The organism is Paraburkholderia gardini (genome assembly GCF_907164545.1).
GTDB classification, from domain to species: domain Bacteria; phylum Pseudomonadota; class Gammaproteobacteria; order Burkholderiales; family Burkholderiaceae; genus Paraburkholderia; species Paraburkholderia gardini.
Genome location: NZ_CAJQZB010000044.1, coordinates 1 through 49,875 on the forward strand (window position 1 = coordinate 1; position 49,875 = coordinate 49,875).

55 protein-coding genes and 2 pseudogenes are annotated in these 49,875 nt (G+C 63.0%); 34 read left to right on the top strand and 23 right to left on the bottom strand.

What is annotated here, in order from left to right:
* The 10 genes from LPA37_RS23985 to LPA37_RS24030 form a co-directional block, all read left to right on the top strand.
* Positions 1–638, top strand: a 638-nt coding sequence (locus LPA37_RS23985; RefSeq protein ID WP_229013891.1) for an RHS repeat-associated core domain-containing protein, incomplete at its 5' end; no start/stop codon positions are given.
* Positions 639–657: 19 nt separating this feature from the next.
* Entirely contained in the window at positions 658–1,137 is a 480-nt protein-coding gene (locus tag LPA37_RS23990; protein WP_229013892.1) for an Imm50 family immunity protein, read from the top strand.
* Positions 1,138–1,140: 3 nt separating this feature from the next.
* Positions 1,141–1,389 carry a hypothetical protein gene (locus LPA37_RS23995; protein ID WP_229013893.1) on the top strand — a complete coding sequence of 83 codons (249 nt, stop codon included), beginning with the start codon at positions 1,141–1,143 and terminating at the stop codon, positions 1,387–1,389.
* Positions 1,386–2,993, top strand: a complete 1,608-nt coding sequence (locus LPA37_RS24000) for an RHS repeat-associated core domain-containing protein (protein ID WP_229013894.1) — start codon at positions 1,386–1,388, stop codon at positions 2,991–2,993. Before LPA37_RS23995 ends, LPA37_RS24000 begins: the two co-directional genes overlap by 4 nt.
* 200 nt (positions 2,994–3,193) lie before the next feature.
* A complete protein-coding gene (locus LPA37_RS24005) occupies positions 3,194–3,616 on the top strand; it encodes an Imm50 family immunity protein (protein WP_229013895.1) in 423 nt (140 codons plus the stop codon).
* 90 nt (positions 3,617–3,706) lie between these two features.
* The gene (locus LPA37_RS24010; RefSeq protein ID WP_229013896.1) at positions 3,707–4,030 is read left to right on the top strand and encodes a hypothetical protein; all 324 of its coding nucleotides are present in this window, start codon (positions 3,707–3,709) and stop codon (positions 4,028–4,030) included.
* Entirely contained in the window at positions 4,027–4,572 is a 546-nt protein-coding gene (locus LPA37_RS24015; protein WP_229013897.1) for a hypothetical protein, read from the top strand. The genes LPA37_RS24010 and LPA37_RS24015 overlap by 4 nt, the downstream gene beginning before the upstream one ends.
* A 254-nt stretch (positions 4,573–4,826) precedes the next feature.
* On the top strand, positions 4,827–5,618 hold the full coding sequence (locus LPA37_RS24020; protein ID WP_229013898.1) for an RHS repeat-associated core domain-containing protein: 792 nt from the start codon (positions 4,827–4,829) through the stop codon (positions 5,616–5,618).
* A 6-nt stretch (positions 5,619–5,624) separates the two neighbouring features.
* Complete coding sequence (locus LPA37_RS24025) at positions 5,625–5,987, top strand: hypothetical protein (protein WP_229013899.1); 363 nt, start codon at positions 5,625–5,627, stop codon at positions 5,985–5,987.
* Between the two features lie 83 nt (positions 5,988–6,070).
* The gene (locus LPA37_RS24030) at positions 6,071–6,682 is read left to right on the top strand and encodes a hypothetical protein (RefSeq protein ID WP_229013900.1); all 612 of its coding nucleotides are present in this window, start codon (positions 6,071–6,073) and stop codon (positions 6,680–6,682) included.
* 169 nt (positions 6,683–6,851) lie between these two features.
* Here the strand turns inward: LPA37_RS24030 and hpnH are convergent, their stop codons facing one another.
* Positions 6,852–8,006: an adenosyl-hopene transferase HpnH gene (hpnH, locus tag LPA37_RS24035; protein WP_229013901.1), complete on the bottom strand. Its 1,155-nt coding sequence runs from the start codon at positions 8,004–8,006 to the stop codon at positions 6,852–6,854.
* 10 nt (positions 8,007–8,016) lie between these two features.
* Positions 8,017–8,961, bottom strand: a complete 945-nt coding sequence (gene ispH, locus LPA37_RS24040) for a 4-hydroxy-3-methylbut-2-enyl diphosphate reductase (RefSeq protein WP_228980562.1) — start codon at positions 8,959–8,961, stop codon at positions 8,017–8,019.
* 308 nt (positions 8,962–9,269) lie between these two features.
* Here ispH and LPA37_RS27755 point away from each other — a divergent pair, with 308 nt between their 5' ends.
* Positions 9,270–9,404: a hypothetical protein gene (locus LPA37_RS27755; RefSeq protein WP_267478193.1), complete on the top strand. Its 135-nt coding sequence runs from the start codon at positions 9,270–9,272 to the stop codon at positions 9,402–9,404.
* A complete protein-coding gene (locus LPA37_RS24045; protein WP_229013902.1) occupies positions 9,401–10,579 on the top strand; it encodes a glycosyltransferase in 1,179 nt (392 codons plus the stop codon). Before LPA37_RS27755 ends, LPA37_RS24045 begins: the two co-directional genes overlap by 4 nt.
* 54 nt (positions 10,580–10,633) lie before the next feature.
* Here the strand turns inward: LPA37_RS24045 and LPA37_RS24050 are convergent, their stop codons facing one another.
* Both LPA37_RS24050 and hpnA read right to left on the bottom strand, forming a co-directional pair.
* On the bottom strand, positions 10,634–11,164 hold the full coding sequence (locus tag LPA37_RS24050; RefSeq protein ID WP_229013903.1) for a hypothetical protein: 531 nt from the start codon (positions 11,162–11,164) through the stop codon (positions 10,634–10,636).
* A 114-nt stretch (positions 11,165–11,278) separates the two neighbouring features.
* Positions 11,279–12,292: a hopanoid-associated sugar epimerase gene (gene hpnA / locus LPA37_RS24055; RefSeq protein WP_228980557.1), complete on the bottom strand. Its 1,014-nt coding sequence runs from the start codon at positions 12,290–12,292 to the stop codon at positions 11,279–11,281.
* Between the two features lie 202 nt (positions 12,293–12,494).
* On the opposite strand from hpnA, the gene LPA37_RS24060 reads away from it, so the two are divergent.
* Positions 12,495–12,791, top strand: coding sequence for an acylphosphatase (locus tag LPA37_RS24060; RefSeq protein ID WP_229013904.1), 297 nt, complete (start codon positions 12,495–12,497; stop codon positions 12,789–12,791).
* A gap of 55 nt (positions 12,792–12,846) precedes the next feature.
* Here the strand turns inward: LPA37_RS24060 and egtD are convergent, their stop codons facing one another.
* Entirely contained in the window at positions 12,847–13,815 is a 969-nt protein-coding gene (egtD, locus tag LPA37_RS24065) for an L-histidine N(alpha)-methyltransferase (RefSeq protein WP_229013905.1), read from the bottom strand.
* 470 nt (positions 13,816–14,285) lie between these two features.
* On the opposite strand from egtD, the gene rarD reads away from it, so the two are divergent.
* Entirely contained in the window at positions 14,286–15,182 is an 897-nt protein-coding gene (rarD, locus tag LPA37_RS24070) for an EamA family transporter RarD (protein ID WP_229013906.1), read from the top strand.
* Here the strand turns inward: rarD and LPA37_RS24075 are convergent.
* Positions 15,179–15,724: an Mpo1 family 2-hydroxy fatty acid dioxygenase gene (locus tag LPA37_RS24075; protein ID WP_229013907.1), complete on the bottom strand. Its 546-nt coding sequence runs from the start codon at positions 15,722–15,724 to the stop codon at positions 15,179–15,181. The genes rarD and LPA37_RS24075 overlap by 4 nt on opposite strands.
* Before the next feature lie 290 nt (positions 15,725–16,014).
* Between LPA37_RS24075 and LPA37_RS24080 the strand changes: the two genes are divergently transcribed.
* On the top strand, positions 16,015–16,593 hold the full coding sequence (locus LPA37_RS24080) for a phospholipase D family nuclease (protein WP_228980547.1): 579 nt from the start codon (positions 16,015–16,017) through the stop codon (positions 16,591–16,593).
* 69 nt (positions 16,594–16,662) lie between these two features.
* Here the strand turns inward: LPA37_RS24080 and LPA37_RS24085 are convergent, their stop codons facing one another.
* On the bottom strand, positions 16,663–17,022 hold the full coding sequence (locus tag LPA37_RS24085; RefSeq protein ID WP_228980545.1) for a DUF3564 domain-containing protein: 360 nt from the start codon (positions 17,020–17,022) through the stop codon (positions 16,663–16,665).
* 391 nt (positions 17,023–17,413) lie between these two features.
* On the opposite strand from LPA37_RS24085, the gene LPA37_RS24090 reads away from it, so the two are divergent.
* The 3 genes from LPA37_RS24090 (at position 17,414) to LPA37_RS24100 (ending at position 19,929) form a co-directional block, all read left to right on the top strand.
* Positions 17,414–17,836, top strand: coding sequence for a rubrerythrin family protein (locus LPA37_RS24090; RefSeq protein WP_228980541.1), 423 nt, complete (start codon positions 17,414–17,416; stop codon positions 17,834–17,836).
* 151 nt (positions 17,837–17,987) lie between these two features.
* The gene (locus tag LPA37_RS24095) at positions 17,988–19,325 is read left to right on the top strand and encodes a heterodisulfide reductase-related iron-sulfur binding cluster (RefSeq protein ID WP_229013908.1); all 1,338 of its coding nucleotides are present in this window, start codon (positions 17,988–17,990) and stop codon (positions 19,323–19,325) included.
* Positions 19,326–19,347: 22 nt separating this feature from the next.
* The gene (locus LPA37_RS24100) at positions 19,348–19,929 is read left to right on the top strand and encodes a DUF3501 family protein (protein ID WP_229013909.1); all 582 of its coding nucleotides are present in this window, start codon (positions 19,348–19,350) and stop codon (positions 19,927–19,929) included.
* Positions 19,930–20,028: 99 nt separating this feature from the next.
* Here LPA37_RS24100 and LPA37_RS24105 read toward each other — a convergent pair whose 3' ends face one another.
* A complete protein-coding gene (locus tag LPA37_RS24105) occupies positions 20,029–20,937 on the bottom strand; it encodes a DMT family transporter (RefSeq protein ID WP_228980536.1) in 909 nt (302 codons plus the stop codon).
* A gap of 166 nt (positions 20,938–21,103) precedes the next feature.
* Here LPA37_RS24105 and LPA37_RS24110 point away from each other — a divergent pair, with 166 nt between their 5' ends.
* Positions 21,104–22,024, top strand: coding sequence for a helix-turn-helix domain-containing protein (locus LPA37_RS24110; RefSeq protein ID WP_228980534.1), 921 nt, complete (start codon positions 21,104–21,106; stop codon positions 22,022–22,024).
* A gap of 16 nt (positions 22,025–22,040) precedes the next feature.
* Here the strand turns inward: LPA37_RS24110 and LPA37_RS24115 are convergent, their stop codons facing one another.
* The 3 genes from LPA37_RS24115 to LPA37_RS24125 form a co-directional block, all read right to left on the bottom strand.
* The gene (locus LPA37_RS24115; protein WP_229013910.1) at positions 22,041–22,229 is read right to left on the bottom strand and encodes a hypothetical protein; all 189 of its coding nucleotides are present in this window, start codon (positions 22,227–22,229) and stop codon (positions 22,041–22,043) included.
* Complete coding sequence (locus LPA37_RS24120) at positions 22,196–23,359, bottom strand: aromatic ring-hydroxylating oxygenase subunit alpha (RefSeq protein ID WP_229013911.1); 1,164 nt, start codon at positions 23,357–23,359, stop codon at positions 22,196–22,198. The genes LPA37_RS24115 and LPA37_RS24120 overlap by 34 nt, the downstream gene beginning before the upstream one ends.
* A 216-nt stretch (positions 23,360–23,575) precedes the next feature.
* Positions 23,576–24,061: a low affinity iron permease family protein gene (locus tag LPA37_RS24125; RefSeq protein WP_228980530.1), complete on the bottom strand. Its 486-nt coding sequence runs from the start codon at positions 24,059–24,061 to the stop codon at positions 23,576–23,578.
* Between the two features lie 148 nt (positions 24,062–24,209).
* Between LPA37_RS24125 and LPA37_RS24130 the strand changes: the two genes are divergently transcribed.
* On the top strand, positions 24,210–24,848 hold the full coding sequence (locus LPA37_RS24130; RefSeq protein ID WP_229013912.1) for a LysE family translocator: 639 nt from the start codon (positions 24,210–24,212) through the stop codon (positions 24,846–24,848).
* Positions 24,849–25,096: 248 nt separating this feature from the next.
* Positions 25,097–26,722, top strand: a complete 1,626-nt coding sequence (locus LPA37_RS24135; protein WP_229013913.1) for an L-lactate permease — start codon at positions 25,097–25,099, stop codon at positions 26,720–26,722.
* Positions 26,723–26,761: 39 nt separating this feature from the next.
* On the opposite strand, the gene LPA37_RS24140 is transcribed toward LPA37_RS24135, so the two are convergent.
* The 4 genes from LPA37_RS24140 to LPA37_RS24155 form a co-directional block, all read right to left on the bottom strand.
* Complete coding sequence (locus LPA37_RS24140) at positions 26,762–27,202, bottom strand: VOC family protein (RefSeq protein WP_228980526.1); 441 nt, start codon at positions 27,200–27,202, stop codon at positions 26,762–26,764.
* A gap of 111 nt (positions 27,203–27,313) precedes the next feature.
* Entirely contained in the window at positions 27,314–27,997 is a 684-nt protein-coding gene (locus LPA37_RS24145; RefSeq protein ID WP_229013914.1) for a glutathione S-transferase family protein, read from the bottom strand.
* Between the two features lie 170 nt (positions 27,998–28,167).
* Complete coding sequence (locus LPA37_RS24150) at positions 28,168–29,169, bottom strand: glutathione S-transferase family protein (protein WP_229013915.1); 1,002 nt, start codon at positions 29,167–29,169, stop codon at positions 28,168–28,170.
* A gap of 91 nt (positions 29,170–29,260) precedes the next feature.
* Complete coding sequence (locus LPA37_RS24155) at positions 29,261–29,599, bottom strand: alpha/beta fold hydrolase (RefSeq protein WP_229013916.1); 339 nt, start codon at positions 29,597–29,599, stop codon at positions 29,261–29,263.
* 128 nt (positions 29,600–29,727) lie between these two features.
* Between LPA37_RS24155 and LPA37_RS24160 the strand changes: the two genes are divergently transcribed.
* A complete protein-coding gene (locus LPA37_RS24160; RefSeq protein ID WP_228980518.1) occupies positions 29,728–30,645 on the top strand; it encodes a LysR family transcriptional regulator in 918 nt (305 codons plus the stop codon).
* Positions 30,646–30,674: 29 nt separating this feature from the next.
* Here LPA37_RS24160 and LPA37_RS24165 read toward each other — a convergent pair whose 3' ends face one another.
* The 3 genes from LPA37_RS24165 to LPA37_RS24175 all read right to left on the bottom strand — a co-directional run bounded on the left by LPA37_RS24165 (position 30,675) and on the right by LPA37_RS24175 (position 34,936).
* Positions 30,675–31,361 carry a Fe2+-dependent dioxygenase gene (locus LPA37_RS24165; protein ID WP_228980517.1) on the bottom strand — a complete coding sequence of 229 codons (687 nt, stop codon included), beginning with the start codon at positions 31,359–31,361 and terminating at the stop codon, positions 30,675–30,677.
* Positions 31,362–31,454: 93 nt separating this feature from the next.
* A complete protein-coding gene (locus tag LPA37_RS24170; protein WP_229013917.1) occupies positions 31,455–33,671 on the bottom strand; it encodes a TonB-dependent receptor in 2,217 nt (738 codons plus the stop codon).
* 332 nt (positions 33,672–34,003) lie between these two features.
* Positions 34,004–34,936 carry a GlxA family transcriptional regulator gene (locus tag LPA37_RS24175; protein ID WP_228980514.1) on the bottom strand — a complete coding sequence of 311 codons (933 nt, stop codon included), beginning with the start codon at positions 34,934–34,936 and terminating at the stop codon, positions 34,004–34,006.
* 221 nt (positions 34,937–35,157) lie between these two features.
* Between LPA37_RS24175 and LPA37_RS24180 the strand changes: the two genes are divergently transcribed.
* The gene (locus tag LPA37_RS24180) at positions 35,158–35,967 is read left to right on the top strand and encodes an SDR family NAD(P)-dependent oxidoreductase (protein WP_228980511.1); all 810 of its coding nucleotides are present in this window, start codon (positions 35,158–35,160) and stop codon (positions 35,965–35,967) included.
* A 139-nt stretch (positions 35,968–36,106) separates the two neighbouring features.
* Here the strand turns inward: LPA37_RS24180 and LPA37_RS24185 are convergent, their stop codons facing one another.
* Positions 36,107–36,694 (bottom strand): TetR/AcrR family transcriptional regulator, encoded by a 588-nt coding sequence (locus LPA37_RS24185; protein ID WP_228983554.1) that lies wholly within the window; start codon positions 36,692–36,694, stop codon positions 36,107–36,109.
* A gap of 93 nt (positions 36,695–36,787) precedes the next feature.
* On the opposite strand from LPA37_RS24185, the gene LPA37_RS24190 reads away from it, so the two are divergent.
* The 9 genes from LPA37_RS24190 to LPA37_RS24230 all read left to right on the top strand — a co-directional run bounded on the left by LPA37_RS24190 (position 36,788) and on the right by LPA37_RS24230 (position 42,859).
* Complete coding sequence (locus tag LPA37_RS24190) at positions 36,788–37,552, top strand: SDR family NAD(P)-dependent oxidoreductase (RefSeq protein ID WP_228983555.1); 765 nt, start codon at positions 36,788–36,790, stop codon at positions 37,550–37,552.
* 252 nt (positions 37,553–37,804) lie between these two features.
* The gene (locus LPA37_RS24195) at positions 37,805–38,158 is read left to right on the top strand and encodes a YciI family protein (protein WP_228983558.1); all 354 of its coding nucleotides are present in this window, start codon (positions 37,805–37,807) and stop codon (positions 38,156–38,158) included.
* A gap of 164 nt (positions 38,159–38,322) precedes the next feature.
* On the top strand, positions 38,323–38,739 hold the full coding sequence (locus LPA37_RS24200) for a YciI family protein (RefSeq protein ID WP_229013918.1): 417 nt from the start codon (positions 38,323–38,325) through the stop codon (positions 38,737–38,739).
* A gap of 37 nt (positions 38,740–38,776) precedes the next feature.
* Positions 38,777–39,184, top strand: a complete 408-nt coding sequence (locus LPA37_RS24205; protein WP_228983563.1) for a VOC family protein — start codon at positions 38,777–38,779, stop codon at positions 39,182–39,184.
* A gap of 8 nt (positions 39,185–39,192) precedes the next feature.
* On the top strand, positions 39,193–40,473 hold the full coding sequence (locus LPA37_RS24210) for an RNA polymerase sigma factor (RefSeq protein WP_229013919.1): 1,281 nt from the start codon (positions 39,193–39,195) through the stop codon (positions 40,471–40,473).
* A gap of 90 nt (positions 40,474–40,563) precedes the next feature.
* On the top strand, positions 40,564–40,974 hold the full coding sequence (locus LPA37_RS24215) for a nuclear transport factor 2 family protein (protein WP_229013920.1): 411 nt from the start codon (positions 40,564–40,566) through the stop codon (positions 40,972–40,974).
* Between the two features lie 96 nt (positions 40,975–41,070).
* Positions 41,071–42,147, top strand: coding sequence for an NAD(P)H-dependent flavin oxidoreductase (locus LPA37_RS24220; RefSeq protein WP_229013921.1), 1,077 nt, complete (start codon positions 41,071–41,073; stop codon positions 42,145–42,147).
* A gap of 98 nt (positions 42,148–42,245) precedes the next feature.
* A complete protein-coding gene (locus tag LPA37_RS24225; protein WP_228983577.1) occupies positions 42,246–42,482 on the top strand; it encodes a type II toxin-antitoxin system Phd/YefM family antitoxin in 237 nt (78 codons plus the stop codon).
* Positions 42,482–42,859, top strand: coding sequence for a type II toxin-antitoxin system VapC family toxin (locus LPA37_RS24230; RefSeq protein WP_228983580.1), 378 nt, complete (start codon positions 42,482–42,484; stop codon positions 42,857–42,859). The genes LPA37_RS24225 and LPA37_RS24230 overlap by 1 nt, the downstream gene beginning before the upstream one ends.
* A gap of 95 nt (positions 42,860–42,954) precedes the next feature.
* Here LPA37_RS24230 and LPA37_RS24235 read toward each other — a convergent pair.
* A pseudogene (locus LPA37_RS24235) lies at positions 42,955–43,364 on the bottom strand (glutathione S-transferase C-terminal domain-containing protein); the annotation flags it as partial.
* A 44-nt stretch (positions 43,365–43,408) separates the two neighbouring features.
* Between LPA37_RS24235 and LPA37_RS24240 the strand changes: the two are divergent.
* Positions 43,409–44,599, top strand: a pseudogene (locus tag LPA37_RS24240) (polyhydroxyalkanoate depolymerase); the annotation flags it as partial.
* A 101-nt stretch (positions 44,600–44,700) separates the two neighbouring features.
* On the opposite strand, the gene LPA37_RS24245 reads toward LPA37_RS24240, so the two are convergent.
* Positions 44,701–45,135: a cupin domain-containing protein gene (locus LPA37_RS24245; RefSeq protein WP_229013923.1), complete on the bottom strand. Its 435-nt coding sequence runs from the start codon at positions 45,133–45,135 to the stop codon at positions 44,701–44,703.
* 360 nt (positions 45,136–45,495) lie between these two features.
* On the opposite strand from LPA37_RS24245, the gene LPA37_RS24250 reads away from it, so the two are divergent.
* Positions 45,496–47,214, top strand: a complete 1,719-nt coding sequence (locus LPA37_RS24250) for a SulP family inorganic anion transporter (protein WP_229013924.1) — start codon at positions 45,496–45,498, stop codon at positions 47,212–47,214.
* Between the two features lie 66 nt (positions 47,215–47,280).
* On the opposite strand, the gene LPA37_RS24255 is transcribed toward LPA37_RS24250, so the two are convergent.
* Together LPA37_RS24255 and LPA37_RS24260 are read right to left on the bottom strand one after the other, a co-directional pair.
* The gene (locus LPA37_RS24255) at positions 47,281–48,114 is read right to left on the bottom strand and encodes an AraC family transcriptional regulator (protein WP_228983589.1); all 834 of its coding nucleotides are present in this window, start codon (positions 48,112–48,114) and stop codon (positions 47,281–47,283) included.
* A gap of 86 nt (positions 48,115–48,200) precedes the next feature.
* On the bottom strand, positions 48,201–49,685 hold the full coding sequence (locus tag LPA37_RS24260; RefSeq protein WP_229013925.1) for an MFS transporter: 1,485 nt from the start codon (positions 49,683–49,685) through the stop codon (positions 48,201–48,203).
* Between the last annotated feature and the right edge of the window lie 190 nt (positions 49,686–49,875).

A 49,875-nucleotide genomic window follows, 5' to 3' on the forward strand; every position in this document is an offset into this window, starting at 1 on the left:
ACCAGCAGGGCAGCGTGGTGGCGCTGGCGAACGGCACGGGTGCGACGATCGCAAGTCAGGCGTATGGGCCGTTTGGCGAGACGGACGGCACACCGGCGTCACGCTTCGGGTATACGGGGCAGCAGTATCTGGCGTCGTTGGGGCTTTACTATTACAAGGCGCGGATGTACTCGCCGGCGCTGGGGCGGTTCCTGCAGACGGATCCGGTGGGCACCGCTGACGATCTGAACCTGTATGTGTATGTGAAGAACAACCCGGTGAACTTCACGGATCCGACGGGGATGATTGCGGCATCGGGCTTTGCGTCGACGAGCAGTGCGCCGGCTGCTACCGTAAGTGCTCCGGTTCAGGTGGCCGTGAGTACGCCGAAGCTTGATACGCCAGCGTTCAGCATGCCGACGGCAGCGGCGGGGAATCAGGCGGTGGTTCAGGTTGCTGCCCGCGGTGTCTCGATGACGGGCAATCCGCCCGGTGGCTTCCGGTTGAATCCGAACGGCCTTGATACAGATTACTTTGACGGTGCCGGCAACCTGACTGCTCAGTATCATGAAAGTCACGGTGAAGCCCATGGTCACAATTTTTTCGACGGCAAACGTGACCCGACTCACCTGCCGATGTCGCCCATACCGACGCGATGAACCGATCTAGAGAGTAGCGATGAACCCTTCAGAGAACACATTTGGCTGGGAGTTTGCACGGAATGGGAAACTGCTCCAGAACGTGCTCGGTGAATATCCCTCATTCCACGACTCGTCAGTTCGAAGCTTTTGTATGCGACGAGCGAGACGTTCCTTTGTTGATGACGAAGGCAAGCCGCTGCCATCGGGTTGTGATCGAGATCTTGTCGATCTGACGCTGGAGATCGCCCACAATCGTTTTGGGCCACGCCCGCCTGAAGGCGGTTCCGATTACATCGTCACCGTGGATTTGCTGAATATTAAGGCAGCAGACATCGACATTAACGCAATGCTCGAGGAAGCTTGGATCAGAGATGTTAACCTCACGAAGATGGACAATGGCCTGGTGAGGTTTGATCTCAACCCTAACATTGGTCTGGATATCGTCGTGACATGTCACGAAGTCATCGTTGAGTCGATTCGGCCTTATGATCGGGACACGCTATTTGTTCCGAGCTAAACGATGCTGATATCTAAAATCCTTGGTGCGTCGCGGTGCCTGGTGACTGACTTTCTGATACAGAACATTATTTACTCAATGAAGGTTCTAACGGAGGCTGATGCTGCGGAGTACAAGCCTGCGCTTGAAGCCTTGGATAATTCGTATCCTTGGGGGCGTAACAAGCCGTTAAAGAACATAGCGGCCATTACCGCGACTCTCGGTGCCGAATTGTTTGTCGAGTTTGAGTCGTTGGAGATTCAGGCGATGTGATCCGGACAAAACCTAAGCGATTGCCAGGCAACCTGATCACGCTGAGGAAGCGCGACGGCCAGTCGGTGAGTCAAACCTTCGACGCGCTGGACCGGCTGGCGACGCGCACGTTCCCGGGTGGGGTGGGCAACGTGCAGTACAGCTACGACCTGCGCGGACTGAAGACCGCGTCGCAATACACCGACGGCAGCCATACGGTGACGAACAGCTACGACGCACTGGGGCAGCTCACGCAGACGAGTGCGGCGGGTCGCACGCTGCGCTACAGCCACGACGCGGCGGGCAACGTGACGGACATCGCGTGGCCGGACGGCTTCCACGTGGCGCTCACGTACGACAGCTACGGTCGTCCGGTGCAGCTGCTGGAGAACGGCACGGTGAGTCTGGCGAAGTACAGCTACGACACGCTGAACCGTCGCACGCAGGTGGATCTGGGCAACGGCACGCGCACCGAACTCGCGTACGACAGTCAGGGCTGGCTGCAGAGCCTGAACCACCGCTTCACGAGCAGCACCGAGGACTGGCTGTCGAGCATCACGCGCAACCAGCTGGGGGATATCAAGCAGGCGGGCGTGACGAACAGCCGGTACGCGTGGTCGCCGGCGGCATCGAGCACCGCGTTCACGACGAACGCGCTGAACCAGTACACGGGCGCGGCGGGCAAGGCGGTGACGTACGACCGCAACGGCAACCTGACGGGCGACGGGGTGTGGACGTACGGCTATGACCTGGACAACCGGATGAGGACGGCGAGCCGGTCGGGCACGAGCGCGACGCTGGGCTACGATCCGGAAGGGCGGATGGTCCGGACGACGGTGAACGGTGTGGAGACGAACCTGCTGTATGACGGACCGAATCTGGCGGCTGAATACGATGCTGCGGGCAAGCTCACGCGGCGATATGTGTTTGGTCCGGGCGTGGATGCACCGCTGGTGCAGTACGAAGGTGCGGCGACGAATGCGAAGAGCTGGCTGTACGCGAACCAGCAGGGCAGCGTGGTGGCGCTGGCCAACGGCACGGGTGCGACGATCGCAAGTCAGGCGTATGGGCCGTTTGGCGAGACGGATGGCACACCGGCGTCGCGCTTCGGGTACACGGGGCAGCAGTATCTGGCGTCGTTGGGGCTTTACTATTACAAGGCGCGGATGTACTCGCCCACACTCGGACGATTCCTGCAGACGGATCCGGTGGGCACCGCTGACGATCTGAACCTGTATGTGTATGTGAAGAACAACCCGGTGAACTTCACTGATCCGACGGGGATGATTGCGGCATCGGGGTTTGCTTCAACGAGCAGCGCGCCGGCTGCTACTGTCAGTGCTTCCGTTCAGGCACCTGTGAGTGCGCCGAAGCTTGACGGTCCGGCGGTCGTGATGCCGAAGGCGGACATTGGCAGTACGACTGTGGTTGCACAGCGCGGACGGCCCTTTACAGGCGATCCCGGGAGCCTTTATGTAATTCCCCAATCGGGTGACGCGAGGAGGTATGGTAACGATGGAAAACCTCTTTTGGATTACGATACCAGCCACCCACACAATGGACTGGTTCCTCACATCCACATTTGGCGAAATGGGATACGTGGCGACGGCCAATCGGTATTTTAAATAGAGAAGCGGGTTCCCCGCGCCAAGAGCGTGGGGACAGCGTGAGGTTCTAGAATGGTCGTGTGGAATTCCGGGGTAGGCCAAATTGCGTAGCGCTTAACCTCGTATAGCCGATATCAAATATTTGATCGCTGATCAATGGGTGATCAGAATAAAAATAATTTGAAAATTAATACTGGATAGAATTTAGGAGGATATAGATGGACAACAACGCCTTGGGTGAGCAGTGCGTTCAAAATAGCATGCTTGTGCGTACTATGTACGGTTACTGGCCGAGCTTTCACGACGCACAACTGGTAGGGCTCGCAATCGAATTAACTGAATTCGACGGAAGAAATGTCGCCGATATGAATATCAGGATCAGACATAAAGGGCAGGATAGTCTACAATGGGTTCATCCGGGGCCCGATTGCATCGTCGAATTTCGGTGTTTTGATATCTCCGATGCAAATTTTGTGCTTAATAATTTCTCTGCGGGCGGATGGGTTGATGAGCTGACTATTAAATCGAATTCCGATGGGCGGATCGAGTTTGATCTCGTGCCGTTAGCTGGTATCGATATAAAATTCAAGTGCTCTTCTATTCGGGTCATTGCAATACATGCAACATCAGGTTCAAAGTGAGGCGATGGGATCCTGTTGGGGCTTTACTATTACAAGGCGCGGATGTACTCGCCCACACTCGGACGATTCCTGCGGACGGATCCGACGGGGATGATTGCGGCATCGGGGTTTGCTTCAACGAGCAGTGCGCCGGCTGCTACTGTAAGTGCGCCAGTCCAGACGTCTGCCAGTGTGATGAAGCTTGATGCGTCGACGTTCAGCATGCCGCAAGCGGCAGTGGGGGATGCGATTCAGGTCGCTGGTTCCAGCGGTACGCCGGGAAACAATCAGGCTCAGAACAAGCAGTTTAACGATGTTGTCGTCAAGCTCCGCTTAACTCCGGGTCAGGCGCGGTCGTTGCATGAAGAAATTAGTGGGCAGGGTTTGGGATATCACGAGATTCTCGAGCGCGGAAGGGACATGTTTAACAAATGACGAGCAATCAAATGGAAAGCATAAGTAAGATTTTTTCTCCGCTGATAGGGAAGATTGTTTTTTCTATTAAGCAGACTCACGGAAGTTGCTTCTTGATTGAATTTGGGGATCCGTATCTGCGGATTCGTGAACCCATCGAACCAAGGCCGGAGACCTCGGAGAAATCAAAGATTAGCCTCCGTAGACGTCGGGTCTTTGTGACCGGGACTTGGTCACTTCTCGTCTTGGGTTGCGATTGGACGCTGACTAGCGAGCAAAGATCGGTCAGCCAAGGCGATGATGTAGACGATATGGAAAATCTGTTTCGGAGCGTCGAGGGGCAGTATCTTGTTTCTGTGCGTGGCGTTGAGGCGACAAAGTTATGCGCATTGAAGTTTGACATGGGAGCCAGTCTAAATCTGCGGCCGAGGCACGATTGGAACCCGAGCGTCGATCCGGATGAAAATCAATGGCAGTTGCATTCTAAGGGCGGGTCGTCCGTGGGATATACAAACAATGGCTTAGTGGCGGTTGAGTCAACGGGTGACCCGGACAAAAACTAAGCGATTGCTAAGGGATACTGTTCCATAAACTGGGGGCCGCTAGCGCGGCCCCCAGTCATTTGGTCATCCGTGGTCGGGCATGATGATTAGCCATGCGTAGCGATAGTCTGTTTCGTGGCTCAGTGATAGGAAATATGCATGACTACACAAAATAATGATGCAAACTCACCCAGCACAGAGCGCTTTCTCGCATATGCGTCGGTGAGCTCGGCTACGATCCGGAAGGGCGGCTGGTCCGGACGACGGTAAACGGTGTGGAGACGAACCTGCTGTATGACGGGCCGAATCTGGTGGGTGAGTACGACGCGACGGGCAAGCTCACGCGGCGATATGTGTTTGGTCCAGGCGTGGATGCACCGCTGATGCAGTACGAAGGTACGGCGACGAACGCGAAGAGCTGGCTGTACGCGAACCAGCAGGGCAGCGTGGTGGCGCTGGCCAACGGCACGGGTGCGACGATCGCAAGTCAGGCGTATGGGCCGTTTGGCGAGACGGATGGCACACCGGCGTCGCGCTTCGGGTATACGGGGCAGCAGTATCTGGCTGCGCTGGGGCTTTACTATTACAAGGCGCGGATGTATTCGCCCACACTCGGACGGTTCCTGCAGACGGATCCGGTGGGCACCGCTGACGATCTGAACCTGTATGTGTATGTGAAGAACAACCCGGTGAACTTCACTGATCCGACGGGGATGATTGCGGCATCGGGCTTTGCGTCGACGAGCAGTGCGCCGGCTGCTACCGTAAGTACTCCGGTTCAGGTGGCCGTAAGTGCGCCGAAGCTTGATGCGCCGACGTTCAGCATGCCGAAGGCGACAATGGGGGACCCGGTTCGGGTTGCCGGTATGCCCTTTCACGGTGAGCCAGGAACGTGGGCTTCGAGTATGCCGGGAAAAATGCCACAGTTGCGTATGTACGGCCCGAACGGGTCTGCGCTGACGGACATCGACTTCGAAGCCCATCACGGAAACGCGAACCCACACGCTCACAATTGGACCGGTACCAGCCGTGACAACGGGTGGCCTGTTTCGATACCACCTTGGTAATGAAAAATGGAAGATTCAACGCTGACGAAATGGAATAATTTTCACGACTGGTACTTAGATCGCCTAATCCTCGGACCGAATGAAGAACCTCGTGAACTGATCCTTGGCCTGTATCTTGGAAATGAACGCGTGTCCGTGACGTTCGAAGGCGTGACGTGCTTTAACCTTGAATGCCTTGGTCTGTTGAACATCGTATACAGCATCAAAATCATCGAGGCGGCTGACAAAAATTACGAGGTCGTGAGTGCTGTCTTGAACAAGGGCGAACGGCTTTCGACGCGGAAAGGGGCGAAGGTCGCGTTCATGTACTCCAGCCTCGGTGCCGAGCTTGCCATCGAGTTTGATTCACTGCGGATCGATTCAGCTTGACATGGTGTGGGGCGGTAACGATCACCGGTAGGTGATGAAGATGAAAGGTCGCGCGCGGTCCTTCGTTGTTCTAGTCGGCGGAGATGATGACTCTGCGGTGCGCGACGCTGAACCGTCGCACGCAGGTGGATCTGGGCAACGGCACGCGCACCGAACTCGCGTACGACAGTCAGGGCTGGCTGCAGAGCCTGAACCACCGCTTCACGAGCAGCACCGAAGACTGGCTGTCGAGCTTCACGCGGGATCTGCTGGGGAACATCAGGCAGACCAGCGTGACGAACAGCCGGTACGCGTGGACGCCGGCGGTATCGACCGCTGTGTATACGGCGAACGCGCTGAACCGGTACACGGCAACGGCGGGCAGGGCGGTGACGTACGACCGCAACGGCAACCTGACGGGCGACGGGGTGTGGACGTACGGCTACGACCTGGACAACCGGATGAAGACGGCGAGCCGCTCGGGCACGAGCGCGACGCTCGGCTACGATCCGGAAGGGCGGCTGGTCCGGACGACGGTGAACGGTGCGCAGACGAACCTGCTGTATGACGGACCGAATCTGGCGGCTGAATACGATGCTGCGGGCAAGCTCACGCGGCGATATGTGTTTGGTCCAGGCGTGGATGCGCCGCTGGTGCAGTACGAAGGTGCGGCGACGAATGCGAAGAGCTGGCTGTACGATCAGCAAAAAACCTGAAGCGTTTGGGCGAAACTGGCCAATGCACTATCGGCCGGAGACGCAGACGCCGCGCTCAAGGCGACAAGAGAACCGATGGCACCCTCTTTCGAATCGTTGAAGTGAAATGAAAAAGGCGCAACGGCCAAAACCGTTGCGCCTCTTATCGAAGGCAAAAGACCGCCGCCGCTCAATGCGCCGCAGCCGCCCTTTCCACCTTCTTGCCCTTCCCCGTCCGCCCGATCTCTTCCAGCTTGATTTCGACGTGACGCGAGAACACGTATTCCGCCGGACGCTGCTTGTCCAACGGAATATCCTTCGCGAACGCCCCGGTCGTTTTCGGGCCCGAAATCGCGACCTTCAGCGCCTTCAGCGGATGCGTGACCGTATCCATCACGGCCGTCGCTTCAAACCCGCAGTGGACCATGCAATCCGCGCACTTTTCATAGTTGCCCGTACCGTAGTTTTCCCACTGCGTGGTGTCCATCAGTTCCTTGAAGGTCTTCACATACCCTTCGCCGACCAGATAGCATGGCTTTTGCCAGCCGAACACGGTGCGCGCCGGGTTGCCCCACGGCGTGCATTCGTACGTCTGATTGCCGGCCAGGAAGTCGAGGAACATGCTCGACTGGCTGAACGACCAGTTCTTGCCATTGTTGCCGCGCTTGAAGATCTCGCGGAACAGGTGCTTGGTCTTGTCGCGGTTCAGGAAGTGCTGCTGGTCCGGCGCGCGTTCGTACGCGTAGCCCGGCGACACCGTGATGCCGTCGACGCCCATCGGCCCGAGCGTGTCGAAGAACGCGGCAACACGCTCCGGCACCGCGTCGTTGAACAGCGTGCAGTTGATGTTGACGCGAAAACCGCGGCGCTTCGCTTCCTTGATCGCGGCGACGGCCTTCTCGTACACGCCTTCCTGCGAAACGGAGTGATCGTGCGCTTCCTTGTCGCCGTCGAGGTGAACCGACCAGACGAAGTACGGATTCGGCTCGTAATCGTCCATCTTCTTTTCCATCAGGAGCGCGTTCGTGCACAGGTACACGAATTTCTTGCGCGCCATGATGCCCTTGACGATCTGCGGCATTTCCTTGTGCAGCAGCGGCTCGCCGCCTGCAATGGAAACCACCGGCGCGCCACATTCATCGACAGCGCCAAGGCATTCCTCCAGCGAAAGCCGCTGGTTCAGGATGGGATCCGGATAGTCGATCTTGCCGCAGCCATTGCACGCCAGATTGCAGCGGAACAGCGGTTCCAGCATCAGTGCGAGCGGGTAGCGTTTGTTGCCTGAAAGGTGCTGACGCATGATGTATGCGCCGACCCGGAATTTTTGCAGAAACGGAATAGACAAGACGTCCTCCTTAAACTTCGCGTGCAGCGAGTGGTTGCGTCAGCTTTGACGGCAACTTGAATTCAACTTTCTCTTCTCGGCCCGACATCGTCGTGACTTCGACGGACCCCAATGCGCGCAGCGCATCGATCACGTTTTCAACCATTTCCTCCGGCGCCGACGCGCCCGCCGTGATACCGACGGTCTGCGCATGCGCAAACCACTCCGGCCGCACTTCGGAACCATCGGCGACGAGGTAGCTCGGCACACCCGTTTCGCCGCCGATTTCGCGCAGACGGTTCGAGTTCGAGCTGTTCGTCGCACCGACGACCAGCAGCACATCGACCTGCGTGCTCAGTTCGCGCACCGCCGCCTGGCGGTTTTGCGTCGCGTAGCAGATGTCGCGCGTATCCGGGCCGACGATGTCGGTGAAGCGGCGCAACAGCGCGTCGATGATGTCGCGTGTGTCGTCGACCGAAAGCGTGGTCTGCGTGACGTACGCAAGCGGCGTGTCGAGCGGCAGATCGAGCGTACCGACTTCGGCCTCGCTTTGCACAAGCAGCACCTTGCCGGGAATCTGGCCGATCGTCCCTTCGACTTCCGGATGCCCGGCATGTCCGATCAAAATCAGCGTGCGGCCGGAGCCTACGTACTGACGACCCTGAACATGCACTTTCGTGACGAGCGGGCAGGTTGCGTCGAGCACGTCGAGGCCGCGCTGTTCCGCATCACGCTCGACGGTCTGGGCGACGCCGTGCGCGCTGAAAATCGCCACGGCGCCCTGGGGCACCTCGTCGAGCTCCTCGACGAAACGGGCGCCTTTCCGGCGCAGGTTATCGACCACATGACGGTTGTGGACAATTTCGTGGCGCACATAAACGGGCGCCCCGTGTTGCTGCAAGGCGCGATCGACAATCTCGATCGCGCGGACAACGCCCGCACAAAAGCCGCGGGGTTGAGCAAGGATGACTCGCATAGGCTGGCGAACTCCGACTGACGCGGGTTTCGAAGAAGTCGGTAAAAACGACCTTATCGCCGCGACATCATATTAGATGGTGTATTGAGTCCGACCGGAGCCGGCACACCGAAAACCAAACGCGCATTCTAACGCGATCGGCCAGGACGCGCTTTCCAGGACATGTCCGATACCACAAACGCCGCGGCAATAATGACTCGCTGCAGCGCGGGTGCGGAACCCTTAAACTATCGGACCTTGCGGTACCCGCTTGTAACGGCTGCGTTTGCTGGCCGCCTCACGGGCCGCTTCACTGTCCGGATCACCGGATGCATTTCAAGACTCGCAGGATGAAGGTCGACCGCCCCGAATATGTCCGCGCCCGCGTCGCACGCGAACTGCCGCACCGGGCGCCGGAATGGGCCGTTTCCGCGCGAGACCTGTCGGTTGAGGGCAACGCATGATCCTGGTTCTGTTTGCACTTTCGTGTCTTTCCCTGCTGATCTGGGGTGTGCTGCTGCTCGCGCGCGGCGGGTTCTGGCGCACGCGTCCGGCAGTTCCACTGGCCGCGAAACCGCGCGGCAGCGAAGGCTGGCCAGCCGTGGTCGCGGTCGTGCCGGCCCGCAACGAGGCCGACGTGATCGCCCGGGCGGTCGCTTCGCTGCTGGGTCAGGATTACGCGGGCGCGTTCCACGTGATCGTCGTCGATGACCACAGCACCGACGGCACCGCCGACGCCGCCCGCGCCGCCGCGCTCCAGCTGCAATGTGCCGACCGGCTGACCGTGCTGGCCGCGAAGCCGCTTCCGGCGGGCTGGTCCGGCAAGGTCTGGGCGCAGTCGCAGGGCATCGAGGCTGTCAAAACGCTCGGCCTGGCCGCCGACTTCCTGCTTCTCACCGACGCCGACATCGGCCATCCGGGCGATGCCGTGACGCAGCTTGTCGTGCGCGCCGAGGAAGAAAAGCGCGATCTCGTCTCCCTGATGGTCCGTCTGCGCTGCGATTCCTTCTGGGAAAAGGCGCTGATCCCGGCGTTCGTGTTCTTTTTCGCGAAGCTTTATCCGTTCTCGTGGGTCAACAACCCGCGCAACAGGACGGCAGCGGCCGCCGGCGGCTGCATGCTGGTGCGGCGCACCGCGCTCGAGGAAGCCGGCGGCATCGAGTCGATTCGCGCCGAACTGATCGACGACTGCAGCCTTGCGGCGCGTATCAAGCATCGCGGCGAAGGGCGTCATCCGATCCGGCTGGACGTCGCGGCGCGCAGCGTTTCGTTGCGGCCCTACGACAGCTGGAAGGACATCTGGAACATGATCGCGCGCACGGCGTTCACGCAGCTGCGCTACAACGGCTGGCTGCTGGCCGGAACGCTTGTGGGCATGGCGGTCATCTATCTGGTTCCGCCGGTCGTGGCGCTCGTGCTTGGCCCGCTCGGCTGGCCGGCGTGGCTTGCCTGGGCGCTGATGTGTTGCGCCTACGCGCCGATGCTCCGGTACTACGGCCGCTCGCCGCTGTGGGCGCCGTTCCTGCCGCTCGTCGCGCTGTTCTATGTCGGCGCGACGTTCGCTTCGGCGGTGCGGTACTGGCGCGGCAAGGGCGGTCAGTGGAAAGCGCGGGTTCAGGCGCCGGTGCAGGAGCGCTAGAACCGCCCGGAACCGCAAACGGCGAGGGCGGCGCGCAATGCGCCGCCTTCTGCATCAACGCTGCGTCAGCATCGCGTACATCTGGACAACCATCTCCGGCGAGAACGTGAACGGCACCCACCCGTGGCCGGTGTGACGCAGTACCAGCAGACGGTCGCCGTTCGACTGCTTCTGCGCGGCCATCACCGGATTCTTCGTCGATACGAAGCGCCAGCCTGTCGGCAGGCCGCCCGGCGGCTCGGGTGTCATCGACGCGCGCGCGTTCGCCAGTTCCTCGATCAGTTGACCGACCTGTTCGGTATGCAGCGAGACGGTCTGGCCGCCGATCGTCATCGTGATTTCGTTCTGCGCCGGACGGGCGATGCTGAGCGCAGGCTTTTCACCGGCAACGGGAGCGTCCAGTTCAGCGGGCCCGGGCGACATAGCCGCGTCGACGCCGGCTTCAGCGGCAGCCTCCGATGCCACTTCTGCCGCGGATTCCGCGGCGGTCATAGCCGTGGCCTTCGGGGCGAGCGCGACCTGGATGAGCTGATGGAGCTGATCGACGCCCGTTTCGAGCGCGCCAATCTGTTCTTGAAGATTCATGCGAGACTTTCTCTGGTAAGACCGGCGATTTTAACCGCTGCGCACGGCCCTGAACGGATGCCGGCCGGCCGACGTTGTAACAAAGTGCGTGTGCGTGCCGTACGGCAGCAGCGCTCATGCCTTCTTCAGATAACCCGCCTCCCGGAACCACTGCAGCGCGTCGCTCAAGCCTTCGCGATACGGGCGCGCGCGATAGCCGAGTTCACGCTCCGCCTTCGCCGACGTGAAGTACATCTTGTTCTTCGACATCTTCAACCCGTCGACCGTGACGAACGGCTCGCGCTTCGTGAACTTCGCGACTGCTTCCGCGCCGACGGCCAGCGGATACAGCGGCCAGCGCGGCAGCGCGATCGTCGGCGGCTTGCGGCCGGTGAGATTCGCGATGTCTGCGAGCATCTGCTGCAGCGGCAGGTTTTCGCCGCCCAGAATGTAGCGCTCGCCGATGTTGCCGCGTTCCAGCGCCAGAAAGTGCCCGGCGGCGACGTCGTCGACGTGCACGAGGTTCAGGCCGGTATCGACGAACGCCGGAATCTTGCCGAGCGCCGCTTCGACGATGATGCGCCCGGTCGGCGTCGGCTTGACGTCGCGCGGGCCGATCGGCGTCGACGGATTGACGATCACGGCGGGCAGCCTGTCTTGCGCGATCATGCGTTCCACCGCGCGCTCGGCCAGCACCTTGCTGCGCTTGTACACGCCGATTGCCTTGTCGGGTGTGAGCGGCGAGGTTTCATCGGCGGACTGGCCGGAACTCGTCACTTTCAGCGTGGCCACGCTGCTCGTGTACACGATCCGCTCGACGCCTTCGGCGAGCGCCGCGCGCATCGTCGCTTCGGTGCCTTCGAGGTTCGAGCGCTCGATGTCGAGCGGGTCCGGTGCCCACAGACGGTAATCCGCGGCGACGTGAAAGAGGTAGCGCACACCGCGCAGCGCGGCGCGCATCGACGCCTCGTCGCGCATGTCGCCCACGACGATTTCCGCGTCGAGCGCCTCGACGTTGCGCCGCGGACTCGTCGCGCGCACGAGCACGCGCACCGCAAAACCCTTTTGCTGTGCAATGCGCGCCACTGCCGATCCGACAAAGCCGGAGGCGCCGGTGACGAGCACCAGATCGCGATTCTGATCGGTCATCCGTTTCGGTTTCCCTGCATGGCGCGCGGCGTTTCGTTCGCGTGGGCGTGCGAAAGCGGGCTGCGCCGGGTGAATGGTCGACGGATTGTACGTGGAGCGCGCGAAGCGGTCACCGGCGCGTGCCGCAATGCCGTGCAAGCCAGCATCAATCCGGCGGGACGACTAGAATGCCGGCTTGAAAAGATAGTCAGGAGAAGCCGGCATGACTGCGCCAGATCTGGATTCACGAATCGAAACGTATTACGTGCGTGTGCGCGGGATGGTGCAGGGCGTCGGCTTTCGTCACGCGACCGTGCGTCAGGCGCACGCGCTCGGCATCCGGGGCTGGGTCGCCAATCTCGAGGACGGCTCGGTGGAAGCGATGCTGCAGGGCACTGCCAACCAGGTCGACCGGATGCTGTCGTGGCTGCGTCACGGACCGCCTTCGGCACGCGTGACCGAAGTCAGCGGCGAAGAACGGTCGACCGAAAAACGCTACGAGCGCTTCGAGCAGCACTAGACGCATGCGAAGCGAAACGCGCGCCGCGCATGCCGCGCCGCGCTTCCCGCAAGAACTAGCGCGCCACCAGCAGACTTTCCGCAAAGCCCCAATCGCGTTCGATCCATTGATGCTGGCACGTGAAGCCCGCATCGCCGGCAATCGGCCCGACTTCGTCGGCGCGATATTTGTGGCTGCTTTCCGTCCAGATCGTTTCGCCTTCTTCCAGCGTCACCGTGAGCCGTGCCGCCGCGACATGCGCGCTCACACGCCGTTTCGCGCGCAGATGCATCTCGATGCTGCGCACTTCCGGATTGAAGCGCGCGACGTGTTCGAACGCATCGAGCGGAAAATCGCCGTCGAGTTCGCGGTTGATCCGCGCGAGCAGGTTCAGGTTGAACGCCGCGGTCACGCCGATCGGATCGTCGTAGGCAGCGACGAGCGTCGGCACCGGTTTGTCGAGGTCCGTGCCGAGCAGCAGCGCGTCGCCCGGCTTCAGCATCATGCGGATGTCGCGCAGAAAACGTGTCGCCGCGAGCCGCCCGAAATTGCCGATCGTGCTGCCAAGGAACAGCACCAGCAGTTGCTCTCCGTCCGGCCGCTTTTCGCTGACTTCCGCGAGCCCCGCCAGATAATCCTTCTCATAACCGACAATCGAAATCCGTTCGATATCGCCCAGCTCGCGCCGGCACAATTGCAAAGCGGTGCGCGAAATTTCAATCGGGCAGTAAGAAGTGGGACGCTTTTTACACAGTGCTTCAAGAATTCGACGGGTCTTGCGGCCACTGCCGCTGCCGAGTTCGGCGACGGTCACATCAGGTGAAAGCTGCGCGACGATGTCGGTGGCGTGACGCGCCAAGAGGCGCTCTTCCGAGCGCGTGACGCCGTATTCGGGCAACGCCGTGATCACTTCGAAGAGCGCGGAGCCCACTTCGTCATAAAGGTATTTCGACGGCAATTCCTTTTGCGGCGCCTTTGTCAGGCCGGCGCAGACTTCAGCGGCAAATCCGGGTGTCACTTCTTGCAATAGCGCAGGCTGAGTCATGCAGTGTTCCTCTTTTCGGTGGTGGCTGCTGGCCGTGCGGGTTGGCGCGCATCGGTGACGCGCGCGTCGGAAAGGCGGGTACGTGCCCGCGCTGATGATGGCAAGGACGTGCGTTGAAGCAAGAATCGCGCTTGTCGGCTGCACGTGCGAAGCGGTTCGACGCGAAAGGTTATCCCTAAACCGGAATCGCTGCTGACGGGTGAAGTTACGTTCTAGTCCATCGGGAGCCGATGCGCACGGAATAAATGCAGCGATCGGGGCGACGCGTCTGCGTCTAGAATGCGGGCTTGCTTTTACGCGGCGGTGACAGCTGCCCCTTTTCCGATGCGCCGCCCGCCTCTACGAATCTTTGTGATGAAAATGAAAGACGCCTCTTTTGAGCGTGGCACGGCAGGTGTTTTGCCGTTTGCCGGGCAGGTTCAGCGCGTGCTGCGCAGCTCGAATGCCGCGGTATCGCTGCCGGCGGATCGATGAACCCGTATGAGCCGGGACGCGGCATCGCGTTATCCGTGGGCGCTTCGGCACTGTTCGCATTGCTTTCGGCCTATGCAAAGCTGCTCGCGCCGCTCACGGGCCTCGATATCTTCGCGTGGCGAATCATCTGGACCGTGCCCGGCGCGCTGCTTCTGATCGCGTTGCGGGGAAGGCTGCCGGCGTTACGCGAACTCGCGCTGCGCGCGCTCAGACAGCCGCGCATCGGGTTTGCACTGGTGGTAAGCGCCGCGCTGCTTGGCGTGCAGTTATGGGTTTTCCTGTGGGCGCCGCTGCACGGCCGCATGCTCGAAGTCTCGCTCGGCTATTTCCTGTTGCCGCTGACCATGGTGCTTGTCGGGCGCTTTTACTATCACGAGCGTCTTGAAGGGCTGCAATGGCTGGCTGTCGCATGCGCGGCGCTCGGCGTCGCGCATGAACTGTGGATGACGCGCGCATTTTCCTGGCCGACGTTGCTCGTCGCGCTCGGCTATCCGCCGTATTTCGTGTTGCGCCGCAAGATAAACGCCGATTCGCTGACTGCGTTTGCGCTCGAAGTGGCGCTGCTTTTTCCTGTCGCGATTGCGTTTGTCGTGACAGGCGGGTCGCTCGCATTGCTCGCTGGCCGCTACGACATGTGGTTTTTATTGTTGCCGGGACTCGGCGCGCTCAGCACCGTTGCGCTCGCGTCGTATCTGAAGGCGAGCCGGCTGTTGCCGATGGCGCTCTTCGGCGTTCTTGGCTACGTCGAGCCGGTGCTGCTCGTGATCGTATCGGTGACGCTGCTGCGCGAGACGCTTACGGCCGCGCAGCTGGCCACTTACGGGCCGATCTGGATCGCCGTCGCGCTGACCGCGCTGCATGGCGTGCGCCTTGTGCGCTTCGCGCCGCGCTAGCGTCGCTGCGCGGGAACCGGCGCGGCGGGATTGATGCGAGTCGCGCCGACCCGCACCTCGACGGCTTTGCGTAGCGCGGGGCGCCAGCCCAGGCCAAACAACGCTTCGGCGAGTACGAAGAGCGGACCGATGACGAGTCCGGTCAGATCGTCGACGAACGCCGGCTTGCGATGTTCATACACAACGTGGCCGACAAACTGGAACACCCAGCCGACCACGAAGAGGCCCACACCGGAAACGAGCCACGTCAGCGTGGACTGCGCGGCGAGCCACTGGCCGGCGGCGACGCACAGCGCAAGCGCCGCGGCCATCATGATGCCGAGCGGCACGTCGAGCACGAGGTAGTAAAGCGCCATGACGACGACCAGCACGCACGCGGGGGAAAGCGGGAACGGCAACGCGGCGAAGGCGAGCGCGGGCCGGCTCAGCAGCACGGCAACGGCAAGCACGATCATGGGAATGCCGACGAAGTGCGTGGCGATATTGCGGCGGTCGCGATGATACGCCGCGTACTGCGTCAACTGTTCGGTGAGTGTTCTCATGGATGACGTCCCCGGATCGAATTCTTCATAACCGCCGGCAAAGTCATTTCAAACCTGCGGGTAGCCGACAATTTCGCACGGAAACCGGTCGATGAATTCGAGTCTTTCCTCGACTGGCAGCGAAGTGGCGCTTATCGACACGCTGTCACGCAACATGTGATTTCGCGCCTGTGATCGAACGACGGAATGCTTCACGTCGCCGAAAAGGTGTCGAAAAGATCGCGAAGGCGTTGCCATGCCGATATACTTTCACGCTCTTCCGAACGGCACTTCCGGGTCAGAAACATCGCATGCGTGTACGTATTCTTGCCGTCGCGGCTTTAGCGTTCTCAATGTCCGTCGCCCACGCGGAGTCCTCGCTGTCCACGTGGAGCAAACAGCTTTTTTCGCACGCGGAGCCTGGCGTGCCATTTGCGCCGGGCGCGTCGTACAGGGTCTGTTTCGTGCCGAACGGCGCAAGCTGCCAGGATCTTCTCGTCGACGAAATCAACAACACGCGGCGCACGCTGCTGATCCAGGCTTACTCGTTCACGAGCGCGCCGATCGCCGCCGCCGTCAAGCGCGCCAAAGATCGCGGCGTGGACGTTCGCGTCATTCTCGACAAGAGCCAGGTTTCGCAGCGATATTCGAGCGCGACGTTCCTGCGCAATGCGGGCATTCCGGTTGTGATCGACACGAAACCGGCGATCGCGCACAACAAGGTCATGGTGTTCGATAACGCAAGCGTTTTCACCGGTTCGTTCAACTTCACGAAATCGGCTCAGGAACGCAACGCCGAGAACGGGTTTCTCGTGCGCGGTGACGACAGGATCGTGAGAGCGTACGTCGACAACTGGAACGAGCGCTTCAGGGTCTCCACGCCGTACTGATCGCCCGGACAGCATTCCAGATGCCGCGCTTCGCGCATCGGAATCACGGCCGCGCCGCGTCAAACAGCATCAGTTGTCGAACACGCCATGTTCGGCATGCACGGGCTGGCGGTCGACGGCCTGCAGCCGCCAGTAGCCGCTCATCGGCGCATGCGCCACCGCCGACGACCATGCCGCCGAGCCTTGCGCCGCGCTCACGCGCAGCTTGCGATCGACATGCAGGCCGCGCAACGTGCAAAGCGGCTCGTCGTCGCGCGGTGCGCACAGCGTCGTCACGCCATCGACATCATGCACTTCCCCCCATGCGGGGAAGTCGATGCCCTGATGTGCTTCTCTGGACCATCGATGCTGCTCGGTATCGAGCCAGAGCACAGCGTAATCGTGATTCACGCTGGGATCCGACCCGTTGATCAAAATCGTGAGGCGCATTGGGAGCTCCGGACGAAAGATAGATGACGAACGTGGAGACGCGGGATGCCTTCAGTCTAGGTCGGAGCAATGTATTAGCAAGACGTTCCCGCAAATTGCATCGGGCACTTGTTACGGAATACTTGCGCGGACCCACGCGCCATGACAGCGGCAAGGCAGCGGGCGTCAGCTATTGTGAAAAATGCCCGCCTGAAAGACGCAAAAAGCGTGAAAACCGCCGCGTTCGACTATCGGCTGCATTGAAAAACACAATTGGGGAACGGGTTGCGCAACTCCTAGATTTAAAGAGGCACATCCGGCGTGTGGCGTCGGCATGTGCTCTCAAAGCGCGTAAAGAGACGCACCGATGTCCAGCGCGCACCCACAATGCAGGCACGGATGGAGGCATCAGATGTCACAGCTCAAGGGCTCCAGAACCGAAGAAAATCTGAAGGCCGCGTTCGCTGGCGAATCGCAGGCGAATCGTCGTTATCTATATTTCGCAGCCAAGGCCGACGTCGAGGGACAGAACGATGTCGCCGCGCTGTTCCGTTCGACCGCCGAAGGTGAGACCGGGCACGCACACGGTCACCTCGAATATCTCGAAGCGACCGGCGATCCGGCGACGGGCTTGCCGTTCGGGTCTTCGCGTCTGAATCTGGAGGCTGCGATTGCTGGCGAAACGCACGAATACACCGATATGTATCCGGGCATGGCCAGGGCGGCGCGCGAAGAAGGCTTCGATGAAATCGCGAACTGGTTCGAAACGCTCGCGAAAGCGGAGCGCAGTCACGCGAATCGCTATACGAAGGCACTCGACGCGCTGGTCGACTGACAGGCCGCTCGCCGGTCTGAATCGACGCCACTGAAGCACGCACCCCCGCGCGTGCGCAATGTGTGCGCACGCCTGTCGCGTGCCGCGCGCGCTGCGCGGTGCGGTGCTGCTTCGTCCGATCGCATCGCTTTCGCAAGAGGAGCCTGACGCCATGCCCCATAAAGAAGGCAGTCTGGAGGCGCCCACACGACATCCGCTCGACTGGCTCTCGGACGGGTTTTACGATCAGGCATCGCTCGACAAGGAGCTGACGCGCGTATTCGACATCTGCGCGGGCTGCCGGCGCTGCGTTTCATTATGTGGCGCGTTTCCCGCGCTGTTCGATCTCGTCGACGAAACCGACGGCGGCGAAGCGCACGACGTCGATACGCGCGCGTTCGGCAAGGTCGTCGACCAGTGTTATCTGTGCGATCTCTGCTACATGACGAAATGCCCGTATGTGCCGCCGCATCCGTGGAACGTCGATTTTCCGCATCTGATGCTGCGCGCCAAGGCGGTCGATTACAGGCGCGGCGACGTGCCGTTACGCGACAAGTTCCTTTCGAATACCGATGCGCTCGGTCATCTGGCCGGCATTCCCGTTGTCACGCAGACGGTGAACGCGGTGAACCACACGTCGGCGGCGCGCGGCGTAATGGAAAAGGCGCTGGGCGTCGACAAAGACGCATGGTTGCCCGATTTCGCGGCCCGCAAGTTTCGCGGCGCGGCCCGCAAGTCTCCGCAAAAGCCGGTTCGGGACGGCGAGCGCACGCCCGGCAAGGTCGCGATTTACGCGACCTGTTACGTGAATTTCAACGAACCGGGCATCGGTCACGATCTGCTTGCCGTGCTCGCGCACAACGATATTCCTTACGAGCTCGTTAAAAGCGAAGCGTGCTGCGGCATGCCGCTGCTCGAACAGGGCAACCTGCAGGGCGTCGCGGACAAGAAAGAGAAGAACATGCCCGTGCTCGCGAAATACGCGCGCGAGGGCTACGCGATCATTGGCGCGATTCCGAGTTGCGTGCTGATGTACAAGCACGAACTGCCGCTGATGTTCCCTGACGACGAAGCGGTGCGTGCCGTCAGCGAAGCGTTCTGGGATCCGTTCGAGTACTTCGTGTCGCGCCATCGCGACGGACTGCTGAAAACCAACTTCAAGACCGCACTCGGGAAAGTGTCGTATCACGTACCCTGTCACGCGCGGGTGCAGAATATCGGACGCAAGACGTTCGATATGTTGTCGCTCGTGCCCGAAACGAAGGTCAGCGTGATCGAGCGCTGCTCGGGTCATGCAGGCACGTTCGGCGTAAAGAAGGAGTTCCACGCGATGGCGATGAAGATCGGCACGCCGGTCTTCAAGGCGATGGCACAACCCGAGCCTGATTACATCTCGTCGGACTGCCAGCTCGCGGGGCATCACATCGAACAGGGTATCGACGAAAACGGCCTGCATCGCGCTGAACTTGCGCACCCGCTAACGCTGCTGCGCAAGGCGTACGGCATCTGACACCGACAAAGTGAGGCACGTCATGAGCATCGCCCGGAATTCGCTGCTTTCGCTGGAAACGTACGCAAAGTCGCGCAAGGCGATGCGTGCGCAGGTCATCGAACACAAGAAAGCGCGCACCGTACCGCTCGGCAATCACGTGACCTTCCTGTTCGAGGACGAAACGACGATCCGCTATCAGATCCAGGAAATGCTCCACATCGAGAAAATTTTCGACGAGGAAGGCATCCAGGCCGAGCTCGACGCCTATCTGCCGCTCGTGCCCGATGGCAGCAATCTGAAAGCGACGATGCAGATCGAGTATGAAAACGAAATCGAGCGACACGCGGCGCTCGCGCGGCTGATCGGTATCGAGGATCGCGTGTTCGTGCAGGTCGACGGCGAAGCACCGGTGTATGCCATCGCCGACGAAGACCTGGAGCGCGATAACGCGGATAAAACCTCGGCGGTGCATTTCGTGCGCTTCGAACTGACGCCTTCGATGAAGGCGCGCCTGCGCGACGGCGCGGCGCTCAGTATCGGTAGCGATCATCCGAACTACCCGGTGCCGCTTTATGCGATCGAGCCGGGTGTTCGCGCTTCGCTCGTCAGGGATCTGAAGTAGCGCCTTCAGGCGCCTGGGCAGACTGGAGGCGTCGGGCGCGAGCAGGCAGGTTGCATGGCATGTGGCGGAACATCGGAACGACGCTGTACCCCACGCATATCAGGCCGTTCGCTTCGCGGCGGACCTTCCGGCGAAAAGCCGGCGCGTCATGTCGAACGCCACCAGATTGCCGGCCACCACCAGCACCAGTCCAACCACTGCCAGCACCGACCATCGGTAGCCTTCGAACACTGTCGACAGCGCGAGCGCGACGATCGGGAACAGCACGGTGCAATACGCGGCCCGTTCCGGCCCGATGCGTCCGACGAGCGTCAGATAGGCGGTGAAGCCGATGACCGAGCCCGGGATCGCGAGATAGGCAAGCGCGCCGAGATAGCGCGGCCCCGCTTCCAGCGCGAACGGCAGGCCGGCGGCGAGGCTGCCGAGCGTCAGCACGCTTGCGCCGATCAGCATCGCCCAGCTGTTCGTGACCAGCGGATGCAAGCCCATGCCCTGCATCCGGCTGGACAGCAGATTACCCGCCGAGAAGCACATCGTGCCGAGAAAGGCGATGCCGAGCCCGCGCCACATGACGACGTCGCCCGCGTGCAGCGCCATCTGCTGCTCGAACAGACACGCGATGCCGGCGAGCCCCAGCAGCGCACCGACGATCGCCGTCGGCTGCAGTGTGCGTCCCATGAAGAGGCGGCCGTTGATCGAGTTCAGCAGCGGCGCCGTCGAAAACACCACGGCGACGAGGCCGCTCGGCACCACCTGCTCCGCGTAATAGAAGCACAGGAAGTTGACACAAAAGAGCGCGAGACCCTGCGCCGCCAGAAAGCGCCACGCCGCGCGCGGCGGCCACATCGGGCGACGCATCACGCGCAGGATCGCGAACAGCACGAGCGTGGCGAGCCAGAAACGCAGCGCGATCGAGACGGGCGGCGGCGTGACGCCCAGTTGCCATTTGATGGCGATCCACGTGGTGCCCCAGATCAGCACGGTCACGGCGTAAAGAAGCGGATTCATAAGCGGTATGGGTGGAAGCAGCCAGACATTCGGAAGCGCTGACTATGCACGCGCGGGCGTCGCGCGACTTGTCCAGGATTGCGCACTTTTCCTGCCCGTGCCAGCGGCGGCGGGGTGTTGCCCGTATACTTCATGCATCTTTCCTGCTCATCGCGACGCCCCGGCCGTGAATACGAATTCGCCCGTTCCGTTGATCGACCCTGCCGGGCCGCCGTTCGGGCTGCACTCGGTGTGTCGCACGCTGGGCGAATCGAACGCGACGCTGGAGAAGTTCGCGTGGCTTGGCGACCAGCTGGCCGTCGCGATCTGGCGGCGCGATACCGAAGAAGCGGAGACGATCTACGACCGGCCCGGTCATCACACGCTGTCGTGCTATCTGAACGGCGGCTACCGGACCGAACGCCAGAAGATGCCAGGCCTGTACGGCGCACCAAGCCGGCTATGCGCGCTGCCGGGCGATCACGAGTCGCGCTGGTGGGTGCGTGGACACATGCACTTCATGCATCTGTATTTCCTGCCTGGGCATTTCACGCGTCGCGCCGTGCAGGAACTCGATCGCGAGCCGCGCGAACTGACGCTCGCCGACCGCACGTATTTCGAGCATGCCGAAATCGCGCAACGCTGCCAGACGCTCGCCAACGAACTGTGGGACGACCCGGACGGACGCCTGCGTGCCAACGAAGCCGCCCACGACGTGCTGAGCCTGCTGCTGAGGGCGCAATCCGTGCAGCGAACGGACGTTGTACGTAAGGGCGGGTTGTCGGTGGCGACGCGCCGCCGCTTGCGCGACTACATCGCGGCGAACCTGACGGCGTCGCTTACGCTCGGCGAGCTGGCCGAGGTCGCGTGCCTGTCGGAATTCCATCTGGCGCGGATGTTCCGCACGTCGTTTGGTCTGCCGCCGCATGCCTGGGTCGCGCAGCAGCGACTCGACCGCGCGCGTGAACTGCTGCGCACGACCGCGCTGCCGCTCGAGCGGGTCGCGCTGCAAAGCGGCTACGCGAATCCGAGCCACCTGAGCCATCGTTTTCGCGCGGCGCTGGGCGCCACGCCCACGGCGTATCGCCGGACGATGCGGTCGGCCTGAACCGGTCCACGATCGATCAGGACCACAGGCCGGATTCTTCGTTCGGCCGCTGGTCGAATACCAGCACTTCGGCGTTGTCGCGGAAACGCTCGCGGGGCAGGCCGGCGCCTGAACGCCGGCCGTGCAGATGAAGACGGGCCAGCGCGCAAGGCCGGCCCGCGCTCGCGGGTTTCAGGTCCGTGCTACGCGGCGCAACGGCTGCCACGTTTCGTCCTTCAACGTGTGGGCCTCGCCGCGCGGCGTAAGGTGCGTCGCGCCGGATTCACGCAGCAGATCGCGCAGCTCGTTGATGACCGGAAACACTTCATGGTTCCAGTCCTCGCCCTGTTTGTCGTGCGCGGCCTGCTCGGCTTCGACGATCTCGCGGTCTTCCCTGAAAATGCGCTCGGTGAACCACACCAGCAACGGCCACGCCAGATCGAGCGCGCCCGGAATGCCCGGCTTCCTGATCGACAGCAGCCCGAACGTGCGGTTCGTGCGCTGCTCGGCATCGAGCGGCACGTAGATGATCCAGAGATTCATCACGAGCGTCTGGTCGGACGTGCGGATCTGTAGCGTCTGATACGGATATTCCGTACGGATCGTCATCACGTCCTTGTCGTTCTGGCCGCCGCTGCTGCGGTTCTGGCCGAACACGAGTGCCTCGCCGACCGGCTGCTTGCCTTCCATGCGCGCGAACGTGTAGTCGACCTCGACCCAGCCTTCGCCGCGCCGACGCCCGAGCGAACGGGCGCGCATCTGGCCCATCTGCCGGCGGTGCAGGAACTGGTGGTTCATGTCCATCAGGTTCTCGTGCATGAACGAGTAATGACATTTGACGGCGCGGCCGAAACGACGGGTCTTGTACGCCTTGTCGTTCACCGAGGCGAGCGGTGGCAGCGGTTTTGTTTCCGCGAGTGCGGGGTCGCCGGGAAACACGAAGATCAGGCCTTCGACTTCCTGACACGGATACGAGCGCACGCCGTTCGGCAGCCGTTCGCGACCCAGGTACGGCACATCGATGCACTTGCCCGAGCAGTCGTAGGTCCAGCCGTGATAGCCGCAACGGATCGATTCGCCATCGACGACACCCTGATGCAGCGGTACCTGGCGGTGCGCGCAGCGGTCTTCCAGCGCGAACACCTTGCCGGACTCCGTGCGCGCCAGCACGATCGGCTCGCCGGCAAAATGGACGCCGTGTGTCTTGCCGCGCTTCACTTCCCGCGACCACGCGAGCGGATACCAGTTATCCGGGTGAATGGGCACGCGACGCAGGTCGCGCACCGGCGCCCCCGCGGCTGCGCCGGAAGCGGCCTCATCAAGGGTGCTGCTATCCAGCGTGGGAACTGCATGCATGGGGGACGCCTCCTTGCGACTGAACTGGATCCCGTCGATTGAAATAATTGACAGCAATTGGATGAACTTCGCCGGTCAGTCTACTCGAACCAAAGTCCGCGCGCAGTGTTTGCGAATGCCGGGTTTGCTCGCCCTGGCCCGCCTGGCGGGCGCGCGGCGCCGCTGGCGGCCCGGAGCCGGGCGGTAAATATGTCTCGCCGCGGCGCTTCGATGCCGCTATTTTCGTGGCTCGCGGCCGCTGGATTTCCGGTCACTGGCGCGATCGCCACCCGCGTCATCGTCACCGTCGTCGCTCTGGACGAACGGCGAATCCGTGTCGACGCCGCCCGCGCTCAGCGCGATCCGGGCCTCTTCGGCGAGCTTTTCATAGTGTCGGCGAAAACGGGTCAGGTCACGCTCTTCCAGTTCCTCGAGGTCGAGCAGCGCGTTGTGCGCGCCCTCGATCGCGCGGATCAGCTCGTCGAGCTTGATCTGCATCGCGGCCGTATCGCGGTTCTGGGTGTTCTGGATCAGGAACACCATGAGGAAGGTCACGATCGTGGTCGACGTATTGATGACCAGCTGCCACGTGTCGCTGTAGTGGAAGAGCGGCCCGGTGACCGCCCACAGCACGACCAGCGCCGCGGCGACCACGAACGTCAGCGGGCGGCCCGTCATCGTGGAAAGGAAGCTCGAGAATTTCGAAAACCAGGTTCTGTGCATCCAGATCTCCGTCTTCAGGTTGACCGGTCGGGGACGTCTGTACTTCCGGCTGGATGATGACACACCGTCCCCCACACGAGGCGGCATCACGCCCTACAATGGCAGTCTGTCTTTTCCATTGTCGATCCATCTGTCAGGGAGCCCGGGCATGAATCCATCCGCCGCTATTGTCACTATCCTGGGTGCGCTGCTGATCGGCGCGATGAGCCCCGGACCCAGCTTCCTGATCGTCGCGCGCAGCTCGATCGGCCTGTCGCGGCGCGACGGCCTCGCGACGGCGCTTGGGATGGGCGTCGGCGGCGTGTTTTTCAGCGGCATCGCACTCGTCGGGCTGTATACCGTGCTGGCGGCCGTCGGCTGGCTTTATCTGGGGCTGAAGGTGGCGGGCGGCCTGTATCTGATCTGGATCGCGTCGAAAATCTGGCGCGGCGCGGCCTCGCCGTTCACCGTCGACGCGACCGTGGGCGCCGGACGGCAGGATGCACGCAAGTCGTTCTGGATCGGCCTGAGCACGCAGCTGAGCAATCCGAAGACGGCGATCTATTACGGCAGTATCTTCGCCGCACTGCTGCCGCATCATCCGCCGCTGTGGTGCTATTTCCTGCTGCCGCCCGCCGTGTTCACCATCGAAGCCGGCTGGTACACCGTCGTCGCGCTCGGGTTTTCGAGCCGCCGGCCACGTGAGATGTATATCCGGGCGAAGGCGTGGGTCGACCGGATCGCGGCAGGCGCGATCGCCGCACTCGGCCTGCGCCTGATCTGGACGGCGCATAAAGCCGGTATCTGATCGTGCTGTGACGGGAGCGGGAGCGGTTCTTGCCGCCCGCGAATGCGGGAGACCGCACAGCCGATCCCACGCCGCGTCCCACCTTCACCGGCACGCAACCGGCGCGGCAACCACCACTCCGGCTGTCAGACGTAACCGGTCAAGTCTTTGTTCTAATGGACTTTGCTGCCTACACTTCACTACAGGCAGCAGCTTCACCTGATCATGTGTCTCCTGTTATGTCAAAACAACAGAAAGGAGTCTGATCCATGTTCCAGCAGATTCTCAATCCAGCTGGCAACCTCTTTGTGTCATGGTTGCTGGCGCTCATCCCCGTGGTTGTTCTTCTGATCCTGCTTGCGGTCTTCAAGCTTTCCGCGTGGATTTCCGTATTGATCGGCGCCATTGTCACGCTGGTGCTGGCGGTGGCGGTGTGGCACATGCCGGTCGACACCGGAATCCGGGCATACGTCTATGGTTCGCTGACGGGCATCTGGGCAGTCGACTGGATCACGTTCTGGGGCGTGATGATGTTCAACTCGCTGACCTTGACCGGTACGTTCGATGACTTCCGGCGCTGGCTGACGAGCCTCGGCACCGCGGACGTCCGGGTGCAGACGATCCTGTTCGCCTGGGCGTTCGGCGCCCTGCTGGAGGGGCTCGTTGGTTTCGGCTATCCGTGGGCATTTGTCGCGCCTATCCTGATCGCCCTTGGCATCCCTGATCTCGACGCCATCCGGGTTGCGGCGATCGCGAATAACGCCCCGGTGTCGTATGGCGCGCTCGGCGTGCCAATCGTCGCACTTGCCGCCGTGACGGGCCTTCCGCTCATGGCGCTGTCCGCCTCGGTGGCGCACATCGTGGCCGTGCTTGCGCTGCTGCCGCCGTGGATCCTGATCTACCTGGTCTCCGGACGAACCGGTCTGCGCGATGGCTGGCCGCTCGCCGTGGTCGGCTCCCTCGCCTACATCGCAGGACAGTATCCTGTGGCGGTTTATCTTGGACCTTATCTGCCCGATATAACGGGCGCGATCGTCTGCTTTGCGGCCCTGCTTGTGCTGCTGCGTTTCTGGCGGCCGAAACGCGTACTCGGCTACGGCGGCAAACCGGTCGATGCGGCGCTTGCCGCAGCGGGCAACGAGCCACACGGCCTGTCCGGCGGCCGGGTGTTTCGCGCCTGGTTGCCCTTCATCGTCCTGATCGTGGTGGTCGTACTCTGGACCGGTCCCTGGTCGCCCTTGCCGCGCATCGTGTGGTTCAAGCTTTCGGTCGCCGCGGGCTCGTCGATCCATCAGGGCTCGACGGTGGCCGCTACCTTCGCTTTTGCGCCCTTTATCGGCGGCTCGGCCATCCTGGCGTCGTGGTTCATCATCAGCCTGCTGCTTGGCATGAAGCCCGCGCAATATGCGGAGGCCTTCCGCCGCACATGGCACCAGATGTGGGGAGCCATGCTGGTGGGCATCTTCATCTTCGGCCTCGCCTATGTCTTCAATTTCTCGGGCATGGCGGCTTCCCTTGCCGAGGGATTCTCGAAGCTCGGCGTCGCTTTCATCATCGTCGCGCCCATTCTGGGCTGGATTGGCGTGGCGCTGTCCGGCAGCAATACGTCCACGAACGCGATGTTCGGCTTCTTTCAGGTGACAGTCGGGCGCCTGCTGGGCTTTCCAACGCTGCTCCTGCCGTCGCTCAATTCGGTGGGAGCCGAAGTCGGCAAGCCGGTGGCGCCACAGACCGCAAGTGTCGGTGTATCGACGAGCCGCTTTGTACGCAACGAAGGCGAAGTGATCCGCCACAACATGGGGTGGACGTTCATCATGCTGATCTACCTGGTGGTGATCGGGGTCGGGTTTTACTTCTTCGCGCCTGGCCTGATGACGCTCCCCGGAGGCCAATAAGGCTCGCAGAAGCGCCCGCTGTCTGAGAAGGCGATCCCGTTACTTCGCTGGCCCGAAGATATTGATCATGTTGCCTTCGGGATCGCGGATCATCGTCGAGCGCAGATGCGCTGAAAGCGGCTGGTCGGCCCACACGATCTCGACGGTGTGCCGCACGAGCGCGGCGGTCGCGGCAGGCAGATCGTCCGTTTCCAGCACGAGCGCTTTCCAGCCCGGCACGTTCAGATGCCCAGGCGGCGCGGTGCGATCGACCGGGCGACCGGTTTCGCCGGCACGCGATACCAGTTCGATGCGCATGCCGCCGGCTTCGATCATCGCGTAGTCGGCGCCGACGGCATCGAACCGCCCGCGTTCGCTTACGGCAAAGCCCAGCACGGCTTCGTACCACGCGATCATCGCGTCGAGGTCGCGCACGGCGAGCGCGAAGTTATGCAGCCGCAAACCGCCGACTGGCGCAGGCTTCGTTTGAATCGTTGACATCACGGACTCCTTGCGACGAAACCAGCGCTTCGTCGGTTGCTATTTTTTGCGATCGGTGGCCGGCCGGCGCGCGGGCCGGCCTTCAGTTGCGTGACTGATGCGTAAAGTCGCTCAGGCCGTGATTTCCGCGTTCTGCGGGAACAGCGCGCGACGGGTTTCCTCGTCGAACGCCGCCTTCAGCGTCAGCTTTTCCTTGAGTGCCTGCGCGCGGGCAGCGGCCGGGCGCGTCGAGATTTCGTCGACGACCCGCTTCACGTTCGGATAATCCGTCAGACCTTTCTCGCCGAGGATGTAGCCGGCGAAGTTTGCCCAGCCCCACAGCGCCATGTCGGCGATCGTGTATTCGTCGCCGGCCAGATACTTCGACTGCGCGAGACGGTCGTCGAGCACGCGGTAATGACGCCCGACTTCCTTCAGGTAGCGGTTGCGCGCGTACGGCAGCGCTTCCGGTGCGTGATGCAGGAAGTGGACCGCCTGACCCGAGAACGGTGACAGGCCGGTTGCGACGAACTGCAGCCACGACAGCATCCGGGCGTGTTCCTTCGCCGTCGAAGGGATGAAGCGGCCGTGCTTCGCGCCGAGGTAGAACAGGATCGCGTGCGAATCGAACACGACGACGCCGTCGTCATCGATCGCGGGCACTTTCCCGTTCGGATTGATCTTCAGGAAGTCGGGCTGGTGCTGCTCGCCCTTGAAGGTGGCGACTGCGACGAGTTCGAAAGGCGTCTGCAGTTCTTCGAGCAGCAACGCGGCTTTCATCGGATTCGGCGACGGGTGGAAATAAAACTTCAGCATGATGATTCCCTGATTAAGTGAGTGACAGCAAACGCTGGAGACGAGGCTGGCCACGACCATGCGGCGAACCGCGTGGTCGAAGATCGTTTTGGACTAACTGGACGCGGCGCGCGCCTCATGCCGCGCCGCGATATGTGCAACCGCGTCCGGCCGGGCAGGCCGGAGCGGCGTCAGACGATGGGCGGCGCGTTACCGGAAAGCCGTGCGCGATCGTGCGGCGTGGTGAAGTTCTGTACCGGGCCGAGCGGCACGATGCCGGTCGGATTCACTGAAGGATGGCTCTCGTAGTAATGCCGCTTGATGTGCCCGAAATCCACCGTGCCCGCGACGCCCGGCAACTGGTAAACATCGCGTGCATAAGCCGACAGGTTCGGGTAATCGGCGATTCGCCGCAGATTGCATTTGAAGTGCCCGACATACACCGCGTCGAAGCGGATCAGCGTGGTGAAGAGACGGATGTCGGCTTCGGTGACGTGATCGCCGGTCAGGAAGCGGTGCGTCGCGAGTTTCTCCTCGAGCCAGTCGAGCGAATCGAAGAGCGGCACGACGGCTTCTTCATACGCCTGCTGCGTCGTCGCGAAGCCCGACTTGTAGACGCCGTTGTTTACGGTGTCGTACACGCGCAGGTTGATCGCATCGATTTCTTCGCGCAGCGTCGCGGGATAAAAATCGCCCGCTTTCGCGCCGATTCCGTCGAATGCCGAGTTCAGCATGCGGATGATTTCCGACGACTCGTTATTGACGATCTTCCCCTGCCATTTGTCCCACAGGACCGGCACGGTCACGCGGCCGGTATAGCCAGGATCGGCGGCGGTATAGACCTGATGCAGCAGGCGCGCGTGGTTGACCATATCGGGCACGACGCCGGGGCCGTCGGCGAACGTCCAGCCGTTTTCGAGCATCAGCCAGTTCACGACCGACACGCTGATCATCTCTTCGAGTCCCTTGAGCGCGCGCAGGATCAGCGTGCGGTGCGCCCACGGGCAGGCGAGGCTCACGTACAGGTGATAGCGGCCCGCTTCGGCCTTGAAGCCGCCGACGCCGCCCGGACCCGCCGAGCCATCGGCGGTGACCCAGTTGCGAAACGCCGCGTCCTTGCGCACGAACCGGCCGCCGGTCGCTTTCGTGTCGTACCACCGGTCCTGCCACTGGCCATTCACGAGAAGTCCCATTTCACTGCTCCTTGAGCGCGGGCGGCGTGTGCCTCGAAGGCACCTGCGCCCGCCTGCATCGATATACGGTTCGCTGCCCGGCCGCGCCGGCTTATTGCGGCAACGGCGGCGTGTTCTTCTTGTCGAAGCCGCTTTCCGGAATCGCCGACGGGCCGGCGCCCGGCAGATCCGGCGCGAGCACGACGCGACGGTCGTCGAGCTGTTTGATCAGCGGCAGCCACATGTGGCTCGACTCGGCGTAGCCGTGCAGCAGGACGACCGGTGTTGCGTCGCCGTGACCTGCCGCAAGGTAATGCAGCTCGATACCATTCGCATTGATCGAACGATCCTGGACGACGGGTTGCGTGGCGGCGTGTGTGGCCGACAGCATCGCGCCGGCGGCCAGCAGGGCCGCGCCAGCGTGCTTTGCGACTTTGTTCAAGAGGCTCATGACGGTTTTCTCCGGTGAGATTTCCAGCGATCCCGACAGGGATCTTCTGGTGACGTGATGCCATGGTGGACTGGCGCACCGGTTTTGCCGTACGATTTTTCCGATGAACTCGTTCGACGGAGTTGAACATGTTGTCAGAAGACGAATTGTCCCTGCTGGAGGCGATACGGGAGAGCGGCAGCCTCTCGCGGGCGGCGGCGCGGCTGGGCAAGGCGCCTTCGACCGTTTCGCACGCCGCGCGGCAGCTGGAAACCCGGTTTGACGCGCTGCTCTTCGACCGGCGCCGCTACCGGCTGCAACTCACGCCGGCGGGGCATCTGCTGGCGCAGGAGGCGGCGCGGCTGATGCAGGACGTCTCGCGCATGACGCAGCGCGTGCGCCAGATCGCGAGCGGCTGGGAAGACCGCCTGTGGATCGTCACCGACGAAATCCTGGAGTTCGAGTTCCTGATGCCGGTCGTGCATGCGTTCGATGAGCTGAACTCCGGCGTCACGCTGCGCATGACGGGCGAAGTGCTCTCCGGCACGTGGGAAGCGCTGCGCGACGGTCGCGCCGACCTGATCGTCGGTGCGACCAATGAACCGCCGGCCATTCCGGGATTGCGCTGGTTCGAGCTGGGCTCGATGGAATGGGTGTTCGCCGTGTCGCCGCGCCATCCGCTCGCCGCGGTGGAAGAGCCGCTGCGGCGCGAGCGGATCGTCGCGCATCGCGCGGTCGTGGTGGCGGACTCGTCGCGGATGACAGGCGGGCGCGCATACGGCGTCGTCGGCGGGCAGCCGGCGCTTGCGGTGCCCAGCATGCGCGCGAAAATCCTCGCCCAGCGCGACGCGCTCGGTGTCGGCTGGCTGCCGCGCTATCGGGTGGCATCGCTGCTCGAACGCGGCGAGCTGGTGGAAAAGGCAACCGCCGATCCGCGCGAGCCGAACGTGCTCTATGTGGCATGGCGCGGCGATCACGAAGGCCGCGCGCTGCAGTGGTGGCTCGAACAGTTGCGTCAGCCGAGGCTCGCGCAACGTCTCGTGCAGGGAATGGATCGCTTCGCGTGAACGGACGGCGGCGACGAAGACGAAACGCGTTACGTCTCGCTCCAGAGCCGCAGCAGGTTGTGATACACGCCGACGAGCGTGCGCTTTGCCGATTCGTCGCCGTTCGTTGCGTTCAGACGCTGGATCGCGTTGTCCATGTCGTACAGCAGCGCGCGCTTCGTATCGTCGCGCACGAGGCTCTGCGCCCAGAAGAAGCTCGACACCCGTGCGCCGCGCGTGACCGGCCGCACCTGATGCAGGCTCGTACCCGGATAGAGAATCGCGTGCCCGGCGGGCAGCTTCACTTCCTGCACGCCGAAGGTATCCTCGATCAGCAGCTCACCGCCGTCGTATTCGTCGGGCGGCGTGAGAAAGAGCGTGATCGACAGATCGGTGCGCACGCGCGCGCCGTGTCCGGGAACGAGGCGGATCGCGCCATCCACGTGACTGCCGAAGTGCATGCCGCCTTCGTAGCGGTTAAAGAGCGGCGGATACAGCTTGTTCGGCAGCCCCGCGCTGATAAACACCGGATGCCGCTCCAGCGATGCGACGATGATTTCGCCCATTTCCGCCGCGATCGGCGAGCCTTCCGCGATCTGCTGGTTGCGCTTGACCGGCGCGCCCTGATAGCCCGCCGTCGCGCGGCCGTCCACCCATGAATCCGTGGCGGCTTCGAGCCGCGCACGCATCGTGGCGGCGTCTGCGGGACTGAGAACGTCCGGGATCGTGACAATCATCGTGTGATACTTCCTGCGTCAAACCGCCCGTTTCCCCAGAAGCGAAACGGGCGGTGTTTCGTGAACCGTCGCCTGACTGATCCAGCGCAGCGATCAGAAGAAGCGATAGTTTAGCGTGGCAAGGAAGGTGCGGCCGTAACCCGGCACCGCGCGGCCGCCGTCGGACGGAATCAGCGCGTCGTAGTACTTCTTGTCCGTGAAGTTCAGCAGGTTGAACTGCACGTCGTACTTCTTCGCGTGATATGCGGCCATCGCATCCCAGCGCGTGTAGCCGCCGACCGACACCAGATTGTTGTTCGCCGCATAACGCGACGACGTGTACACCGGGCCGCCGCCGACCTGCCAGTGCGGCGTGAAGTCGTACGTGGTCCACAACGTGAGCATGTTGCGCGGCGTGTTGGCGGGTGTCTTGCCCGCGGTGCCGTCGAGCGCTTCCAGCACGGTGCCGTTCATGTACGTGTAGCCGCCGAACACCTGCCACTTGTTCGTGATGTGGCCGGCAAGTCCGAGCTGATAGCCGCGCACGCGGATGTCGCCGTCGAGCTGGTAGTTGCCGGTTGCATCCTGCGTGCGTGCGTTCGTCTTTTCGATGTCGAAGAGCGACTGCGTCACGGACAGTCCGCCGCCCAGCAGATCCCACTTCGAGCCGATTTCATACGAGCGGTTCTTTTCCGGCGGCAGGTTCTGCTGGCCGTTCGTGAGCGTCAGCGCTTCGAGCGAAGGGTCGAACGACGTGCCGTACGACACGTAGTACGACTGCCAGTCGGTCGGCTGATAGATGATGCCGCCGCGCACGCTGGTGAAGAAGTTCGTCTGCGTGGCGTAGCCCGGCACGTTGATCGAATTGTTGATCGACGCCTCGTAGCGATCCCAGCGCACGCCGCCGACCACTTTCCAGTGTTCGCCGAGCGAAATCGTATCGTTCATGTAGAGGCCGATGCCGTTCGCGCTCGATTCGGCGAGATTGGTGGCCACCTCGTTCACATTCGCCGGACGCGTGGTGTACGTCGGGTCGATCAGCGGCACGATTGCCAGCGTGTTCGACGGCAGGCCCGGCGTGGTCGCGGTGAAGGACTGGTTGCTGTACGTCTCGTGGCTCAGGTCGACGCCCACGATCACGTCGTGCCTGACGAAACCCGTATTGAACTTCGCTTCGAGATCGGTCGAGTTGTACAGCGAGTGGTCGTTGATGTTGCGGTCTTTGCCCTGCAGCTTCACGTACAGCGACGAGAGCGGCAGCGTCGTGTAATTGCCGTTCGTGAGGGCGGTCGAGCTCGCGAGCGGGCCGGTCAGCACGGACGCCGCATTGGTCTCGCGCGCTTCGGTGCTGTAGTGGGCGATCTGCGTCTGGTTGCGCAGCGTCAGGTTTTCGTTGAAGCGATGCTGGATGCGCGCGGAGAACTGCTGCACGTCCTGCATCGTGCGGTCGTCGGTGAAGCCGTAGAACGCGCCGCGATTCACCGGCGCCGGATGACCGTTCAGGGACGGCACGCCGTAGTCCGCCTGGTCGCGGTTGTGCTGGATCAGCGCGGACAGCGTGATTTCGGTCGGCGTGCCGATGCCGAACTTCACTTCCGGCGCGACGCCGTAGTCCTTGTTCTTCATCACGTCGCGGCTCGAGCCGAGATCCTGGCCGAACGCGTTGATACGGAATGCGGCGGTATCGCTGATCGGCTGGTTCAGGTCGACGGTCGTGCGATAGCGGTCGTGCGTACCGGCCTGCACCGACACGTCGGCGCGCTGCTTGAGATTCGGCTCCTTGCTGACCTGGTTGATCACGCCGCCCGTCGAGCCACGCCCGAAATACAGCGACGACGGGCCGTACAGCACGTCGATCGATTCCAGGTTGAACGTATCGCGATAGTACTGGCCGCGGTCGCGGAAGCCGTCGAGATAGATGTCGGTGCGCGCCGTGAAGCCGCGCAGGTTGATGTTGTTGCCGATCTGGCCGCCTTCGGCCGCGCCGAGCGTGACGCCCGGCACGTTGCGCAGCGCGTCGCTGAACGACGTCGCGGCCTGCGATTGCAGCACCGCTTTCGGTACCACGACGGCGGCCTGCGGAATGTCGCGCAATGCAGTCGGCACCTTCGCGCCGACGCTCGATTTTTCGGGCTGGAAGTCGCCGATGTTGTCGCCCTGGCCGGTTATGTTGACGGCGGGCAGCGTATTGCTGGCGGCGTCGGCGTTAGCGGTCGGGGCGGATTGGGCTGGCTGGGCAGCGGGCGTGGCCGGCTGGGCGGTGGTCTGCGCGTACAGCGGTGTCGCGAATACAGCCAAAATGGCCGCCGCGAGCGGTGTCGTCCTGATCATCGTCGTGAATCCCTGTCGTTGTTGCGTTTCTTTTTTCGGTCTGGCGAAACACGGACGTCCCGCCGTGGCCCGCTGCGCGTCATGTCGCGCGCGCGATTCAACCCCGCCAGACCACTGTTCAGGGACCGGCAATGCCGTTAAATGCGAATCGTTATCATTTCACAAATGGTAACGATTCGCAACAAAGCCATGCATTTTGTGGGTATTTAATGAGTGTGCTTACAACACTTTCCGGCGGGACGTTTCAGGGAGAGGTGACGACGAAGCCCGGCAAAAAGCTTCGTGGAAGACTATGGAAGCAGCCATGGTGAAGCGCGCAAACCGCCCCGGATCTACGCGCGCGCTGCTCGCTTGATGGCCTGCGGCGGCTGGCCGAACGCGCGCAGAAACGCCCGACGCATCCGCTCGGTGTCGACAAAGCCGGTTTCGACCGCGACGGTTTCCAGCGAATGACGACCGGTCTCGATCATCGATCGCGCCGCTTCCACACGCAGGTTTTCGATGGCTTTCGCCGGCGACTGCCGCGTCTCGTCGCGAAACGCGCGGCTGAACTGGCGTGGGCTCAAATGCGCGACCTCAGCGAGCGTTTCCACCGACAGCCGCTCGCGCAGATGACCCTTAGCCCATGTGAGTGCGGTCTGGATGCGGTCGGAACGCGGCTGCAGGTCGAGCATCGCGGAAAACTGCGACTGGCCGCCGGTGCGCCGGTGATAGACCACGAGCTTTCTTGCGATCGCGCGCGAGACATCGGCGCCCAGATCGGCCTCGACGAGCGCGAGACACAGGTCGATGCACGCGGTCATACCCGCCGACGTCCACACCGAACCATCGACGATGAAGATGCGGTCGTCGTCCACCCGCGCTTTCGGGAAACGGTGTTGCAGTTCGCGGGCGAAAACCCAGTGCGTCGTGACCCGCCTGCCGTCGAGGATGCCCGCTTCGGCGAGCACGAATGCACCGGTACAGATGCTGGCGGTGCGCCGCGACGCGGCCAGCGCGCGATTCAGGAACGTGCGCAGGCCAGCCGACGAAGGCTCGACGAACATCGCGCCGGCCACGACCACTGTGTCGTACGCGGGATCGTCGAACGCCTTCGATTCGACCTGCACGCCCGCCGAACTGCGCACGAGCCCGCCATGCTCGGAGATGACCTCGATTTCATACGTTGGCTTGCCCGCCTCCAGGTTCGCAATCTCGAACACCGACACGGCGACCATGTCGAGAATCTGGAATCCCGGGAAAACCACCACACCGACGCGCTTCATCTCACCCCCTTCGTTTGGCCGCTGTTCCTGCTACATCGAACGATAATGTCCGAAAACGAGGTAAATACGTCATTTGAGACACGACGATACGCGCCTAGACTCTCCCATGTCAACAGCGGAAGCCGCCAGCCAACCGGGCATCCGTCGCGATTTTTCCCTTATTGATCAACATGAACGGCGCATCGCGGCGGCGCAGGCCGCGCGCTCAAGGAGAGTTTCAAATGGCAACTTCATCGAACAGGGGCACGGCGCTGGTTACGGGCGCATCGTCGGGCATCGGCGCGATTTACGCGGATCGTCTCGCGCGCCGCGGCTACGACCTGATCCTGGTGGCGCGCGATACGCAGCGTCTGGCGAACCTCGCGGACAGGCTGTCGACGGAAACCGGCCGCACGGTCGAAACGCTCGGCGCCGATCTGACCGTGACCGCCGACGTGCGCCGCATCGAAGCGCGTCTGCGCTCCGATGCGGGCATCACGATGCTGGTCAACAACGCCGGCGTCGGCGCGACGGCCACGCTGATCGATTCCGATCCGGACAGCCTCGAAAGCATGATCCAGCTGAACGTCGTCGCGCTGACGCGGCTGACGTCGGCGGTGGTGCCGGGTCTGGTCGCGCGTGGCAAGGGAACGGTGATCAATATTTCGTCGATCGTCGCGGTTTCGCCGGAGCTGCTGAACGGCGTGTATGGCGGCACGAAGTCGTTCGTGCTGAGCTTCACGCAGTCGCTGCATCACGAAGTCGGCTCGAAAGGCGTGCAGGTGCAGGCCGTGCTGCCGGGCGCAACCAGCACGGAGTTCTGGGATCGCGCGGGCATGCCGGTCACGGCGTTGCCGCAAGCCTGGGTGATGTCGGCCGCCGATATGGTCGATGCGGCGCTCGCCGGTCTCGACCAGGGCGAACTCGTCACGATTCCGTCGTTGCCGGATGCGGCGGACTGGCAAAAGGCCGACGACGCGCGTCTCGCGCTCGGCCCGAACCTGTCGCATAGCCGTCCGGCGGCGCGCTACGGCGTGGGCGCGGCGGCGTAACGGACCCGCGCGCGTTTGACGAAAGGCCGGGGCGGTTGGCCGCCCCGGCCTTTCTCACGCATGCACCGCCGGGCGAATCGACGCAGATGCTGATACCGACACCGCCCGGCGCATCTTCAACCGCAACGCGGCCGCCAGTTCAGGCGTCCACCAGCACCTCAATCGCCGCGTCGAGAATTTCCTCCGAGAGCGGATCGCCCTGCGTGGCCCGCGCGAGGATCAGCGCGCCGATCAGCGTCGACACCTGCGCAAGCGCCTGGCGACGTTTTTTCTCCGCGTCGCGCGTGGTGAGCTGGGTTGCCCACATCGCGACCATCTCCTTCAATCCCGCGACGAAACCGCCGCGCACGGGCCCATCCGGCGCCTCCCGCGCGACGTCGCCCGCGAGCGCCGCCGTCGCGCAGCCGAGCCCCGGATTGTCGCGATGCCCGGTGCCCAGATACTGCGTGACGATCGCGGTGCGCGCCGCAAGACGGTCGCCATTGCTCGCCGCGATGTAGTTCGCCCAGATCCGCCGCGTGTCGCCGATCGCGCGCCGGCAGGCAATCGATGCGAGTTCCTCCTTCGACTCGAAGTGCCCGTAGAACCCACCGTGCGTCAGCCCGGCCGCCGCCATCAGATCCGCCACGCTGACGCCGTTCAGCCCGCGCTCCCGGAATAGCTGCGCCGACACGGCCTCGATCCGCTCGCGGTTCCTGTCCGCCTGTTCTCTCGATACGCGAGGCATTTTCGTCGCTCCTCAAAAAATCGCTTGACATCATTTTACATGATGATGGTAATCTATAAATAGATTTCAACCATCATTTATCGGAGTTATCAAATGGACATGCTTCAGGGCAAGATCGCGCTGGTTGTCGGCGGCACATCGGGTATCGGCGCGGCGGCGGCGGCGCTCTTTGCGGCGGAAGGCGCGGAAGTCGTCGTGGTCGGGCGCCGTCAGGCGGAAGGCGACGCAATCGTCGCGCAGATCCGCGAGAAGGGCGGCCGCGCGTCGTTCATCGCGGCGGACGTGGCCGACGGCGCGAGCGTCGCGGCAATGACCGAAGAAGTGATGCGCCGCCACGGCCGCATCGACTGCGCGTTCAACAACTTCGGCATCAGCCCGGGCTTCGGCCCGCTCGCGGAGCAGGACGAAGCTACGTGGGACCGCGTCATCGATATCAACCTGAAGGGCGGCTTTCACGTCCTGAAGACGCAGTTGCCGATCATGGCGCGTCAAGGTAGTGGCTCGATCGTGTTCACGTCGTCGGTGCTGGCAGAAGTGTTCGTTCCGGGCGCCGCGATCTACAGCGCGAGCAAGGGCGGATTGACTTCGCTTGCGCGCTCGGCTGCCATCGAAGTGGCTTCGAAGGGCGTGCGCGTGAACGTCGTGAGCCCGGCCATCACACGTACGCCGATGACCGCAGGCTCGTTCGTGAAAAACGCGAACGGCGAGAGCGAACATCCATACACGGCGATGCATCCGCTCGGCCGCGTCGCGGAACCGGAGGAAGTGGCGCAGGCTGCGCTCTTCCTGCTGTCGGACCGCGCGTCGTTCATTACCGGCCAGGTGCTGAGCGTCGACGGCGGGTTGACGTCGCAGTAAGCGATAAGCCGTATGTTTGAACCCCGCCAGCGTGATCGTCCGTTCAGGGCGCGGCCATCGGGCCGCCACGTTAGCGGGGCACTCCCTTCACTCATTTCTCAAGAGCGGGCATCCGCGGCGCAGCACTGAAATCGTGCCCGACACTTTTGCGCGCATCCCCTTCGCTTGCTAGACTGCCTTCGCACATCGTCCGCGCAACGCGTTGCCGGACACGTCGACGCATACCGCGTCGCACGAATCCGCGGAGGCGCCATGTCTTACATGCTGCTCATCGTCGAGCCCGTCGAACAGCGCGGCGAGCGCACGCTCGAACAGGGTCACGACGTCTACGACCAGATGCTGCGTTTCGCTGAAAACCTCAAATCGCGCGGCGTCCTGCGCGGCGTCGAATCGCTCAATTCACCGGCGAAAGGCGCGCGCGTTCAGGTGCGTAACGGCCGGAGCAAGGTCATCGACGGTCCGTTCGCCGAGGCAAAGGAAATGATCGGCGGCTTTTTCATCGTCGACTGCGAGACGCTGCAGGAAGCTGTCGCGATCGCCGAAGAATGCCCGGCGGCGTCCTGGTGCACCATCGAAGTCCGCAAGGTCGGCCCCTGCTGGGACTGAGCCTTCACGCGCCACGCCTGGTCACGTTCATCCACGCTGCTCCCCACCAGGGGAATTCCCTGGCGCGAACCGTTCTGTGTCGATCCTGCCCCACGTGGTTCGTCGTACATGCAGAAGCCGGAAAAACGACGGCTTTCCCGTCAGACCAACCAGGAGAAACGGCGATGCGATTCATGATCATAGTGAAGGCAACCGCGGTATCGGAAGCCGGCGTCATGCCCGATGACGACAGCGTGATGAACGCCATGGAGACCTATCACGAAGAACTCGCGAAGGCAGGCGTCCTGCTCGACGCGAACGGTCTGCGGCCGACGTCGAAGGGCTGGCGCATCAGCTACGCGGGCGGCCGGCGCACGGTGATCGACGGACCGTTCGCGGAGACGAAAGAACTGATCGCCGGCTACACGCTCATCCAGGTGCGTTCGCGCGAGGAAGCGGTGGAATGGGCGCGTCGTTTCCCCGCGCCGTTCGGCGAAAACGCCGACGGCGAGATCGAGGTACGCGAGCTTTACGAGCCGGAAGACTTCGAACCGGGCGGCATGCTCGCGCGCACCCGCAAACCGCAGGCCGCAAGCCAGTAGCGGCGCATCCAGAACACGCCATCCGAAGGGATCGATCATGCACAAACAGATCTATGTGAACCTGCCCGTCGACGACCTGCCGAAGTCGATCGCGTTTTTCAGGGCGCTGGGCTTGAGCTTCAATCCGCAGTTCACGAACGATTCGGGGGCCTGCCTCGAAATCGGCGAAAACATCTACGCGATGCTGCTCGTCAAACCGTTCTTCAAGGGCTTCACGGGCAAGCCGGTCGCCGACGCGAAAGCGACGACCGAATGCCTGCTGTGCCTTTCGTGCGAAAGCCGCGCGGAAGTCGACGCGCTCGTCGCGAAGGCCGTGTCGGCGGGCGGCACCGCGCCGCGTGCGCCGACAGACCACGGTTTCATGTACGGCCACGGCTTCGAGGACCTCGACGGCCACATCTGGGAGCTGGTGCACATGGACCCGAACGCGGCAGGCGCATCCTGAGGCCGGTCGTGACGCCGGCTGACACGCATCGGGCCATCGAGGCAGTCTGGCGGATCGAATCCGCCAAGGTCATCGCTTACGTCGCGCGCATGGTGCGCGATGTGGGCCGCGCCGAAGAGCTCGCGCAGGACGCGCTCATCGCCGCGCTCGAACACTGGCCCGAGGCGGGCGTGCCGGCGAACCCGGGAGCCTGGCTGATGGCGACTGCGAAAAACCGCGCGCTCGACTGGCTGCGCCAGCAGGCGCTGCACGCACGCAAGCACGAGGAACTCGGGCGCGAGATGGACGCGCTCGAGACGCACATCGTGCCGGATTTCGTCGACGGGCTCGATGCCGCGCGCGAGGACGATATCGGCGACGACCTGCTGCGGCTCGTCTTCACGGCGTGCCATCCGGTGCTGTCGACTGAAGCGCGCGTGGCGCTGACGCTGCGCCTGCTCGGCGGCCTGACGACCGATGAAATCGCACGCGGCTTCCTCGTGCCCGAGCCGACGATCGCGCAGCGGATCGTGCGCGCGAAGCGCACGCTCGCGGCGGCGCATGTGCCGTTCGAAGTGCCGCGGGCCGACGCGCGCGCCGCGCGGCTCGGCTCGGTGCTCGAAGTGATCTACCTGATTTTCAACGAGGGCTATTCGGCGACGGCCGGCGATCACTGGACGCGCCCGGCGCTTATCGACGAAGCGCTGCGGCTTGGCCGCGTGCTCGAAGGCCTGACACCCGACGAGAGCGAAGTGCACGGCCTCGTCGCGCTGATGGAGATCCAGGCGTCGCGCACGCATGCGCGTACGGATGCGGCGGGCCGTCCCGTGCTGCTGCCCGATCAGGACCGGAGCCGCTGGGACCCGCTGCTGATCCGTCGCGGGCTGGCGGCGCTCGACCGGGCGCTCTCGCTTGGCGGCGCGCGCGGGCCTTACACGTTGCAGGCCGCGCTCGCCGCGTGTCACGCGCGCGCCCGGACGGCGGCCGAAACCGACTGGACGCAGATCGTCGCGCTGTACGACATGCTCGCGGAGGTCGCGCCGACGCCCGTGGTCGAGCTGAACCGCGCGGTCGCGGTCGGCATGGCGTTCGGCCCGCAGGAGGCGCTGCCGCTCGTCGATGCGCTAGCCGAAGAGGGCGCGCTCGCGAACTATCACTGGCTGCCCAGCGTGCGCGGCGATCTGCTTGCGAAGCTGGGCCGCGAGGATGAGGCGCGTGCCGAGTTCGAACGCGCCGCCGCGATGACGCGCAACGCGCGCGAGCGCGAACTGCTGCTCGAACGCGCGGCGCACATGCGCGGGCGCAACTGAACCGCCGCCCGCAACCGCACCGGTCACCGCCCGCTGCGCGCATCCGCTGTACCGTGCATACTCTGAAAGACCGCTGCCGGAGTTTCTGCCATGACGCGCGCTGCCTGCGAACCCGCCCGCACCACCGACCCGGACCTCGTCGCGATCCGTGACGAACTGGCGAGCCGTGAACCGATCTTCCATCGTCCGGAGTGGGGAACGACCCGGGCGGACTTTGACCGGATGCTGGCCGGCGGCTTCTGGGAAACCGGCGCGTCCGGCCGGCGCTACAGCCGTGCGTTCGTGCTCGACGAACTGGAACGCCGCTACGCGTCACCCCCGCTCGACGACGACTGGGAAAGCTGCGACTTCCACTGCCAGCGTCTTGCCGGCGACATCTATCTGCTGACCTATTCGCTGCGCCAGGGCGCGCGGGAAACGCGCCGCTCGACGATCTGGCAGCGCACCGGGTCAGACTGGAAGATCGTCTTCCACCAGGGGACGATTGTTCAGGATGCTTGATTGGCTTCGCCTTGTCGGCGCTTATCCCGCCCGACCCGGCAGAAAGCGGCCGCGCGCTGACGCAGCGATAATACAAGCCAGTCAAAGGAGCCGATCATGAATCCGTCGAACACATCCACACCGCTGCTGGCGCAACTCGGTATCAGCCTGCCGGTGATCCAGGCGCCGATGGCGGGCACCAGCACGCCGGCACTGGCCGCGGCGGTGTCGAACGCAGGCGGGCTCGGCTCGCTGGGCATGGGCGCGACAACGGTTGAAGGTGCGCGCGCGATGATTCGCGAAACGCGCGCGCTGACCAGGAAGCCGTTCAACGTCAATCTGTTCGTGCATGCCCCCGCAACCGCCGACGCGGCCCGCGAGGCGCGCTGGCTCGCGTATCTGGCGCCGGAATTCGCGCGCTTCGGCGCTGAGCCGCCCGCTGCGTTGCGTGAGATCTACAAGAGTTCGGCCGACGACGACGCGATGCTGGCGATGCTCGTCGAAGAGCGGCCGGCCGTGGTGAGTTTCCACTTTGGTCTGCCGAAGCCGCACATCGTGAAAGGCCTGCACGACGCGGGCATCGTGTTGCTGGCGAGCGCGACGAGCCTCGACGAAGCGATGCAGATCGAACGCGCCGGCATCGATGCGATCGTCGCGCAAGGGATCGAGGCCGGCGGCCATCGCGGCGTGTTCGACCCGCGACAGCCCGACGAAGCGCTCGGCACGCTCGCGCTGGTGCGCGTGCTCGTCAGGCATACGCGTCTGCCCGTGATTGCATCGGGCGGCATCATGGACGGCGCGGGCATCGCGGCCGTACTCGCGCTCGGCGCGCAGGCGGCGCAACTCGGCACGGCCTTTGTCGCAGCGCCGGAATCCGCTGCCGATGCGGCCTATCGCGCGGCCATCGCGAATCCCGCGGTGCGAACCACGTTGATCACGTCGATTTCGGGCCGGCCCGCGCGCGGTGTCGACAATCGTCTTGCGGAACTGGGGCGCGCGCCGGACCGCCCGCCGTTTCCCGATTATCCGATTGCCTATGACGCCGGCAAGGCGCTGCATGCCGCGGCCAAAGCGCAGGGCAATTACGACTACGCGCCGCAATGGGCGGGTCAGGCGGTGCGGCTCTCACGTGCGCTGCCAGCCGCCGAACTGGTGGCCACGCTGATGCGCGAGGTCGCGCAAGCAGCTTCGTAGGCGCCGGTTGGCTCTTTTGAATTCATCGATATACACCCGAAATCGTTGACCGGTGGATCGAAGTGGACTAATATGGACTTAGTCCATTAGGAGCAGTTATGCAGACCGTCAATATTCACGAAGCGAAAACACAGTTTTCGCGTCTGGTCGACGCCGCAGCCGGCGGCGAAGAAATTGTGATTGCAAAGGCAGGCAAACCAGCCGCGCGACTTGTGCCGATGGAGCGTGCCAGGGTGACACGCCGGTTTGGTGGCTTGAAAGGCAAGGTTCGTATCGCGGAAGACTTCGATGCGCCGCTGCCCGATGATGTGATCGCAGCATTCGAGGGCCGCTAATGCGTCTGCTTCTTGACACGCACATTTTCCTCTGGTCGGTTACGGACGACCGCAAGCTGACCAAAGCTGCCCGAAAACTAATATTGGATGCCGACGATGTTTTCGTCAGTAGTGCGAGTGTTTGGGAAGCGTCGATCAAAGCAGGGCTTGGAAAGCTCGACGTGGATGTGAACCTGCTGGTGTCCGAGATTGAAGCGAGCGGCTTTTCGGAATTGCCGGTGCGGGCGGTTCACGCGGCGATGGTTCGCGATCTGCCTGACCTTCATCGCGATCCGTTCGACCGGCTTCTCGTCGCACAGGCTCTGTCAGAACCGTTACGGTTGGTGACTTCAGACGGCCATCTGTCGAAGTACACCGATCTGGTTATCACCGTGTAGGAAAAGCGTTATGAATGCGGTGATGGTCGAGTGCACAAAGCGCGAGGTCGCGCAAGCAGCTTCGTAGGCGCCTGCCAGCGCGCTGACTCTGCCTGGAACTCGACGTCCAGTTCGTCGATTTCCTCGACTTCTTTCTGCGCGTCGGCGATCCATTCCTGCATCTCGGGCAGCGCGAGTATTGCCTGCCCATACGCAACGATGTCCGGATCGAGCTTCACGTCGTAGGTGACGAAGCGTGTCACGACCGGCGCGTACATCGCGTCGGCGGCTGTCGGCTTTGTGCCGAACAGAAACGGGCCGCCGTATTGCCCGAGACACTCGCGCCAGATCGTGACGATCCGTTCGATATCGGATTGCGCGCGCCGGGGTCGTCGATCGGCATCACGGTTTCTTCGAACGGCAGCCCGCTCAGCTTCGCAAGCAACCAGCCGCGCAACGACCACGACGAATAGTTCTTGCTGCTGATGGTGAGCGTGGTACCCGCGTTACCCGTGGTATTCGCCATACGTATCTCCTCGCCGACGCGCGCTTCTGTCCGCCATGCACGGTATCGAGGTGGATGGCAAAACGATCAATGTAATTGAGGAAGTGACTGTCGCGACGCCGTTCTGCTCGCTGCTGCACTTTCGCAAGGATCACGCGCCCGCACTGCCGCAACCCCGCGTGCTGGTGATTGCACCGATGTCGGGACATTTTGCGACGCTGCTGCGCGGCACGGTCCACACGATGCTGTCCGAGCACGACGTCTACATCACCGACTGGCACAACCCGCGTGATGTGCCGCTTTCGCAGGGCCGCTTCGGCTTCGACGAGTTCGTGCAGACAGTGATCGACTTCACCGAAGCTGTCGGCGAGGGCGTGCATCTGCTGGCCGTGTGCCAGCCGACGGTTGCGGCGCTTGCTGCCGTCGCGCTGATGGCCGTCGACAACAACCCGGCGCAGCCCGCCAGCATGACGTTGATGGCAGGTCCGATCGATACGCGGATCAACCCGACGCGCGTGAACGAGCTTGCCAAAAGCAAACCGATCGAATGGTTCGAGCAGAACCTGATCAGCGCGGTGCCGTTTGGCTTCGCGGGCGCGAGCCGCCGCGTTTATCCCGGTTTCGTGCAACTGGGCGCGTTCATGTCGATGAATCTTCAGCGGCATATGGATTCGTTCGCGACGATGCACTTCGAGCGCGCGAAAGGCGATACGAAGAAAGCCGATGCCATCCAGATTTTCTACGAAGAGTATTTCGCCACGATGGATCTGACGGCCGATTTCTATCTGGAAACCGTCGATACCGTGTTCCAGAAACACGCGTTGCCGCTGCACACGCTGGAAGTGCGCGGAAGGCGGGTCGATCCTTCGGCGATACGCCGCACGGCGCTGATGACAGTCGAAGGGGAAAAGGACGATATCTGCGCCGTGGGCCAGACGCTTGCCGCGCAGGATCTGTGCGACAAGCTGCGCCCGTATCTGAAAACGCATCACGTGCAGACGGGCGTTGGGCACTACGGCGTCTTCAACGGCCGACGCTGGGAGCGACACATTTATCCGCGCGTACGCAGCATGATTCAGGACAACGAGCCGCGTGCGGCTGTCGTGAGCCCGCGCGCGCAACCGATCCAGCTGGCGGCTTCGTCGCCCGTGAATCCGCCGCCGGGATCGGTGCCCGCCGCACCCGCGACGGATGAAGAAGCGAGCGTCGTCACGAACGTCGTGCCGTTAAGGCGCAATCCGGCTTTGTCGCGTTAGGCCGTATCAGGCGCCGGACATCCGGCGCTTCTCTTTCGCGCGGATTCAGGCCACCGCCCGCGCGCGGCGTTTGAACCCATGCGCCCGGGCTTGCAATGTGGTTACGTCACTTCACTTTTCCACGGCGTGACGGCGGGGACTTCACATGGTCCTTCAGCGTCGATCGACCTGAAATCCGCGGGCGAGACGATCTCCATGTACTCCATGTCTTCGGAGTAATCGAACAGGTAATGGACGATGCCCGGGGCCTGGTGCACGCAATCGCCGGCGGCGACGAGCGTTTCCCTGTCGCCGTACATGAAGCGCGCCCAGCCCTTCAGCATGATCACGATATGGAAATCCGCCTCGTGCCGGTGCCAGCCAGTGCCTTCTTCCGGCGCCATGTTCGCCTTGACGAGCTGCGCGAGCACCTTGCCGCCCGTCGCCTTTGCGATGCCGAGATCGCGATACAGAAAGAAGTCGCGCAAGCCCTGGTCTTCCCAGGCGGTGTCCTGCGGACGAACATGCGAAAACCCAGTGGCAAGTCCGGTAGTCATCAGCGCGCTCCAGAATGATGAACGGTTCAGGGAAAACGACACGCGGGTCGTCTTTCCAAGCATCAAACATTCCAGGCGCGATGCGGTTGCAGCCTCACGCGGCCCGACAGTCGCGCGGCTCTTGCGGTCATCGTCGGGTTCACACGAATACGGCGGACGGCAAGTGCAACGCGGTGCGCGTTTGCCCAATCGTGTGACGCAGCGCACGGGTCCAGTGCAGCCAGGCGACCTTTCAATCCCTGTATTTCAGGCCCGGTACACATGAAGCGATTCCAGCGCTCAGAGAGTTCAAGGCTTGCCATCACCCGCCCGCTGCGGGCACGATGCGGGGACAAAACTCACATAGACATGGAATCGAGCATGGGCGATTCAAATAAAAGCCTGCCGGCATGCCTGAGCCTCTTAAAAGGCGTTCTTCCGATCAACCGGGCTGCGGCATTGCGCGATGCACTCGCCGGCATATCGCTCGCGTCGGTGGACATTCCCCAGGTGCTCGGTTATGCACGTATTGCCGGCATGCCCACCGTGACGGGGCTGTACACCGCTTTCCTGCCGCTTGTCGCGTTTGCGCTGTTCGGCGCGTCGCGTCATCTCGTGGTGGCGGCAGATTCGGCAACCGCCACCATCCTCGCCAGCAGGGTTTCGACGATGGCGCCGACGGGGAGCATTGAATACGTCGCGTTGGCGGGTATGGTCGCGCTCCAGACCGCGGCGCTTCTACTGCTTGCCCGCATCTTCAAGCTTGGATTTCTCGCTGACTTCCTGTCGCGTACCGTGCTGGTCGGTTTTCTGGCAGGCGTGGGCGCGCAAGTGTCGATCGCCATGTTCGGCGACATGCTGGGTATGCCGGTGCCCATCCCTTCGTCGCGAAGTCTCGCGCAACTGATGTACGTGGCCGGGCATCTCGCGCACGCAAATCTGCCGACGTTCGCGCTCACGGTGCTGGTGGTGGGGGTCATCCTTGGCTTCAGGCGTTTTCTGCCGCGTGCGCCGATGGCGCTGGTTGCCGTGGTGGGCAGCATCGCCGCGAGCAAGGTCTTCGACTTCGCCGCTCACGGCATTTCAGTGCTTGGGCCGATCAATGGCGGCCTGCCGCCGCTACGCTTCCCGGCCGTCACGTGGCAACAGTTTCTCGATCTCATGCCGGTGGCGGCATCATGCTTCGTGATGATCATCGCGCAAAGTGCTGCGGCGGCGCGCGTGTTCGCCCAGCAGTATCACGAAGAAGTCGACACCAACGCCGACATCCTCGGACTGGCTGCGGCGAACGCGGCTGCCGCGTTCAGCGGTACTTTCGTGGTAAACGGCAGCCCTACGCAGACAGCCATGGCCGAACGCGCGGGCACGCGCAGCCAGATCGGGCAGCTCTCGTTTGCCGCGGTGGTGGTCATGGTGCTGCTGTTCCTGAGTCCCTCGCTGCAATACCTGCCGCATTGTGTGCTGGCGGGTATCGTGTTCACGATCGCACTCGGGCTCATCAACGTGCAAAGTCTGAAAGCGATCCGCCGCGAGAGCCCGGGTGAATTCACACTGGCTCTCGTAACGGCCGCTGCCGTCGTGCTGCTGGGCGTCGAGCACGGCATTTTGCTTGCGGTGGCACTGTCGCTGATGCGGCACGTGCGGCATAGCTACCATCCACATACGATGGTGCTGGAGCCCGCCGCCCCAGCAGGACGATGGCTGCCCGTGCCCGCACGACCCGGCACCATGACGGCGCCGGGCCTCATCGTGTACCGCTTTGGCTCGGACCTGTTCTTCGCCAATGACCACTTCTTCACACTCGAAGTCACCCAGCTCATTGATTCGGCGCCGGATGTGTTGCGCTGGTTCGTTGTCGATGCGGGAGCGATTACCGATCTCGACTACTCCGCCGCCCGCACCCTGAGCGATCTGATCCAGAACCTGCACGAGCGCAAGATCGCAGTGATTTTCGGACGGGTGAACCGCTATCTGCGCGCCGATATGGACCGGCACGACATCACGCAGACCATCGGCGCGTCGAACATTTTCGCAACGATGCACGAAGCGCTCGCGGCCGCAGGCGTGAACCCGGCTGCACATGAGACCGGCACGCTGTAGGCGGTATGCGGCAAAGCATTCCGGAGCGGCGCGCCAGCCGGCGATTCACGTCCTTTATCAACCGGATCAGGACTTCAGTGGAATCCAGAGTTCGACGCCGCCCATGCCGGTCGTCGGATTGAACCGTTCGCTATAGCGTTCGAACACGGGCGCATCGGCGATTTCGTGTCCCGACTCCGGCAACCACTTGTTCCAGATGGTGTTCCACGTGCGGCGAATCGCCGAGATGTGGTCACGGTGTTCGAATATGGCGTAACGCTGTTCGCCAATCCGCACGCGCGCCAGATCGGCGGGCAACGCTGAAAAATCCGCGACTTCGACGCCGCACAGATAGTCGAAATTGCCGGCGTCGTCGTTGTTGAAGCACACGCCGTACGCGACCTGTCCAACCTGCCCGGGTATCTTGCCGATGGACGGGCCGAACCGCTGCCACTGCGCGGGAATGCCATCGTTGCGTTCGTAGTGGTAACGCCCGCTCAGGCCCGCGACAAGCAATGGCTTGCCGGTTTCGATGCGCGGCGGTGCGAGGTCTTCGAGAAAGGATTCGTCCATTTTGAGGGGCTCCACGAGTTCGATGTTGCACACGGTGCCGTGCGCACGGACCGCTTCGGGCGTGACGCCGAACTGGTCGCGAAACGCGCGGGTGAATGCCTCATGAGAGCCGTAGCCCGCCTCGACGGCCACCGCCAGGATATCGGGCGCGCCGTCCGCAAGCGCGCGGGCCGCATCGGAAAGACGGCGGCTGCGCACATAGCGCATCACCGTGCGGCCCGTCGCCGCTTCGAACGCACGCGACAGATGAAAGCGCGAAACGCAGCCGCACGTCGCGATATCGTCGAGCGTGATATCGCTTGCGTAGTGACTTTCGATAAACCAGAGCGCTTTTCCGACGGGGTTCATGCCAGCTCTCATATCAGCACGGAACCAGCATAGCCGTGACGAATGCGGCGCATTTGATCGCGATTGCGCATCGGTATTGCGGCGTCTCAGCCGTTACCGGCGGCCGCCTTGTTGCTGGAGCGTTTCGGCGCATCGTGCGCGCTTTGTGCTTCGCCATGCGCGGAAGGCGCGCGGGCACGCAGGAACGCTGCGCCGAGCAGACCCGCGAGCGCCGCGAAAATCGCACCGCACATGAACGCCACGTGATACCCCGCGTTCAGCGCGACCGGCGTGGCCGCGCCACGCGCGAGCAGTTCACCCGTGCGCGCAGCGGCAAGGCTCGCGAGAATCGCGAGGCCGAGTGCGCCGCCCATCATGAACGCCGTGTTGACGATGCCCGATGCGAGGCCGGAATCCTCCGGCTTCACGTCGCTCATTGCGGCAAGCAGCAGCGGATTGAACGCGATGCCTGCGCCGAAGCCGAGCAGCAACATGCCGGGCAGCACGTCGAGCGCGAAGTGACCGTCGACCGGCGCGCGCGCAAAAAGCGCGAGTCCGCAGGCCGCGATCAGAAGACCCGCCGCCAGCGGCAGACGCAGGCCGAATCGCATCACAAGCCGCGCGGAAAGCCCCAGCGAGAAGAACGCCATGATCAGGTTCGCGGGCAGAAACGCGAGGCCGACCTGCATCGGCGGATAACCGAGTACCCGCTGCAGATAGAGCGCGGAGATGAAGAACCACGCGAACATCGCGGCTGCCCACAGCATGCCGACTACGTTCGCCGTCGCGACGTTACGCAGCGTGAAGAGCCCAGGCGGCATCAGTGGATGACGCACGCGCGATTCGATCCACAAAAAGAGCGCAAGCAGCGCGATGGCGAGGGCAAGCAGGCCGGACGTCGTCAGGGACATCCAGCCGGCCTCGTTGCCGTTGACGATCGCATAGACCGCCAGCATCAACGAAGCGGTGACGCTGGCCGCGCCGGCTACGTCGACCCGGCCGGTTTGCTGCTGGCCGCGTCCCGCCGGAAGCAGCGCGAGACTGAGGCCATAGACCGCGATGCCGATCGGCAGATTGACGAGAAAGATCCAGTGCCAGCTCAGCACATTGGTAAGCAGGCCGCCGAGCAGTACGCCGATGCTGCCACCGCCTGCGCACACGAAACCGTACACGCCCATCGCTTTCGCGCGTTCGCCGGTTTCGGTGAACAGATTCATGATGAGCGACAGCGAAACAGCCGAGACCACAGCGCCGCCCAGGCCCTGCACGGCGCGCGCGCAGACAAGCAGCACCTGTGTGGTCGATACGCCGCACGCGAGCGACGCCACGGTAAACAGCGCAATACCGGCAAGGAACAGCCGGCGGTGCCCGAACAGGTCGCCGAGGCGACCGCCCAGCAGCAGGAAGCCGCCGAACGCCAGCATGTACGCGTTGACGACCCACACCAGCGAGGTTTCAGAAAAGCCGAGGTCCGCGGCGATCGAGGGCAGCGCGACGTTCACGATGGTCGTATCGAGGACGATCATCAGCACGCCCATGCAAAGCACGAGCAGCGCAAGCCAGCGTTTGTTGCCTTCGATGTGATGCGTCATGCGTACGTTCCTGTTACGTTTGCCGCGCGTGAACAGAGAAGGACCTGACCCTTACCCTTGTCGATCTGCTTCGATCAGACTCGAAGTGTAGTACGTGAACCGCGCTTAGAGGGTGTTAGGCACTTTCAGTCGGACCTGGTATCCTGGTGTGATGACACCACGCAAGCCATACCCGACGGACGTGACGGAC

Excerpts from the sequence above, each read along its gene's own strand:
- LPA37_RS23990 (WP_229013892.1), top strand. The coding sequence starts at position 658 with ATGAACCCTTCAGAGAACACATTTGGCTGGGAGTTTGCACGGAATGGG.
- LPA37_RS23995 (WP_229013893.1), top strand. The coding sequence starts at position 1,141 with ATGCTGATATCTAAAATCCTTGGTGCGTCGCGGTGCCTGGTGACTGAC.
- LPA37_RS24005 (WP_229013895.1), top strand. The coding sequence starts at position 3,194 with ATGGACAACAACGCCTTGGGTGAGCAGTGCGTTCAAAATAGCATGCTT.
- LPA37_RS24010 (WP_229013896.1), top strand. The coding sequence starts at position 3,707 with ATGATTGCGGCATCGGGGTTTGCTTCAACGAGCAGTGCGCCGGCTGCT.
- LPA37_RS24015 (WP_229013897.1), top strand. The coding sequence starts at position 4,027 with ATGACGAGCAATCAAATGGAAAGCATAAGTAAGATTTTTTCTCCGCTG.
- LPA37_RS24025 (WP_229013899.1), top strand. The coding sequence starts at position 5,625 with ATGGAAGATTCAACGCTGACGAAATGGAATAATTTTCACGACTGGTAC.
- LPA37_RS24030 (WP_229013900.1), top strand. The coding sequence starts at position 6,071 with ATGATGACTCTGCGGTGCGCGACGCTGAACCGTCGCACGCAGGTGGAT.
- ispH (WP_228980562.1), bottom strand. The coding sequence starts at position 8,961 with ATGCGAGTCATCCTTGCTCAACCCCGCGGCTTTTGTGCGGGCGTTGTC.
- LPA37_RS27755 (WP_267478193.1), top strand. The coding sequence starts at position 9,270 with ATGCATTTCAAGACTCGCAGGATGAAGGTCGACCGCCCCGAATATGTC.
- LPA37_RS24045 (WP_229013902.1), top strand. The coding sequence starts at position 9,401 with ATGATCCTGGTTCTGTTTGCACTTTCGTGTCTTTCCCTGCTGATCTGG.
- LPA37_RS24050 (WP_229013903.1), bottom strand. The coding sequence starts at position 11,164 with ATGAATCTTCAAGAACAGATTGGCGCGCTCGAAACGGGCGTCGATCAG.
- hpnA (WP_228980557.1), bottom strand. The coding sequence starts at position 12,292 with ATGACCGATCAGAATCGCGATCTGGTGCTCGTCACCGGCGCCTCCGGC.
- LPA37_RS24060 (WP_229013904.1), top strand. The coding sequence starts at position 12,495 with ATGACTGCGCCAGATCTGGATTCACGAATCGAAACGTATTACGTGCGT.
- egtD (WP_229013905.1), bottom strand. The coding sequence starts at position 13,815 with ATGACTCAGCCTGCGCTATTGCAAGAAGTGACACCCGGATTTGCCGCT.
- rarD (WP_229013906.1), top strand. The coding sequence starts at position 14,286 with ATGAACCCGTATGAGCCGGGACGCGGCATCGCGTTATCCGTGGGCGCT.
- LPA37_RS24075 (WP_229013907.1), bottom strand. The coding sequence starts at position 15,724 with ATGAGAACACTCACCGAACAGTTGACGCAGTACGCGGCGTATCATCGC.
- LPA37_RS24080 (WP_228980547.1), top strand. The coding sequence starts at position 16,015 with ATGCGTGTACGTATTCTTGCCGTCGCGGCTTTAGCGTTCTCAATGTCC.
- LPA37_RS24085 (WP_228980545.1), bottom strand. The coding sequence starts at position 17,022 with ATGCGCCTCACGATTTTGATCAACGGGTCGGATCCCAGCGTGAATCAC.
- LPA37_RS24090 (WP_228980541.1), top strand. The coding sequence starts at position 17,414 with ATGTCACAGCTCAAGGGCTCCAGAACCGAAGAAAATCTGAAGGCCGCG.
- LPA37_RS24095 (WP_229013908.1), top strand. The coding sequence starts at position 17,988 with ATGCCCCATAAAGAAGGCAGTCTGGAGGCGCCCACACGACATCCGCTC.
- LPA37_RS24100 (WP_229013909.1), top strand. The coding sequence starts at position 19,348 with ATGAGCATCGCCCGGAATTCGCTGCTTTCGCTGGAAACGTACGCAAAG.
- LPA37_RS24105 (WP_228980536.1), bottom strand. The coding sequence starts at position 20,937 with ATGAATCCGCTTCTTTACGCCGTGACCGTGCTGATCTGGGGCACCACG.
- LPA37_RS24120 (WP_229013911.1), bottom strand. The coding sequence starts at position 23,359 with ATGCATGCAGTTCCCACGCTGGATAGCAGCACCCTTGATGAGGCCGCT.
- LPA37_RS24125 (WP_228980530.1), bottom strand. The coding sequence starts at position 24,061 with ATGCACAGAACCTGGTTTTCGAAATTCTCGAGCTTCCTTTCCACGATG.
- LPA37_RS24130 (WP_229013912.1), top strand. The coding sequence starts at position 24,210 with ATGAATCCATCCGCCGCTATTGTCACTATCCTGGGTGCGCTGCTGATC.
- LPA37_RS24135 (WP_229013913.1), top strand. The coding sequence starts at position 25,097 with ATGTTCCAGCAGATTCTCAATCCAGCTGGCAACCTCTTTGTGTCATGG.
- LPA37_RS24140 (WP_228980526.1), bottom strand. The coding sequence starts at position 27,202 with ATGTCAACGATTCAAACGAAGCCTGCGCCAGTCGGCGGTTTGCGGCTG.
- LPA37_RS24145 (WP_229013914.1), bottom strand. The coding sequence starts at position 27,997 with ATGCTGAAGTTTTATTTCCACCCGTCGCCGAATCCGATGAAAGCCGCG.
- LPA37_RS24150 (WP_229013915.1), bottom strand. The coding sequence starts at position 29,169 with ATGGGACTTCTCGTGAATGGCCAGTGGCAGGACCGGTGGTACGACACG.
- LPA37_RS24155 (WP_229013916.1), bottom strand. The coding sequence starts at position 29,599 with ATGAGCCTCTTGAACAAAGTCGCAAAGCACGCTGGCGCGGCCCTGCTG.
- LPA37_RS24160 (WP_228980518.1), top strand. The coding sequence starts at position 29,728 with ATGTTGTCAGAAGACGAATTGTCCCTGCTGGAGGCGATACGGGAGAGC.
- LPA37_RS24165 (WP_228980517.1), bottom strand. The coding sequence starts at position 31,361 with ATGATTGTCACGATCCCGGACGTTCTCAGTCCCGCAGACGCCGCCACG.
- LPA37_RS24170 (WP_229013917.1), bottom strand. The coding sequence starts at position 33,671 with ATGATCAGGACGACACCGCTCGCGGCGGCCATTTTGGCTGTATTCGCG.
- LPA37_RS24175 (WP_228980514.1), bottom strand. The coding sequence starts at position 34,936 with ATGAAGCGCGTCGGTGTGGTGGTTTTCCCGGGATTCCAGATTCTCGAC.
- LPA37_RS24180 (WP_228980511.1), top strand. The coding sequence starts at position 35,158 with ATGGCAACTTCATCGAACAGGGGCACGGCGCTGGTTACGGGCGCATCG.
- LPA37_RS24185 (WP_228983554.1), bottom strand. The coding sequence starts at position 36,694 with ATGCCTCGCGTATCGAGAGAACAGGCGGACAGGAACCGCGAGCGGATC.
- LPA37_RS24190 (WP_228983555.1), top strand. The coding sequence starts at position 36,788 with ATGGACATGCTTCAGGGCAAGATCGCGCTGGTTGTCGGCGGCACATCG.
- LPA37_RS24195 (WP_228983558.1), top strand. The coding sequence starts at position 37,805 with ATGTCTTACATGCTGCTCATCGTCGAGCCCGTCGAACAGCGCGGCGAG.
- LPA37_RS24200 (WP_229013918.1), top strand. The coding sequence starts at position 38,323 with ATGCGATTCATGATCATAGTGAAGGCAACCGCGGTATCGGAAGCCGGC.
- LPA37_RS24205 (WP_228983563.1), top strand. The coding sequence starts at position 38,777 with ATGCACAAACAGATCTATGTGAACCTGCCCGTCGACGACCTGCCGAAG.
- LPA37_RS24215 (WP_229013920.1), top strand. The coding sequence starts at position 40,564 with ATGACGCGCGCTGCCTGCGAACCCGCCCGCACCACCGACCCGGACCTC.
- LPA37_RS24220 (WP_229013921.1), top strand. The coding sequence starts at position 41,071 with ATGAATCCGTCGAACACATCCACACCGCTGCTGGCGCAACTCGGTATC.
- LPA37_RS24225 (WP_228983577.1), top strand. The coding sequence starts at position 42,246 with ATGCAGACCGTCAATATTCACGAAGCGAAAACACAGTTTTCGCGTCTG.
- LPA37_RS24230 (WP_228983580.1), top strand. The coding sequence starts at position 42,482 with ATGCGTCTGCTTCTTGACACGCACATTTTCCTCTGGTCGGTTACGGAC.
- LPA37_RS24245 (WP_229013923.1), bottom strand. The coding sequence starts at position 45,135 with ATGACTACCGGACTTGCCACTGGGTTTTCGCATGTTCGTCCGCAGGAC.
- LPA37_RS24250 (WP_229013924.1), top strand. The coding sequence starts at position 45,496 with ATGGGCGATTCAAATAAAAGCCTGCCGGCATGCCTGAGCCTCTTAAAA.
- LPA37_RS24255 (WP_228983589.1), bottom strand. The coding sequence starts at position 48,114 with ATGAACCCCGTCGGAAAAGCGCTCTGGTTTATCGAAAGTCACTACGCA.
- LPA37_RS24260 (WP_229013925.1), bottom strand. The coding sequence starts at position 49,685 with ATGACGCATCACATCGAAGGCAACAAACGCTGGCTTGCGCTGCTCGTG.